Annotated in this window: 44 protein-coding genes (2 of these 44 cut by a window edge); 16 read left to right on the top strand and 28 right to left on the bottom strand. The window is 36.1% G+C overall.

From position 1 onward, the window contains the following. Positions 1-1,021: the 3' portion of an AAA domain-containing protein gene (locus DIT68_RS09530; RefSeq protein WP_109359568.1), read on the top strand. Its footprint begins 911 nt before the window's first position; the window shows 1,021 of its 1,932 coding nt (coding positions 912-1,932); its start codon lies off the left edge, out of view; the stop codon is at positions 1,019-1,021. Positions 1,022-1,229: 208 nt separating this feature from the next. On the opposite strand, the gene DIT68_RS09525 is transcribed toward DIT68_RS09530, so the two are convergent. The 5 genes from DIT68_RS09525 to DIT68_RS09505 all read right to left on the bottom strand — a co-directional run bounded on the left by DIT68_RS09525 (position 1,230) and on the right by DIT68_RS09505 (position 5,852). Next, entirely contained in the window at positions 1,230-3,320 is a 2,091-nt protein-coding gene (locus tag DIT68_RS09525) for an alpha-ketoacid dehydrogenase subunit alpha/beta (RefSeq protein ID WP_109359567.1), read from the bottom strand. Between the two features lie 52 nt (positions 3,321-3,372). Continuing rightward, entirely contained in the window at positions 3,373-4,218 is an 846-nt protein-coding gene (locus tag DIT68_RS09520) for a class I SAM-dependent methyltransferase (RefSeq protein ID WP_109359566.1), read from the bottom strand. Beyond that, on the bottom strand, positions 4,218-4,808 hold the full coding sequence (locus tag DIT68_RS09515; protein ID WP_109359565.1) for a DUF3109 family protein: 591 nt from the start codon (positions 4,806-4,808) through the stop codon (positions 4,218-4,220). Before DIT68_RS09515 ends, DIT68_RS09520 begins: the two co-directional genes overlap by 1 nt. 113 nt (positions 4,809-4,921) lie before the next feature. After that, the gene (locus tag DIT68_RS09510; RefSeq protein ID WP_109359564.1) at positions 4,922-5,335 is read right to left on the bottom strand and encodes a lysozyme inhibitor LprI family protein; all 414 of its coding nucleotides are present in this window, start codon (positions 5,333-5,335) and stop codon (positions 4,922-4,924) included. A 28-nt stretch (positions 5,336-5,363) separates the two neighbouring features. Then, positions 5,364-5,852 carry a hypothetical protein gene (locus tag DIT68_RS09505; protein WP_109359563.1) on the bottom strand — a complete coding sequence of 163 codons (489 nt, stop codon included), beginning with the start codon at positions 5,850-5,852 and terminating at the stop codon, positions 5,364-5,366. 40 nt (positions 5,853-5,892) lie between these two features. On the opposite strand from DIT68_RS09505, the gene DIT68_RS09500 reads away from it, so the two are divergent. The 5 genes from DIT68_RS09500 (at position 5,893) to DIT68_RS09480 (ending at position 10,587) form a co-directional block, all read left to right on the top strand. After that, entirely contained in the window at positions 5,893-6,708 is an 816-nt protein-coding gene (locus tag DIT68_RS09500) for a YceI family protein (RefSeq protein WP_109359562.1), read from the top strand. Positions 6,709-6,834: 126 nt separating this feature from the next. Continuing rightward, on the top strand, positions 6,835-9,534 hold the full coding sequence (porW, locus tag DIT68_RS09495) for a type IX secretion system periplasmic lipoprotein PorW/SprE (RefSeq protein WP_109359561.1): 2,700 nt from the start codon (positions 6,835-6,837) through the stop codon (positions 9,532-9,534). Between the two features lie 12 nt (positions 9,535-9,546). After that, complete coding sequence (locus DIT68_RS09490; protein ID WP_109359560.1) at positions 9,547-9,981, top strand: bactofilin family protein; 435 nt, start codon at positions 9,547-9,549, stop codon at positions 9,979-9,981. Between the two features lie 2 nt (positions 9,982-9,983). Next, positions 9,984-10,229, top strand: a complete 246-nt coding sequence (locus DIT68_RS09485; protein ID WP_199223403.1) for an AtpZ/AtpI family protein — start codon at positions 9,984-9,986, stop codon at positions 10,227-10,229. Then, complete coding sequence (locus tag DIT68_RS09480; RefSeq protein ID WP_109359558.1) at positions 10,207-10,587, top strand: hypothetical protein; 381 nt, start codon at positions 10,207-10,209, stop codon at positions 10,585-10,587. The genes DIT68_RS09485 and DIT68_RS09480 overlap by 23 nt, the downstream gene beginning before the upstream one ends. A gap of 1,379 nt (positions 10,588-11,966) precedes the next feature. On the opposite strand, the gene rfaE2 is transcribed toward DIT68_RS09480, so the two are convergent. The 3 genes from rfaE2 to DIT68_RS09465 form a co-directional block, all read right to left on the bottom strand. After that, positions 11,967-12,479, bottom strand: a complete 513-nt coding sequence (rfaE2, locus tag DIT68_RS09475; RefSeq protein ID WP_109359557.1) for a D-glycero-beta-D-manno-heptose 1-phosphate adenylyltransferase — start codon at positions 12,477-12,479, stop codon at positions 11,967-11,969. Then, the gene (locus tag DIT68_RS09470) at positions 12,451-13,512 is read right to left on the bottom strand and encodes a lysylphosphatidylglycerol synthase transmembrane domain-containing protein (protein ID WP_109359556.1); all 1,062 of its coding nucleotides are present in this window, start codon (positions 13,510-13,512) and stop codon (positions 12,451-12,453) included. The genes rfaE2 and DIT68_RS09470 overlap by 29 nt, the downstream gene beginning before the upstream one ends. Positions 13,513-13,697: 185 nt before the next feature. Then, positions 13,698-15,287, bottom strand: a complete 1,590-nt coding sequence (locus DIT68_RS09465; RefSeq protein ID WP_158276157.1) for a T9SS type B sorting domain-containing protein — start codon at positions 15,285-15,287, stop codon at positions 13,698-13,700. A 390-nt stretch (positions 15,288-15,677) separates the two neighbouring features. Here DIT68_RS09465 and DIT68_RS09460 point away from each other — a divergent pair, with 390 nt between their 5' ends. Both DIT68_RS09460 and DIT68_RS09455 read left to right on the top strand, forming a co-directional pair. Next, positions 15,678-16,604, top strand: a complete 927-nt coding sequence (locus tag DIT68_RS09460) for a UDP-3-O-(3-hydroxymyristoyl)glucosamine N-acyltransferase (RefSeq protein ID WP_109359554.1) — start codon at positions 15,678-15,680, stop codon at positions 16,602-16,604. After that, a complete protein-coding gene (locus tag DIT68_RS09455) occupies positions 16,604-17,845 on the top strand; it encodes a PP2C family protein-serine/threonine phosphatase (RefSeq protein WP_109359553.1) in 1,242 nt (413 codons plus the stop codon). Before DIT68_RS09460 ends, DIT68_RS09455 begins: the two co-directional genes overlap by 1 nt. 19 nt (positions 17,846-17,864) lie before the next feature. Here the strand turns inward: DIT68_RS09455 and DIT68_RS09450 are convergent, their stop codons facing one another. The 12 genes from DIT68_RS09450 to DIT68_RS09390 form a co-directional block, all read right to left on the bottom strand. After that, positions 17,865-18,299 (bottom strand): hypothetical protein, encoded by a 435-nt coding sequence (locus DIT68_RS09450; protein ID WP_109359552.1) that lies wholly within the window; start codon positions 18,297-18,299, stop codon positions 17,865-17,867. 25 nt (positions 18,300-18,324) lie between these two features. Continuing rightward, positions 18,325-19,056, bottom strand: a complete 732-nt coding sequence (gene lptB, locus DIT68_RS09445) for an LPS export ABC transporter ATP-binding protein (protein WP_109359551.1) — start codon at positions 19,054-19,056, stop codon at positions 18,325-18,327. 119 nt (positions 19,057-19,175) lie between these two features. Further along, a complete protein-coding gene (locus DIT68_RS09440; RefSeq protein ID WP_109359550.1) occupies positions 19,176-21,626 on the bottom strand; it encodes a DUF5686 and carboxypeptidase-like regulatory domain-containing protein in 2,451 nt (816 codons plus the stop codon). A gap of 81 nt (positions 21,627-21,707) precedes the next feature. Further along, on the bottom strand, positions 21,708-22,505 hold the full coding sequence (gene tatC, locus DIT68_RS09435; protein ID WP_109359549.1) for a twin-arginine translocase subunit TatC: 798 nt from the start codon (positions 22,503-22,505) through the stop codon (positions 21,708-21,710). Positions 22,506-22,793: 288 nt separating this feature from the next. Continuing rightward, positions 22,794-24,851 (bottom strand): T9SS type B sorting domain-containing protein, encoded by a 2,058-nt coding sequence (locus tag DIT68_RS09430; RefSeq protein ID WP_109359548.1) that lies wholly within the window; start codon positions 24,849-24,851, stop codon positions 22,794-22,796. A gap of 204 nt (positions 24,852-25,055) precedes the next feature. Next, positions 25,056-26,312, bottom strand: a complete 1,257-nt coding sequence (locus DIT68_RS09425; protein WP_109359547.1) for a M16 family metallopeptidase — start codon at positions 26,310-26,312, stop codon at positions 25,056-25,058. Continuing rightward, a complete protein-coding gene (locus DIT68_RS09420) occupies positions 26,302-27,549 on the bottom strand; it encodes a M16 family metallopeptidase (RefSeq protein WP_109359546.1) in 1,248 nt (415 codons plus the stop codon). Before DIT68_RS09420 ends, DIT68_RS09425 begins: the two co-directional genes overlap by 11 nt. Next, positions 27,549-28,505, bottom strand: coding sequence for an NAD(P)H-dependent flavin oxidoreductase (locus DIT68_RS09415; protein WP_109359609.1), 957 nt, complete (start codon positions 28,503-28,505; stop codon positions 27,549-27,551). Before DIT68_RS09415 ends, DIT68_RS09420 begins: the two co-directional genes overlap by 1 nt. A gap of 112 nt (positions 28,506-28,617) precedes the next feature. After that, on the bottom strand, positions 28,618-29,448 hold the full coding sequence (lgt, locus tag DIT68_RS09410; protein ID WP_109359545.1) for a prolipoprotein diacylglyceryl transferase: 831 nt from the start codon (positions 29,446-29,448) through the stop codon (positions 28,618-28,620). Between the two features lie 239 nt (positions 29,449-29,687). After that, the gene (locus DIT68_RS09400) at positions 29,688-30,065 is read right to left on the bottom strand and encodes a GxxExxY protein (protein WP_109359543.1); all 378 of its coding nucleotides are present in this window, start codon (positions 30,063-30,065) and stop codon (positions 29,688-29,690) included. A gap of 918 nt (positions 30,066-30,983) precedes the next feature. After that, a complete protein-coding gene (gene trhO, locus DIT68_RS09395; protein ID WP_109359542.1) occupies positions 30,984-32,069 on the bottom strand; it encodes an oxygen-dependent tRNA uridine(34) hydroxylase TrhO in 1,086 nt (361 codons plus the stop codon). 502 nt (positions 32,070-32,571) lie between these two features. Then, on the bottom strand, positions 32,572-34,320 hold the full coding sequence (locus tag DIT68_RS09390; protein WP_109359541.1) for an AIR synthase-related protein: 1,749 nt from the start codon (positions 34,318-34,320) through the stop codon (positions 32,572-32,574). 203 nt (positions 34,321-34,523) lie between these two features. Here DIT68_RS09390 and DIT68_RS09385 point away from each other — a divergent pair, with 203 nt between their 5' ends. The 5 genes from DIT68_RS09385 to DIT68_RS09365 all read left to right on the top strand — a co-directional run bounded on the left by DIT68_RS09385 (position 34,524) and on the right by DIT68_RS09365 (position 42,819). Beyond that, a complete protein-coding gene (locus DIT68_RS09385) occupies positions 34,524-34,814 on the top strand; it encodes a hypothetical protein (RefSeq protein ID WP_109359540.1) in 291 nt (96 codons plus the stop codon). Between the two features lie 429 nt (positions 34,815-35,243). Next, a complete protein-coding gene (locus DIT68_RS09380; protein ID WP_233244182.1) occupies positions 35,244-37,373 on the top strand; it encodes a protein-disulfide reductase DsbD family protein in 2,130 nt (709 codons plus the stop codon). A gap of 88 nt (positions 37,374-37,461) precedes the next feature. Beyond that, complete coding sequence (gene carA / locus DIT68_RS09375; protein ID WP_109359538.1) at positions 37,462-38,577, top strand: glutamine-hydrolyzing carbamoyl-phosphate synthase small subunit; 1,116 nt, start codon at positions 37,462-37,464, stop codon at positions 38,575-38,577. A 30-nt stretch (positions 38,578-38,607) separates the two neighbouring features. After that, the gene (eno, locus tag DIT68_RS09370) at positions 38,608-39,897 is read left to right on the top strand and encodes a phosphopyruvate hydratase (protein ID WP_109359537.1); all 1,290 of its coding nucleotides are present in this window, start codon (positions 38,608-38,610) and stop codon (positions 39,895-39,897) included. A 132-nt stretch (positions 39,898-40,029) separates the two neighbouring features. Beyond that, positions 40,030-42,819 carry a choice-of-anchor L domain-containing protein gene (locus tag DIT68_RS09365; RefSeq protein ID WP_109359536.1) on the top strand — a complete coding sequence of 930 codons (2,790 nt, stop codon included), beginning with the start codon at positions 40,030-40,032 and terminating at the stop codon, positions 42,817-42,819. Between the two features lie 115 nt (positions 42,820-42,934). On the opposite strand, the gene DIT68_RS09360 is transcribed toward DIT68_RS09365, so the two are convergent. Beyond that, positions 42,935-44,125 carry a phosphoglycerate kinase gene (locus tag DIT68_RS09360; protein ID WP_109359535.1) on the bottom strand — a complete coding sequence of 397 codons (1,191 nt, stop codon included), beginning with the start codon at positions 44,123-44,125 and terminating at the stop codon, positions 42,935-42,937. A gap of 330 nt (positions 44,126-44,455) precedes the next feature. On the opposite strand from DIT68_RS09360, the gene recQ reads away from it, so the two are divergent. Both recQ and DIT68_RS09350 read left to right on the top strand, forming a co-directional pair. Beyond that, positions 44,456-46,645 carry a DNA helicase RecQ gene (gene recQ / locus DIT68_RS09355; protein WP_109359534.1) on the top strand — a complete coding sequence of 730 codons (2,190 nt, stop codon included), beginning with the start codon at positions 44,456-44,458 and terminating at the stop codon, positions 46,643-46,645. A 165-nt stretch (positions 46,646-46,810) separates the two neighbouring features. Further along, positions 46,811-47,872 (top strand): methyltransferase domain-containing protein, encoded by a 1,062-nt coding sequence (locus tag DIT68_RS09350; RefSeq protein WP_199223402.1) that lies wholly within the window; start codon positions 46,811-46,813, stop codon positions 47,870-47,872. 203 nt (positions 47,873-48,075) lie between these two features. Here DIT68_RS09350 and DIT68_RS09345 read toward each other — a convergent pair whose 3' ends face one another. Beyond that, positions 48,076-49,263, bottom strand: coding sequence for a M20 metallopeptidase family protein (locus tag DIT68_RS09345; protein ID WP_109359533.1), 1,188 nt, complete (start codon positions 49,261-49,263; stop codon positions 48,076-48,078). Positions 49,264-49,463: 200 nt separating this feature from the next. On the opposite strand from DIT68_RS09345, the gene DIT68_RS09340 reads away from it, so the two are divergent. Further along, positions 49,464-50,102: an MBL fold metallo-hydrolase gene (locus DIT68_RS09340; protein ID WP_109359532.1), complete on the top strand. Its 639-nt coding sequence runs from the start codon at positions 49,464-49,466 to the stop codon at positions 50,100-50,102. 157 nt (positions 50,103-50,259) lie between these two features. Here DIT68_RS09340 and DIT68_RS09335 read toward each other — a convergent pair whose 3' ends face one another. The 6 genes from DIT68_RS09335 to DIT68_RS09310 all read right to left on the bottom strand — a co-directional run. Next, complete coding sequence (locus tag DIT68_RS09335) at positions 50,260-51,816, bottom strand: hypothetical protein (RefSeq protein ID WP_109359531.1); 1,557 nt, start codon at positions 51,814-51,816, stop codon at positions 50,260-50,262. 210 nt (positions 51,817-52,026) lie between these two features. Beyond that, on the bottom strand, positions 52,027-52,275 hold the full coding sequence (locus DIT68_RS09330; RefSeq protein WP_109359530.1) for a hypothetical protein: 249 nt from the start codon (positions 52,273-52,275) through the stop codon (positions 52,027-52,029). 48 nt (positions 52,276-52,323) lie between these two features. Continuing rightward, on the bottom strand, positions 52,324-55,248 hold the full coding sequence (locus tag DIT68_RS09325) for a ligand-binding sensor domain-containing protein (protein ID WP_109359529.1): 2,925 nt from the start codon (positions 55,246-55,248) through the stop codon (positions 52,324-52,326). Further along, positions 55,245-56,024 carry a LytR/AlgR family response regulator transcription factor gene (locus DIT68_RS09320; protein WP_109359528.1) on the bottom strand — a complete coding sequence of 260 codons (780 nt, stop codon included), beginning with the start codon at positions 56,022-56,024 and terminating at the stop codon, positions 55,245-55,247. Before DIT68_RS09320 ends, DIT68_RS09325 begins: the two co-directional genes overlap by 4 nt. A 368-nt stretch (positions 56,025-56,392) precedes the next feature. Then, positions 56,393-57,217: an alpha/beta fold hydrolase gene (locus tag DIT68_RS09315; protein WP_109359527.1), complete on the bottom strand. Its 825-nt coding sequence runs from the start codon at positions 57,215-57,217 to the stop codon at positions 56,393-56,395. Between the two features lie 12 nt (positions 57,218-57,229). Further along, on the bottom strand, positions 57,230-57,671 hold the 3' end of the coding sequence (locus DIT68_RS09310; protein WP_109359526.1) for an aminopeptidase P family protein. The gene runs 851 nt beyond the window's last position; only the last 442 of its 1,293 coding nucleotides appear in the window; its start codon lies beyond the right edge, outside the window; its stop codon occupies positions 57,230-57,232.

The raw sequence follows: 57,671 nt of genomic DNA, 5'->3' as shown, positions 1-57,671 counted from the left end.
AATTTTGAGCGATGACAAATACAGCAAGAAAATAAAAAGATTAAAAATTCAAGAAGCAGAATACCGTAAAATGGCGCATCAATATAAGCGCAGTTTTGGGAAATCAGAACGAGAACAACGTAAACTTTTGTTTAATGAAGTTTATGCAATTCGCGATCAGATTAAGAATTTATCTTCAGCTTATTTGGCTCAGTTTTTTGATGCTGCGGATGTGATTTTGGGAACACCAATTGGCTTGATGGACAAAATGTTACTCAATAAGAAATTTGATGTGGCTTTTCTAGATGAAGCTGGGCAATGCATAGAGCCTTTGGCTTGGTTGGTTTTAGAGAAAGGGAATCGTGCGATTTTAAGTGGAGATCATTTGCAACTTCCACCAACCGTGATCAGCGAAGAGGCGGCTAGAAAAGGTTTGTCTACTTCAGTTTTAGAAAGAGCAATTGACGCTGGTGTTCAAAGTGATTTGTTGGGAATTCAGTACCGAATGACTCCAGAAATTGCTGGTTTTTCATCTAATTATTTCTACGAGGGAAAATTGCAAAGTCATGCAGCCTCTGTTCCGGAATCTATGATTTTCTATGATACTGCCGGCGCAGGTTTCGATGAAAAAAGACAAGAAAATAGTCGAAGTACTTCAAATCCCGAAGAATTAAGAATAGTAAGAGAAAATGCGGAAAACTGGATAGAAAAAGGACAATCGGCGGTATTTATTTCACCCTATTCGAGTCAAGTTGAATTAGCAAAAGAAGAGTTGAAGGATATTGTAGTAAGCACAATTGATTCTTTCCAAGGTCAAGAAGCTGATGTGATTATTTTAAGTCTAGTGAGAAGTAATCCCGAAGGAAAAATTGGATTTTTATCAGATTATCGAAGAATGAATGTCGCACTTACCAGAGCCAAAAAGAAACTAATCGTCATAGGAGACTCTGCAACCTTAGCCAATGATAAATTTTATAAGGAGTTTGTTGAATATGTTGAAGAGATAAGAGGATATCGAAGTGTTTTTGAACTTAATTTTTAAACCATATACTAGGGGAGAAGTTTGAAAAATTACGAACAGTTACGGTGAGGAGCAGAGATTCGCAGAGAAAAAGATAGAAAGGGAACGTGAAGTAAAGAGGTAAAAGTTTTAAACAAAAAAAAGTAGAGAATGAATCCTCTACTTTATTTATCATTTTTATCTCCGCGTAACTCTGCCTCTCGGCGCACCTTTGCGTAATTTTTCTTCCTTAATACTCAAATAGCTCCTGCAGTGCCTCTCCAACTTTATCTGCATTAGGCAACAGAGCAAATTCTAAGTCGCTGTGTAAAGGAATTGCTGGTGTGTCAATCGAACCAACAATAGAAACTGGCGCATCCAAATACTCGAAACATTCTCTTTGAATTCTACCCGCTAATCCCAAAGTGAAACTCGCTTCGATAGATTCTTCAGTCACCAACATCACTTTACTGTGTTTTTTCGCTGCTGCATAAATAGTGTCGGTATCCAATGGACTCAATGTTCTTAAATCAATGATTTCAACTGCTCCAGGATGGTTTTTTGCTGCTTTTGTAGCCCAATAAACTCCCATTCCGTAAGTGATAATGACAACACTTTCTCCACTGTCAATTTTCTCTTGATCTGCTTCTTGAACGATTCTTGCTTTTCCGATTGGAACAACGTAATCTTCATCAGGTTCAACAGACATTGCGCCTTCTGTTCCTTTTATTTTCGACCAATACAAACCTTTATGTTCTAAAAGTAAAACTGGGTTTGGATCGTAATAAGCTGCTTTCATTAATCCTTTCAAATCTGCACCAGTAGAAGGATAAACCACTTTAATTCCACGAATGTTTGTAACAACAGATTCTACACTTGAAGAATGGTAAGGTCCTCCAGAACCATAAGCTCCAATTGGAACACGAATTACAGAACTTACAGGCCATTTCCCATTCGAAAGGTAATTGCTTCGGCTCAATTCTGTAAACAATTGATTCAGTCCAGGCCAAATGTAATCGGCAAATTGAACTTCAACAATTGGTTTTAATCCTACAGCCGACATTCCAACGGTGCTTCCAATAATGAAAGCTTCCATAATTGGAGTGTTAAATACGCGGTTATCTCCAAATTTCTTTCCTAAAGTGGCTGCTTCTCTGAAAACTCCACCTAGTCTAGCTCCAACATCTTGTCCGTACAATAGGGCTTCAGGGTGTTTTTCCATTAGTTCACGTACCGCAAACAAAGCACAATCTACCATTACGGTTTTTTGTTTTCCTTTTGGCTCACGCACACCTTTTTCTTCGGTGATTGGCGTTGGTGCAAAATAATGATTTGTTATACTTGCTGGGTCTGGATCTTCAGCGTTTTTAGCTTCTTCGTAAACTTGGTCAACCAACTTTTTAGTCTTCGCTTCAATATTCACCAAATCCGCTTCATCAACTCCAACTGACCTAGCGAGGTCTTTAATTTTTGGGTAAGGATCTCTTGTCGCATGGTCGTCTAAATCATCGCGATAAAACTCTTTTCGAACACCAGAAGTATGGTGACCTAATAATGGAACTTTCGCATGAATTAAAAACGGACGACGTTCAGTTCTAATTAATTTTAATACTTTTTGAATGGTATTGTATGATTCTTCAAAGTCAGACCCATCAATAGAAAATACCTCAACACCTTTAAATCCACGCGCGTAATACGCCATGTCTTGTGCTCGGATTTCCTCTGCACTTGCCGAAATATCCCATTCATTGTCTTGCACCAAATACAAAATTGGTAGCTGTTTTAAGGCTGCCATTTGAAGCGCTTCAGAAAACTCTCCTTCGGTACAAGCAGCATCTCCAATTGAACAAACTGCAACTGGGTTTTCGCCATTTAAATCTTCCGCTAATCCCTCAATTTCTTTGTATTGCATTCCCATCGCAACTCCTGTCATTGGAATAGCTTGCATTCCTGTAGCTGATGATTGATGTGGGATTTTTGGCATGTCTTCTCTTTTCAAAGAAGGATGCGAGTAATATGTTCTTCCTCCCGAAAAAGGATCATCTTTTTTAGCAAATAAGTCGAGCATTAACTCATAAGGAGTAATTCCCATTCCGAGTAAAATACTGTCGTCTCTGTAATAGGGGGCAACAAAATCCTGAGGTTTTAATTGCATTCCTAAAGCCAATTGTATAGCCTCATGTCCACGTGATGTTGCGTGTACATATTTACTGGTTATTTCTTTATTGTCCTCATACTTTTCTGCCAGTGTTTTTGCAGTGCACATTAACTCAAATCCTTTGAGTACTGTTGTTTTATCGATCTTAACTGTGTTTTTTTTGGCTGTATTTGTATTTGGCATATTTCGTATTTTTGGATGGCTAAGATAATGATATTTTTTTGATTTTCTATCATTATCGATACGCTCGTAACAAATGCCCAAAAAACATATCTTTTCCAGTAGATGTCTTTTTCCATAGTTCAGAGGCTTCTACTTTTTTGAAGTTTTTCTTCGCGTAATAATTGATTTCTTTCAACTTTACCTTTGGAGAATACGTGTTGAGAATCAATAATCCTCCTGGGTGCAATAAATGTGAAGCTAAATCAATTAATTCTTCAAGTTTTTGCTCAATTTTCCATTTTTCATTTTTTGCACCAATTCCATAAGCTGGAGGGTCCATCACAATTAAATGGTATCTGTTTTCTCTTTTAAATTCACGAGAAGCATATTTTAGTGCGTCTTCATGCATCCATCTAATATCTTTTAATCCTGAGGATTCCATGTTTGATTTTGCCCAAGAAATAAGTTGCTTTACAGAATCAACATGTGTAACTTCTGCTCCTTTAGCTCTTGCAGCAATTGAGGCAGCACCGGTGTATGCAAAAAGATTGAGCATTTTCATTCCAGGCTTTTTCAAGTGATTTGAAATTAAATCCCAGTTCGTTGCTTGTTCTGGGAAAAGTCCTACATGTTTAAATTTTGTAGTTTCAAGCTTGAATGTCAATTCTTTGTAATTGATTTTCCAATCTTCTAAAGGGACTTTCTTAAGCCTTGTCCAGTTTCCTGAGGTATTACTTTTTGGAACGAATTCTAAATGGGCTTTCGCTTTCCATTCGGCTTCAGGCATCACAGGTTTAAAGTAGGCTTGCCTTTCTGGACGAATAGTCACAATGTTTCCCCAGCGCTCTAGCTTTTTTTCGTTTCCAGCATCGATAAGTTCGTAATCCGACCAATCCGTACTGTATGTTTTTTCAGCCATTATTTTTCCTTCTTGTTTTGGTCTTCCAATTCCTTATGGACGATTTGTAGTGATTTGTAAAATTCTTCTCCGTAAGCTCTAGTGAGTGGAGCTTTTAAAAATTGATAAACAGGTACGTTTAATGATTCTCCTAAAACACAACCAGGTGCGCAAATATCGATTTCCTCATAGTTTAGTGCTGTAAAACTCTCGTATTCTTTAGCACGAATAGGGTATAATTCGCATGAAATTGGTTTTTTCCAATCTACATCGCCTGCACGATAAGCTTGCTCGATGGTACATTTCGTAGTTCCATCGGGATCATAAGAAACGAATGCACAGGCTCCGCCTTCAACCAAACTTGTTACTGGTTCTCCAAAGTCATCCAAATAAGAAACGCCATCTTTCTCAACTTTTTCTATTCCTTCTTTGGTCATGTAGGGTTTAACTTTAGGAAAAATCTCCTCCATGATTTTAATTTCATCGGCTTTCAAAGGAGCTCCCGCGTCACCTTCTACACAACAAGCACCTTTGCATTTCGATAAGTCACACACAAATTTGCGCGAAAACAACTCATCTGTTACAATTTTATCATCAATCTCTATTAACATGCGGCAAATTTACCGAAAGGAAATGATGTTGCATGAATTATAGTGTGAATTGTTTGATGGAAGCTGTTCCGATAGTATCTTAGAATGATAAAAAAAGTCATGAGTCCCTCCATTTATTCCAAATGAAGTTTGGTTTTTAAGCTGTTTAGTGTTTGGATCCTCTTCTTATTGTATTCTGTTTTGCACAAAAAGTAAAAAGCTAAACCTCCTTGTGCACCATCTTTGGAAAGGTAATCTTCTATTTTGCACATTTCTTCGGTATATTTCTGCCAAGCTTCATTCGCATTTAATAGGTGTTGTTTAAAAACTTGCGATTCTTCACTTTCAAGGCTGTCCAATTGTGAAATTATAGAATTAAAAACCCGTTTTACATTTTTGCTTGTGCTAGAAGCATTGTATGCTATTTCTGCACGAACTTCCATGTTGTTTTTTACATGAGTTGTATCGCCTTTTTCTTGCGTATTCCCTAATAACGGTAAGAAGAGTAGAAGTAAAAAAGAAAAGCTTTTAGAAAGTTGTAAGTTCATAATAGACTTTGTTTTTATCTGAAATCAATTATTCTGTTTTATGGATCAATTGAGATTTCGCTTGTATTTTATACGAAATATTGTTTTCCTCATTTTTAAAAACACAAACCACATCAACTTTTGTATTGGTTTCCCACTTTGGACCATTAGTCACCATTCCCGCAAGGATATAGGAAGGACTTTTTTCTGTGGTCTCATATTTTGAAGTATAGATTTCATTGTCTTTTATGATATAAACCCGTTCTAAAGAGAAAGATTTGGGAATGTCCAAACTATCCGTTTCTATGAGTTGAGTCAGCGCAGCCAATTGGCTTCCATTGGGTTCGGAAGGAGGGAAGAAATCACGCCATATGAAAGTAGAAAGCTCATAGTTTTGAGTGTCAATTTGGATTGTCTCTGGATAACTTCGTAATTTTTGGGCCAGCTCTGAATTTTCTGCAATAGCGCCGTTTTCTTCATTTTTAGTACAAGCAAAAGAAAGAAATACGATTAGAAATAAAAAGAAGTAAATTTTCATAATTGTGTTTTAGCGTGTAAATGTAATTCGAAATTCTGATATGACAAAAGTAAGTGCTTTGAGTATAGCGCATTATACTGTTTTGAATTCTATCTGCTTTTCTGAAATTGGTCTTTTATTTTTCAAAGGATGTAATCCCTGCAGTTCAATTTGTAAAATATATTCATTTCTTCCTATATTTATCGAAAATACGAGAGATATGGTAAAAAATACGAAATTTTTATTTGCAGCATTGGCAGGATTGATGATTTCAAGCTGCGCAGGGAATACAGAAGAGGCAGAAACAGCTGAAGTGGTAACTGAGCAAGAAGAAAAGTGTGTTTACAGTTATTCGAATGAAGGTACTGTACTTAATTTTACAGCGTTTAAATTTTTAAGCAAAGCTGGTGTAGGAGGATCTTTTACTGAAATTAATGTGAGTGGTGGACAGGAAAATGAAAGTGCTGTTCAATTGATCGAAAATTTAAGTTTTGAAATTCCAATTTCAAGCATCGCAACAAAGGACAAAGGGAGGGATGCTAAGATTCAGGAATACTTTTTTGGTTCGATAAATACTGAAATGTTGTCGGGAGAGGTGTTAAAATTAAACGCAGAGAACAGCGTAGCAACCTTGTCCATTAAAATGAATGGAGTTACCAAAAATGTGAATGGAGATTACACGCTTGACGAAGGGGGTAAATTTACTTTTAATTCTGAAATTAATGTGAACGATTGGGAGGCACAGAAAGGAATTGAAGCGCTTAATGAAGAATGTAAAGATCTTCACACGGATTATGCAAATGGTGATACAGAATCGAAATTATGGCCAGATGTAGCGCTTTCATTTGAGATGAAGCTAAAAAAGGACTGTAAGTAATTTATCCTTATTTATTGCAGAAAAGCCAGGGCGTGCTCTGGCTTTTTTGTTTTATTGAAATAAATATCAAAATTTAATAATAATTTTGTCGGTTTTGAGTTAATTACTAGGGAGTAGAAGAAATTTATGAAACGTATTAAAAACAAACGTACAAAACTAGAAGCTTTAGTAGCATTTTTTGCTCTATTTCTGATAATTGGCGCATGTTCGACAGAAAAGAACACTTTTGTTACACGTACTTATCACAGTACCACAGCAAAATATAATGGTTATTTTAATGCCAAAGAACTCATAAGGATTGGCTTAGAAGACTACCGTAAAAATTACAGGGAGGATTTTAATGAAGTTTTACCGATTGAACTAATGCCCAACGAGGAAGATGTGGTAGATTTTTATCCGGTTGTTGATACAGCAATTGCCAAGTGTCAAACCGTGATTTCGAAACACAGTATGCCTACTTCTTCAAAGCCATCTAAAAAGAAAACAGAATACGCCAGATGGATAGATCAAAACTGGTTTATTATTGGTTACGCCAATTACATTCGACGAGATTATGAAGAAGCGTTAAAGAATTTTGAATACATCCGTAAATTTTATGTTGACCGCCCAAGTACTTATACTGGCCAATTGTGGGAAGCAAAAACTTACATTAAAATGGGGAACCTTACGGAGGCGACGCGAGCTATACAGAAACTAGAGAACAGAACCGACAAAGTAATTCAAGCCAATGCTGAAAAGCCAGCGAAGAAGAAAAAGAAAAAGCTGAAATATGTAAAAAGTAAAAGTTCAGATGACGAAATACCAGAAATTCCAAAAGATTTTGATTTCGAACTCGCCAAAGCAAAAGCCATGTTGGCGCTCGCTAAAAAAGATGCTGCCCTTGCAATTGAACAGCTAAGAATAGCGTTAGAAAAAGCACCGCGAAAAGAAGATAAAGCCCGATTGAGTTTTATTCTGGGGCAGCTATTAGAAAATGATGGAAACCCAGAGGCAAGAAAGTTTTATTCGCAAAGCATCAAAAAGAATGCTCCTTTTGAAATGAGTTTTAATGCCAAAATCAACAGAGCGGTGGTGAGTGATCTTAATGATCAAGCCATGATTGAAGAATTGGAAGAATTGGCAGAAGAAGAGAGGTATTTAGAATTTAGAGACCAAATCTATTATGCAATGGCCAAGGTGGAATTGGGTCGAAATGACAGAACGATTGCTAAATATGACTTATCAAAATCTGTATTTTATTCATTAAATAACCCCCGCCAGAAGGGAGTGAGTTATGAAAAGTTGGGAGACTTATCTTTTGAAGAGAAGAATTATATTTTTGCTCAACGTTATTACGATAGCTCTGCGAATGTCATTCCAGAATCTTATTTCAACTATGAAGTGATTAAAAATAAAGCCGATAAACTGGCTAACCTTGTAAGAGATATTGATGTTATTGCTTTTGAAGATAGTGTTCAGAAAATCGCGAAAATGAGCGAGAAAGATCGCGAACAATTTGTGAAAGATGTTATCAAGCAAATTGAAAAAGAAGAACAGGAGAGAAAGGAAAGGGAAGCTTTGCGTGCCGAGCAAATGCGTAAACTTCAGCAAACCTATGCAGAGCAAAACCAAAAGACTGGAAGTAAATGGTATTTCTCTAATCCAAAGGCTACAAAAGAAGGTTTAGAAGAGTTTAGAAGAATTTGGGGACAAAGAGAAAACGAAGACTATTGGAGGTTAACCAGAAAACCTGAGAGAATCGCTTTCGACTTTGCAGAAAATGATTCTATTCCGCAAGATTCACTGACCAATAAAGGCGGAGATGATGCTAATTTGGCCGCAAATGAATTAACGGTTGAGGGATTAATGGTTGATATTCCTTTAACGGATTCATTAATGGCTTTAAGTAATGAACGCTTACTGGAAGCATTGTATAGTTCTGGTATGATCTACAAAGAACAATTGGATGAAACTCAAATGGGAGCTGTTCAATTTCAACGTGTGATAGATCACGATATCGAAAACGAGCATAATGTGATGTCTGCATTTCAACTTTATCTGATAAATGAAAACAGTTCAAAAGCGGGACAATACGAGTCTTATATTGTCAATAATTATCCTAATTCAGATTATGCCAATTATTTAAGAGATCCAGATTACTTTATAAAAAAGAAGGAACGTGATGCTTTGGCTTTAAAAGATTATTTGAGGTCTGTTACCCGTTTTGAGCAGGGATTGTTTTACCCCGTGATTTTGAAAGCTGAAAAGGTGATAGAACAAGAGCCCAAGAATGTATTCAGAAAAGAGTACTTTCTATTGAAGGCGATGGCAATGGGACAAATTAATAGCGACAAGACGTCTTTGTTGCCTGTATTGGAGCAAGCAATTACAGAATATCCTGAAACTGATGTGGCCGTTAGGGCTCAGGAATTAATTGATTTAATTAATGATGGAGTTCCCGCTTTTGAGCAGTTTACTGTTGCAGAAGCCGAGTTATTCTCGCTTGATTCAAAGGAATTTTACACCTTAGTCTTTCTAGATAAATCACAAAACAGCAATAGTTCAGCGAATAGTGTTTCAAATTTCAATAGAGACTATTTTAGCCGACTTCGATTGTCGACTTCTTCGCAAATCTATGATAAAAACACTAACTTTGTAATGATAAAAGATTTCAAAACTGTTGGTGAGGCAAAAGATTACATACGTGATTTTAAAAAAACGAAGCAACACATAGGGAATTTGAAGGACAATGAAATTTTGTTTATTTCAAGAGAAAACTTTAAAGTTATGTTGCAGAAGCTCAAGATAACTGAATATAGAGAATTCTTTAAAAATACATACAATTAATATTTTTGAATAATGTTTAAAGGCGATAAAGTTAAATCTAAACCAGAAAGTCCGGACAGGCTCAATAGATTGGTATCCGGTACCAAATTAGTAGGTGATTTAACAGCAAATAGTAGTCTTCGAGTTGATGGTGAAATTGTTGGGAATATTCAATGTAACGGAAAACTGGTCTTAGGACAAGAAGGTGTAATTGTTGGAGACATCAATGCAACAGAGGTCGAAATAGATGGTAAAGTGGAAGGGCAAATCAAGGCCGAAGTACTTCTGGTTTTACACCAAACAGCATCAATTATTGGAGATATTCAAACAGGTAGAATTGTAATTGAAGATGGAGCTCACGTTGAGGGTAACATTCAAACGGGTGAAGCGAGTAAAAGCAACAAGAACTTTTTGGGCAAGAACTCAAAACCAAATGGTAAGAAATTAGTGCCGACGGAGGCTGTTTGATGATGAAAATCAAAGATGAGGACAAAAAGCGAGTTGGAAATTATGTGAAATTTTCAGGAATCGCCATACAAATGGGAGTTCTCATCACTCTTGCAGCACTAGGGGGGAATTGGCTCGATGAAAAACAAAAAAATGAGTTTCCAATCTGGACGCTTGTTTTGACATTAGTAGCCATCTTCGGCTCACTTTATCAAATCATAAGAGAAGTAATAAAAATGGGTAAAGATGAAGATGATTCTAAAGGATAACTTGGTTTTTTTGATGTTTTTTGTTGGATTAGCATTAATCCACTATGGTTTATTTCAGATTTACCCAACGATGTATTTTGGCAATGAAATAATCCTATCATATACTGTTTTGTTTATCCTCAATAGTATAGGAGCAACAATATTTTACTTAGGAAACAACGGGTCTTTTAAAATCGAATTTGCACAGCTCTATTTAATTTTCACAACAATTCAAATGTTAGGGTGTTTTGCGTTTGCTGCATACTTAAAAATCGGATTTGAAGAAACCGCAAAACCAGCCCTAATTCAATTTGTAGTATTGTTTTTTGCTTCTCTTATTTTCCAAACGACTTATTTGGTAAAAACAAAGGTTAAATAACGACTTGTTTTATGTTGTTCGAGCTGCTAAGGTTTTAAATCCTTTTCTATCAGTGCTTGTAAGTGTTTTTAACGGTTAACAATGGTTATCCAGATGGAGCACCAATTTTTATTTTTTGAATTAAAGGTTATTTGTTTGCTCAATTTTCTGAATCCCTTGATATCAGTGCTTGTAAGTGTTTTTAACGGTTAACAATGGTTATCCAGATGGAGTACCAATTTTTATTTTTTGAATTAAAGGTTGTTTGTTTGCTCAAATTTCTGAATCCCTTGATATCAATGCTTGTAAGTGTTTTTAACGGTTAATAATGGTTATCCAGATGGAACACAAATTTTTACTCTTGGAATTAACGGTCTTATTGATTGCTCAAATATCTGAATCCCTTGGTGTCAGGGCTTGTAAGTGTTTTTAACGGTTAATAACCGGTCCTCCGAGGGAATTTCGATTTTGATTTTTGGAATTAACGAGTATATTGATTGCTCAAATTTCTGAATCCCTTGATATCAGTGCTTGTAAATGTTTTTAACGGTTAATAACGGATGTTCAGGGTAAGGGGAGCGCCAATTTTCACTCTTGAAATTAACGGTCTTATTGACTTCTCAAATTTATGAATCCCTTGGTGTCAGGTTTTGTAAGTGTTTTTAACGGTTAATAACGGATATTCAGGGTAAGGGGAGCGCCAATTTTTACTCTTGAAATTAAAGGTTGTTTGTTTGTTTGTTTGTTTGTTTGTTTGCTCAAATTTCTGAATCCCTTGATATCAATGCTTGTAAGTGTTTTTAACGGTTAATAATGGATATCCAGGTGGAGCACCAATTTTTATTTTTTGAATTAAAGGTTATTTGTTTGCTCAAATATCTGAATCCCTTGGTGTCAGGGCTTGTAAGTGTTTTTAACGGTTAATAACCGATATTAGTTAGACTCTTGGATTTAATTTTTTTTGGAATTAGCTGATTTCCAGTGTGCGGAACGCTGAGTAGTCTGTAATGACAGTGGCTATCCCTTTTAATAGTTGATACGAAATTCTATTGTGGCCTGAGTTAAATAGTCAGAAAAAAAACAATAATTCTAATTGCAGAAAATATTTTTGATTCAGCTTAAAGTTAACACCAAACCCAATTTTAAAACCATGCTTTAACCTTTGAGTTTTGTTTTAATTTGAATTACTTTGGATTTTTTAGACCAAAAAAAGGGTGGTTCCCTCATTTATGGGGAATTCCTTCATCAACATTATAAAAGGCCTGTTGTTGCAATCAAGTGACTTAGCTGAAGAGTCCCTTCTTCGGGTTATAACCAGATAACTAAAGTGCTAGTGAAACAATATTCGCTCAATAAACTTGTGTTAAAGCAAGTAACCGAAGTTAACTTGAATAATTCTGTTATTTTAGTTTTGCAATAATACCCGTTGTAGAAAATCCTTCTTCTAAAGAAATAGTAGCTACTTTCCCTCCTAAAGCCTTGATTTCATTTGCGCCTACGATGTATTTTGGGTCACTTTCATCGGTGGAGTCTGCATTATAATCTGCACCTTTCACTAAAACAGAAGGTTGTATAAAGTTAATAAGTTCTTTTGGCGTGTCATTGTCGAAAACTACTACTAAGTCTACTACTTGGAGTGAGGCGATAATTAAAGCACGGGATTCCTCATCATTTACAGGCCTCTCAGGAGCTTTGTTCAACCTTCTTACACTGTCGTCTGAATTAACGGCAACAACAAGGTACTTTCCTAAAGATGCCGCTTTGGCAAGGTAGGTTATGTGACCACGGTGCAAAATGTCAAAGCAACCGTTGGTGAAAACAACTTTTTTATCGTCATTCCTCCATGAGGAAATTATTGTTTTGGCTTCTGCTTGAGAAACTAGTTTATGCTTGATTTGCTCCCACTTTGTCATTGTCTTCTTTTTTATAATTTCTAGGTAATAACACCAAAGATAATAGTCCAAGTACAATCATCATAATGGTTTGCGATAACCAGATAATCATACCTAAGGCTTTTCCAATTCCCTCTGCTTGTTCTTTTGCTTCAAATTGATCGCCGATGAAATAAATCACTACAATTCCCACTAAATAGGGGTAAGCCCCAATTCCACCGCTGGTAAACATGAGTCCAAAAGTTCCTGCGATAAATCCTATTAGTACTCCATTGATGGGGAAATCTTGTGTTTGCTCAAAGGCCTTAAAACAAATTCCGAAAAATAAAAGGTACAATGCCCAAACCATTATGGTATAAAATATAAATTGAAAAGGATTTTTGGATTTTAAAATAGCGAATACACCATTCATTACGTCTTTAACGAATTCCGTGATTTTGTTCCTGAATTTCTCAATTTTCACCCAGAGAAGGGCAAACAATAATATTCCTCCAACGACTACGGATATTATTATATTTAAAATCCATTGTTTGCTTTCAGACTGCCCCCCGTCTTCTGGTGCGCCCTCAACGATAATGTCTTTGACCGCAATTAAATCATCAAAACTTAAAATTATGGTGGCTAAAAAAATAATTCCTAACATGACAAGGTCAAACATTCTTTCTGCAATGATTGTCCCAAAACTTTTGGAAAATGGAATACGGTCGGTTTGATAGAGTAGTGCGGGGCGCGTTGCTTCTCCGGCTCTTGGGATTAGTAGATTTACCAGATAGCCGATCATCATTGCGTGATAGCGATGCCAAAATTTAGTTTTATATCCGATGGGCTCTAGCATGTATCTCCATCGGTAAGCCCTGATGAGGTGACTACAAAAGCCTAGCGCCATGGATAACAAAATCCAGAAATAATTGGCTTCGCGTATAGCTTTGAAAAAAATATCTTTCGTGGCCGCATCCATTGCATTATAAAAATGCCAAGTCAAATAAATACCTATTGCTAAAGGGAAAACAACCTTGATAACCGATATGATTTTTTTATTGCTACTCTTCGCCATTCTAAATTCTATTTAAGTGCAACGAAGTTAAAATATTCTACTGATTTAATTTGAAAAAAAATGCCTATCCCATACTTTACCAGTAAATATATTTAACCCAACCATAATTTGATTCGGCGGTAAACTCACAAGATCCTTGGTAAATTTCTATTGATTTCGAAATAAACATGCGAAATATTTTTCACCTATCTTGCAATCTGAACAAAACCTTTCTTTTCAGACGCGTTTCCTCCTAAATCTGTAAATTGCAATTTATAAAAGTAAGTTCCATCAGAACATTCCGATCCACTGTTTTTGGTTTCCCCATTCCATTTGAAATCAACAGTTTTGCTTTCGAAGACCACATTTCCCCAACGGTTAAGAATTACAATGTCTAGGGAAAGGATATTGTCGTGATTTATCAGTTTGAAAAAATCATTTTCCCCATCCCCATTTGGAGTGAATATATTGGGTATTTCGTAAGTGACTTCAGGTTCCGTTATATTTATTATGGCGCTTATCGTGTCAGAACAGTTTTTATCGTCAAATGCCATTAAAGTTACTAAATAAGAGTTCGCTTCAATGTTGGGGAAAATATGAATTGGGTTTAAATCGAATGAATTGGCTGAATTATCTCCAAAATCCCAAATGTAAGAGTCTGCGTTTTGAGATGTGTTTATAAATTCAATTTCAGCATTTTGAGTAGTGCCCATATTTGGGTTTGAAGTGAAACTCGCAATTGGACCACTAATTTCAATTTCTACATCTGCTTGGTCATCGCAAGGTGCGTTTCCTAACGAATAAGTAAAAGTATAAATTCCCTCGCTTAAGGAAGTTGGGTCAAAAGTTCCCAGATGTCCTCCAGACAAAGTTACTGGCCCACTCCAAACCCCATTATCGTCGGGATTTCCTCCTAAAAACTCAAATAAATTAAAAGGAGTTGCAGCTGGACAAATTTCAATGGAATTGTTACTACCTGCGTCACTGTCTGTAATAGAAACGACAACATTTGCACTGGCTTGGCAAGGTGCGTTTCCAACAGTGTAAGTATAGGTTCCTGGGGTCATAGTATTAGGGTTGAAAGTGCCAAGATCTCCTCCTGTTAAATTAGAAGGTCCAGACCAAATTCCTCCGCTTACCGGATTTCCTCCCAGTTGATCAAATAAATTTGTAGTATTGGAAGAAGCACAAACATCTAATGTTCCGTTAGAACCAGCGTCAGGTGTTCCGCAGTTCACCGTAACATTGTCAATTCTCCAATATTCTGATGAAGCCCAGCACTGTACTGCGATTCTTAGTTGTAAACTATTTCCACTCGAAGGTATGCAGCCCGTTGCGTAATTCATATTTCCCACATCGTCTGAAGCTACAACATTGATACTCGCGCATGTTCCTCCGCAATAGTAGGAGTTATTAGGGTCAACCCATCCAGTTCCGTCAATGTTGTATTGGAAACGTACCCAATCTACGGACATGCAGTCTGTGTCGCAGCCTTCCATTGTGCCCACACTTTCAATATCAAAACTTACTTCAAAATTTCCACAGCTGGAAATATCGATAGGGGTATTGGTCATCCAAATAGCTTCTCCGTTGGTGTCTCTTCCTTCAAACGCGCCAGATTGAACTTCCCAGTGATCACCGCTTAAACATGTAGGACATGAAGAAGACCAATTCACACCGTTTGATGTACCAGAAGTTGTTCCGTCATTACCATTAAAGGATTCTTGAAAGATTGTTTGCGCGCTAATTGTAAAGCTTGTCAAAAGCAAAATAATTGAAAAACATACTTTTGTCACTAAGCTAAATTTATCTTTACCTACCATTTTTATTCTATTCTTATTTGCATCCAAAACCAACATTCATTTGTGAATTTTCAGAATTAGCGACCAGAATCTCCAAAATCTGAGCGTGCAAAGAAATGCAAAATATTTCTTGTGTTCATTAATTCATTGTTAATAATGAGTCAGAAGTAGTAAATAAAGATTTTAGGGTTCAAATAAATCGAGAATTCAGTTTTGCCTGAATGAGCAAAAATAGTTGTGTAAGTTAATTTATGCTTTATTCAGTATTCTCCTCTGTTACTAACATGATGACGCTAACAACTATTCGTTAAATGCTCCCTTTTAAAATAGAATCTTTATAAATTTACTGGTTAAACCCGTATGGGCTAAAATTTATCTTAAGTTATGAAATTACTTGAACCAAAAACACTGAAAGGACTGGCAGAATTCTTAAACTGTGAATTCTCGGGAGATCCAGCGCATTTAATTACTGGATTGAATGAAATTCATCGTGTTGTGCCTGGCGATTTAGTATTTGTGGATCATCCAAAGTACTATGATAAAGCGCTCAGTAGTGATGCTACAACAATTTTAATTGATAAAAAAGTAGAGTGTCCAGAAGGAAAAGGCTTGTTGATCAGTGATCATCCTTTTGATGATTTTAATCGCTTAACCCAACATTTTAGACCAATTCGTTTTTCCTCTCATTCTGTTGGTGAAGGTACTGAAATCGCTGATTCAGCTCAAATATATCCTAACGTTACGATTGGGAATGATGTAAGGATAGGTGAAAATGTTGTGATTTATCCTGGTGTGGTGATCATGGATCGCACAATAATAGAAGAAAATGTAGTGATTGGTGCTAATTCAGTGATTGGACACAACGCTTTTTATTACAAGAAGAAAGAAACGGGTTATGATAGATTACATACTTGTGGAAATGTTCACCTAAAAAAGAATGTTGAGCTCGGTGCCATGTGTACCATCGATGCGGGGGTAACGGATACCACAATTATTGGTGAAGGTTCTAAATTGGACAATCAAGTGCAAGTAGGACACGATACAATTATTGGAAAAAATTGTCTTCTGGCTGCGAATGTTGGTATTGCTGGCTGCACGGAATTGAAAGATAATGTAACCATGTGGGGGCAGGTAGGCTGCGCTAGTAATGTGGTGATTGGTGAAAACGCTGTTGTTTTAGCACAATCTGGAATTTCTAAAAGTCTGGGACCAAATAAAACCTATTTTGGAAGTCCAGCAAAAGATATCCGATTGATGTATAGAGAAATGGCTGCTATTCGTAAGTTGCCAGAAATTTTAGAAAACATGTAATGCGGCGAGATTCCATTATTAAAGAGTTGAATGAGGAACTGAAGTTTAAAGACTTTGAGTTAAATTCCTTACTCGAAATTACTAAAGGAATCAACTCGGATCAATCAATAGACTATTTACTTTCTGTTTATGAATTTATCTTAAAGGAACAACTGGGCCTTTATAAATTTGTCCTCTATAAAAAACACAAGAATTGGACACAACTGATAAAGACAGGGGTGAAAGGGAGGATTAAAAATATAGATATTGAACGTGATTTAATACGATTTCAAGACATTACCCTCATAGAATCTTCAAGTAATACAGATTTAAATCAATTTGACGTTGTAATTCCTGTTTACCATCAGGAAAAAGCGCTGGCATTTCTCTTATTAAAGGAGCAGCAGGGAAATAGAAAAATCTATAATTTTACGAGCTCAATTAATGAATTGTCTTTTATTGAAACCTTGACCAATATTATAGTGGTGGCCATTGAAAATAAGAGAATGCATCAACAAGGTCTAATTCAAGAGCGCATAAAAAAGGAGTTGGAAGTAGCTTCAGAAATGCAAAAACTACTTTTTCCAGATGATTTGCCGTCAGATAAGCGCTTAGATTTAGCAGCAACATACACGGCCAGGCATGAAGTGGGAGGGGATTATTACGATTTTATACGCATTAGCGAAGATGAATTTATTGTTTGTATAGCAGATGTTTCAGGGAAAGGAGTAGGTGCTGCAATGTTAATGGCAAATTTTCAAGCCACTATTAGAACCTTGTTGAGTTTCGAACAGTTTGACTTAGAATATTTGATTAAGGAGCTGAATAAAAAGGTTATGAAAGCCGCAAAAGGGGAGAAGTTCATTACTTTTTTTATTGGTAAGTACAATTCCAAATCCCGAAGATTGAAATACGTAAATGCGGGTCATAATCACCCTATTTTAACGAATGGAAAGAAAGCTCAGTTTTTAGATAAGGGGGCCATTGGATTGGGAATGTTGGAGGAAATACCATTCATTGAACCAGATGAGGTGGAGATCAGTCCCAATTCAACTTTGATTTTATATACTGATGGAATAGTAGAACTTCAAAATAAGGCAGGCGAATACTTTCAAACAGATCGACTTATAAAGTTGATACACAGTTTTTATCCTCTAAAAATGGAGGATTTGAATAACCTGATTTTTTCTAAACTAAATGAATTTCGAGAAACAGAAGATCTTGTGGATGATACAGCGATTTTTAGCTGCAGGATATTTTAAGCGTCTAGTGATTTTTAAATTATGGTCGTTTAATACTGAAACTTTCTTCATAAAACGCGGGAACTACCTTTGTTAGTACCCAGTTGTTAATTGTAGCGCTAGTTTTGCAAGTCGGACATTCAGTAATGGTAACTGTATAGTTAACAGTGGTGTCAGCCTTATTCAATACAACGGTTCTGTCGTAGCCTGAACTGCAAGAAGCCGTAGTTTGCAATGAGAAAACAGAGAAATTGGAAAAGTCTACGGGTTTGTAATTGATGCCTCCATCAAAACTGACTTCAATTGTTTTATCATAATCCGAAGCTTCTGTAATGAAATTTTGTCCTTCTTCATATCCAAATACACGAACAATAGCGTCTTCAATAACTATTCCGCCTGTACTGTTTGAAGGATCACACTTTTTACAAGAAGTAATGAAAATAAGAAGTAATGTTATAAAAAATAGTTTTTTCATGGTATTGGATTGAATAACAAATATACTATGTTTTTTTACGGAGTTCAAAATTTTGACCAAGATAAACTTTTCTAACCTGTTCATCAGCAGCTAATTCTTCGGCTGTTCCTGCTTTTAATATACCACCTTCGAAAAGTAAATAGGCCCGATCTGTAATGGAGAGGGTTTCTTGGACATTGTGATCGGTTATTAAAATTCCAATATTTCTGTTTTTCAAATCGGCAACAATAGATTGAATGTCTTCCACCGCAATGGGATCTACTCCTGCAAAAGGCTCGTCTAGGAGTACAAATTTTGGGTCAGTAGCCAAAGCGCGTGCAATTTCGGTTCTTCTTTTCTCGCCTCCAGACAAAGCAGATCCTTTGTTTTTACGCACATGGTTTAAGCCAAATTCAGAAATCAACTTTTCAAGCTTGGCGTGACGTTCTTCCTTGTTCAGTTTTGTCATCTCCAAAATAGCCATGATGTTGTCTTCCACGCTTAGCTTTCTAAAAACGGAAACCTCTTGTGGTAAATAGCCAACACCCAATTGTGACCGTTTGTACATGGGTAAACGCGTAATGTCATTTCCGTCAAGATGAACACTTCCTTCGTCTGGCGTAACCAACCCTACAATCATATAAAAAGAGGTGGTTTTTCCGGCCCCATTGGGTCCCAAAAGTCCAACAATTTCTCCTTGATTAACCTCAATTGAAATTCCTTTCACCACCTTTCGGCTGCGGTATGATTTGGTTATATTATTTGTATATAGCTTCATTGTCTTTTATCCAACTGACTAAATTAGTGTTATTAGGAATATTTGCCAGTAAAAGCCTTGATTTTTTCTTTTTGATTTTTTCGAAATCAATAGTTCGAAATCTTCATCGTGAGCTTTCACTAGAATCTAATTCTGAATTTCGCGCGTATTGCCACAGGGGAAACCCCAGGTTCTAAGTGTGTTATTCTCCAAATGGCGTCCACTCTAAATACTTTAAAAATATTCTCTATTCCTATCGCACTCTCCAAGTAAGGGGTATTTCCAAATAGTTTTGTGTTGTCTGGCAAAAGCATTTGTTGACTTTGCTTTTCTGAAATGTCTCCCCAAACGGATTTTGCTGAAGCAACCAATCTCCATTTTAAGTTTCTCAACAATGGAACTCTGTCAAAGAATAATCCGTTAAAATGTTGTTCTGCCGAAACTCCGACATAACGGTCAGAAATAAATTCAAAATAGTCCATTCTATTGTGTGCTGAATTTTGAAACCAATAGGTCTGGGAACCTTCATGAATTTTTAAAAAAGGATATGCCGCTTCGCCTAAAACTACACCACCATAAATTTCATAGTAGAGTTTACCAAAAATTCCTAGCTTAGGGCTATGACTCAATTTTAATTCAAATTTTTGATATTCATAGTCAGATCCTAAAACGCCCTTAATTCCCAAAATACTCTCTAGACTAATGGCAGGATATTTTGATCCAACAGAAATACGATCGAAAGTTCCCGAGATAAACTCTTCATTTTTGGCATAGCGGATCTTTATTGAAGTTTCAAAAGTCGAGATGTCCTCTATTGGAGAAAAACTAATAGAAGAAGTAGGAATTCTGAACTGGGTAGCACCTAAGGCTCCTAGTTTTTTCCATTCAACTCCCGCAGTAATAATAAAGTTTTTCCCCATATCTTTCTCGATATTCGTTCCAAAAGTCTCCGTCATGATGAGTTGGTCTAATGGTTGTGTTCTGAAAAGTGATCCTAAAGCGCCATCAATATCTTCTGCATTGCTGGGCATTCCTAGTTGTTTCACATCATAATCATAAAACACTTTAAGCATTCCTCGCTTTTTGGGAGATACGTTATACCTTATTGCCCCACCATATTTAAATTTTTCATCTAAATAGCCATAAGCCAGTCTCCCTGAAAACTCAATTCTTTCACTAAAATCATTCGATGTTCGCAATTGAATCTGATTTCTAAAGCCCTCTACTGTGTTGTAACTAATTAAGCTTTTTAAGTTTCCTAGTTCAAACTTTCCCATGGGATAAAAACCGGTTGTGACTAAGAAAGAAAAGTTCTTAAAAGCCTTAAAGAGCGGGACTTCATTCAAGGAGTCTATCATTACATCGATATCTTCTTCTTGTTTATTGAGTGGGACATGACGGTGTTCCCTCCAGTATTCCTCTGATCTTTTGTTTGCGCCTGCTTCGATGACAACATTTTCAGAACTTTTATAAAAGTCGGGAGGGTGGGGAGTATTGATCAGAAAATTCTTTCGTGTTGTTAATTTTCTACCATAGAAGCCAAGAAGTTTAGAGTTTTCGAGCGCTTTTAAGTCTACAATTAATTTATCCGAGGTCATCATCCAAACCTCTTTTTCAACTTGTTCAAATTCTTGCTCTAAATAAAAACCGTTGACATAGTTAATGTTGGCATCATCAGCAACCGTTGCAGACCATTCTTTTACAGCGTAAGTGGTGTCGTGAATCCACATTTCACCTGTGAAGGTTAAATCACCTTTTCTTTTGGGTTCAAATGACAATAGGTAACACCATTGCTTTCCAATAAAAGCACTGTCTTTTAGGTATAAAGTATAATAGGCACGACCAAAATTAGCAATAGGACTGATAAAAGACTTATCGAAAATTCCAATATAATTTTCATAAACATTGATGTCTTGATACATTTCACCTAGAAATTGATTGACCTCCAGGTTTTCAATTCCTGTTATGCGAGAAGCTTTAACGACTTCTTTTTTCTTTTTAGGATTGGTTCTGTAATAATAATCAGAAAGTGACTCTGTTAAGATCAGTGGTAGGTATTTATCGCCGTCCATGGTGTCCAAATAATCCATCACCAGATTTAGGTTTTGAACAATCTTTCTGTCCTCAAATTGATCGCCGATGTTGTTGAGGTCTAACTGGATTTTGTTGTAGGTCTCATATTGATAAGCGCCTAGTTTTTCCTTATTATTAATTGGTTTGTTATTTACAACTCTCCGGTGTAAAACAGTTGAGGGTTTTTCGTCTGGAGCAGTAATGTAGACTTCTTCGGTGGTTTGAGTAATCGGTTCTAATCTAAAGTTTATTACTTGTGCTTCATCTCTTTTTACATAGACAGTTTGAGATGCAAATCCTGAGGCGCGCACGATTAAAGAATCCGTAGCATAATAGGACTCTATGGCATATTTACCATCAAAATCGGTTTCTGTTCCAATTTTTGAATCTTGGAAAAATACACTAGCGAATGGAACTGGTTCTCCAGTTTCATCTTCTACAACTGTACCTGAAACGCCGGTTTTTTGAGCGCTTAAGAAATTAGTTGTTAATAGGAAAAATATAAATAACCATCTCATTGAATACTAAAGTAAGCAAATTGCGGTAATGTGTCTGAAGTACGATTCTTTTTTATCATTTTTTATAGTAGTGTTAGTATGTTATTTTTTTAGTTCGGCTTTTAATCTTTTTCGTTCAACTCTAGCGCTTATTAATATTCCTACCTCATAGAGAAGAATGATAGGAATAGAAACAATAACCTGACTAATAAAGTCTGGCGGAGTTATTAATGCAGATAAAATTAAGACTCCTACAATAGAATGCTTTCTATATTTCCTTAAAAATGGCGCATTTAAGATTCCTATTTTAGTAAGGATATATACAACTATTGGCAGTAAAAATAATAGTCCTGTAAATATGACGCTTGAAATAATTAAAGACATAAACGAAGCAATCATCCAAATATTTTCAAACTCCGCCGATAAGGAGAAAATCCCGAAAAATTGAATACATAAAGGAGCTACAACTAAATAGCCAAAAATAACCCCGAACAGGAATAGTACAGAGACAAAGAAAGTGATTCCGCTTACTTCTTTCTTTTCATTGACTCTAAGACCAGGTTTTACAAAGCCCCACAATTGAGAGAAAACAAAAGGAAAAGAAACGATAAAACCGCCAACAAATGACATGAGTAAAGCGGTGGAAAATTGTGACCCCACTTTGTTGGACTGGAATTTTATAGGAATTTCTTCCAAACAAATACCTAGATATTCGCACATAAAACGAAAAGAAACAAAACTTGGCTTCGTCATCGAAATGAAGATGTTTTGAATTATCCACTCTTTAAAAAACCATACAACTATCGCAAATACAAGTATTGCAATAACTGATTTTACTATTCTCCATCGCAGTTCCTCAAGATGAGCGAGGAAGGACATTTGATTATCTACTTCATTCATAATTATGTGCGAAAATAGTGTTATTTCTTCTTATTTCCGATTAAATTTAAAACATGTTTTCTTTGTTTTTAACTCCGCCTTCGTTCACCCAAAAGATTGCTGTGTCAAACGATTTTTTTGAAATCAGAGCATCGATGTGATTGCAATACTCAAGCTTTATTGCTTTGGGCTTGGTTCAGTCAATCCTATTTTCAAAATGAATACGTCAAGACACTTTTCCCTTAGTCTGTAGAAGGAGTTGTTTTAAAATTAGGTGTATCCAGAAAGTGGTTTTTCTAGTCAATAAACCTATTTCACTCCACTATAATCCAACAAGGTAACATGTCCATGGCGAATTACTTGAATTCCATTTCCGTTTTTTAAGGATAAGCGGTAAACGTAAACGCCCTCTTCTGCATTTCTTGATTGGTGTTTTAATTTTCCATTCCAGCCTTCTTCAGGATTGGCAGTAGAAAATATAACGCGTCCGTATCTATCATATATTTCAAAAAGATAATCATTCAATTGTCTGTGCCTTGTTTCTGGTTTGAAAACCGGGTTTTTTCCACCAACAGTAAAAGCATTGGGGATAAAAATAAGTGGTTCAATTACCCCGCAGGCCACATTGCTCCTGCTTGTTTCTTGAAGTCCGTAAGCATTGCTGGCTTCCACAGCTTCTACCAAATAACAAACTCTTCCCTCTTTAGATTTTGCGAAAGGTGTAGCTTTGTCTGTGTAAGTTCTTTCGTTATAGGGTAAAACTGCAAGTGGAATCGTATCGAAAACACCTTCAATTGATCGGTAAACTCTATAGCTAGAAATTGTTCCAATGAAATTTTCGTAGGGCGTCCATTGCAGTGTATGTTGCTCCGTGTCGTCTTTTGTGATGACTTTTAAATGAATAGAAGTACCTAAATTCGAAATTTGAGAAATTTGGTCACAGGTATCTATTGTTATAGTGCGATAGGTGTAAGAACTATCCATTACATCTACATTAGCATCTGTAAAAATAATTTCAGCATTGTTTCCCATCACTGATTCGTCAATTTTGACAAAGTCTTGAGACGTGCTATTCAATCGCTCCAACTGAATAGACTTTACGCCATCTCCATTGATAATTCTGTGTTTGATAACTGTGTTTTCTCCTTCCACTGTTGCCACACTCAAATAGGAAATTCCTGGCCCGTTTCCAGCGCTTAAGTTTACTGTGTCTTTATTCGAAAAGGAAGTTATACCTTGTTCTGAAATTGTTTGAACCGCGATGATCATTTCATCCCCAAAATTTATATTCGTACTGTAAGAATTTGTTGTGGATTGCCCAATTTCTTGCCATGAACCGTTGTTGACACTTGCAAAAACCTTTGACTCTACGATGCTGTCAAATCCCAAATATCCTGTCCAAGTTAAATTGACCAAGCTATTACATTTGTCAATAGAGGAGGTCAATTGATTTGTCGTATGTGGTGATGCCTTTGCTGAAGTTTGGTAGGTGGGCGGAACATTGGTGGTGAAACAAGAGTCAAATGCTGCAATTGAATATTCGAAAGGTCCGTCGGCTAAGTTTTCTGAATGGGTGAATGTTGTATTTGGTCTTCCCCAAACGGTATCTATTTCAACAAGATTCCCGGCTAAATCTGTTTGGTATACAACATAACCGTAAGTGTCAGTTTGACTATTTACATCCCATGAAACAGTGATTTCATTCGTTAAGGTGTCAATATTGACATTCGTAATTACAGGAATACTTGGAACAATTTTATCTTCGAAAATGTCACCAATACTATTACTTGTAAAATTGCAATATGAAGTGGGTAAAATAATTTGATAACTTAGAAATTCTTCACAAACGTTAATTGTGTCGGAGTATATTGTCGTGTTGTATAAAACTGAATCGATAAGCATCCAAGTTCCAGCTGGAAATTCTTTATAGATGTGAAAATAGTCATTGAAGGAGCTTAATTGATTTGCGTGCGGCTGATTCCATTGCAGAATCGCTTCTCCATTTCCCGGATTGTTTAAATTTAAATAAATGTTTTTCAGCGTATCAGATGATAGAGGAGGAGCTCCGGGAATATTTGAATTTACTGTCACATAATAGCCATCCACAGTTCCTGCTCCTGGATTGGTGATTGTGGCACTGTTAGTATTAATATTGGGGTAAGTATTAAAAAAACCGCCTCCGTCTCCAAAAAGATCATAACTGTCAAATTCTCCATTCGGATCATTCACCGTATTCCAATGAATGGTGATGTCTCCATTTGGTGCTGTTGTAATACACGTGATTTCTGGCGCAGTTAAAGCACTTGCTATTTGGATATTGAATCCAAGCAATAAAAATAGAGTGAAGAATTGTAATACTTTTTGCATTGATGTTTAAACGTGTTTTATGTACTAATAGTATAACGTAAAGGTAAGGCTTTTCGTTGCAGAATTGAGATTTTATTCTGTTTTGGGTTTATTTACAAGTTCTTACATTTTTAGTGACCCATTTAACAGCCACCAATAATTAACCAACCAATAAATCAGTGATTATCCGCGTTTGAAAATCCGCGTCATCCGCGTTCCATCATCCTACCCAGCACTCACCACCGTAAAGTCTTCCCAATTCAAATACAATACAGCCAATTCTTTCACTTCTTTCGGAGTAATTTCATTTACTTCTTTGATGAATTGGTCATAATAAGAAAAGTTCAATCCATAAGTTTCTACAGAAATAAATCTGTCCATCATGGCTTGTGCTCCATCAGATTGCTCTAGTATTTGACCAATAATGTAATTTTTCACCAATGAAAGTTCATTTTCGCTTACTTCTTCAGTTTGCAGCAGCGTTATTTCTTCTTTTATCGCTTCTAAAGTCAAATCTTTAAATTCTTTTCCAACTTCTGTGCTGATAAAGAAATATCCTGTTTCTTTGAGTTGTGCAACTCCAGAACCTATGCCGTAAGTGTAACCTTTGTCTTCGCGAATGGAGGACATTAATCGACTTCCGAAGTAGCCACCCAAAATTGTATTCACAACACTAAATTTGATGAAATCTTCATGTTGCTTGTTGAATAAAACTCTTCCAACGCGAATTGCAGTTTGAAGCGCTTGTTCTTTTTCTACGTGAATGTTATTTGGCGTATAACTATAATCGTAATCAATTTTCGTTACTTCGTCCTTGCTGAATTGATTTCCTAAAGCTTTGATTGCATCTAAACCTTCCTCATTTATTGCGCCAACAATTGAAATGTATTGCAATCCTTTGAGGTATTTTTCTTTGTGAAATTCTATTAAATCCTTTTGGTCAATTTTATCGTAATCTTCCAAATGCGTTAAATCTCCATAAGGTGAATTGCTGAACAAATCGCTCAAAAAAGCACGTCTGGCTTGTGTAGAAACTTTCTCCAAACTAATCGCCATTTTCTTCTTTTTCGATTGAAGTAATTGGTTGATTTCCTTTGGATTGAAATTTACATTAATCATCGCATCAACCACTGTTTTGGCAATTGAAACAATGTGTTCTCTTAATCCAATGGCCGAAATGGTGGCTTTTTCAGTTGAAATCTCTACTCCAGTAAATCCTCCTAATCTGTCAATTGACTCCTCAATTTCATCGCTTGTTTTATCAGCTGAGCCAGAAAAAAGTAACTCACCAGTCAGTTGCGCAATAATTTTTGAAGTTTTCAAACTTCCCGCATCAAAAACGAAATCTACACGAACAGTTTCATCCGTTGTTTTACGCATGGCGAAAACCTTCACCTTGTTTGCTAAAGTGTCTATTTCTGGTGATTGAAAATCTATGTGTGTAACTGTTGATGTTTCTGGTGCAATGGTTCTATTCATCATTCTTTTTTGCTTTAATAATCAATTGGGTACAATTGGTTTTCTGTAAAATTTCATTGGCGTACTTCTGAATGCCTTCAACTGTAACTTTTTCGTAAAAATCGGTTTCGGTATTGATGAGGTTGGCATCGTCCAATAATTCATTCATTGCTAAAGCGATACTTTTGTTCAAAACACCTTGCTCAGAAAATGCTTTTGTTGTTTTTACCTTGTTAATGATTTTCTCTAATTCTTTTTTTTCTATTAAATTAATTTTTAATTCATCAAGAATTTTCCAAAGTTCTTCTTCTATTTGGGCTAAAGTAGCGCCGTCACTCGGGTGAATGGAAATCATTAACAAACCAGTGTCTGTGGAACCCATTACGTAGGCATTGATGTCTGTCACCAATTCCAATTCTTTTTTCAAACGTTTGTATAAACGAGAAGACTTTCCTCTTCCTAAAACATCAGAAATTAAATCGGCTTCGTAATATCCTTCTTGTCCTTTTCCGGCCATTTTAAATCCGTAAGTGTAAACGTCCGATGGAACATCTCTTTCTATGGTTTTCGTTCTGAACTCGTTTTGTTTTGGTTCTTGAGGTAGCTTTCTTACTTTTTTCTCTCGAGAAGGAATGTCACCATACCATTTTTGAACTAGTCTTTTTACCTCGTCTAACTCTAAATTTCCAGCAATACATAAAATTGCATTTCCAGGGTGATAATGCGTATTGAAAAAGTCTTTCACCTCTTCCATTGTTGCTTCTTGAATGTGCTCAATATTCTTTCCGATAGTTGCCCAGCGGTAAGGATGAACTTTGTAAGCCAATGGTCGAAATTCTAACCACAAATCTCCGTACGGTTGGTTCAAATAACGTTGTTTGAACTCCTCAATCACTACGCTGCGTTGAACTTCTAAGCTTTTCTCAGTGAAAGCCAAAGACAACATTCTATCGCTTTCTAGCCATAAAGCTGTTTCCAAGTTTTGTACTGGAACAACATCGTAATAATTGGTGATGTCATTGCTCGTAAAAGCATTGTTTGATCCACCCGCTTCTTGCAATGGGCCGTCGAAATTTGGAATATTTATAGAACCTCCAAACATTAAATGCTCAAATAAATGGGCGAATCCTGTTCTTTCTGGAGATTCATCTCTTGCTCCAACGTCATATAAAGTGTTCACCACTGCCATTGGAGTGCTAACATCTTTATGGAAAATTACACGCAATCCATTATCAAGTTCAAAACGTTCAAATTCTACCATTAAAACTTAAATTTTTCATTTGTATTTTGCGCTGCTAATGCAGTCTTGAAGTCATTAACAATCTCCTCAACGATTTGTGCGGCTGGAAGAATTTTGTGAATTAATCCTGAAACTTGACCAATTTCTAATTCACCTTCTTCCAAATCTCCTTCAAACATTCCTTTTTTCGCTCTTCCACGACCCAATAAAGTCACTAAATCTTCAACGCTTTTGCATTCATTATAGGCTTCAACCACTTGCGAATAAAAAGCATTTTTAATCAGTCGAACAGGAGTAATTTCTTTTAAAGTCAGGATAGTATCACCTTCTTTGGCCTGAACTACAGTGTTTTTGAAATTAATATGCGCAGAAGATTCTTCAGAAGCCACAAAACGACTTCCAATTTGCACGGCATCAGCTCCAAGGTTCATGGCAGCGAGCATTCCAGCTCCGTTTCCAATTCCACCAGCGGCAATAATTGGAATATCCAACGCTTCAGCAACCATTGGTATTAAGCAAAAAGTAGTGGTTTCGTCTTTTCCATTGTGTCCACCAGCTTCAAAACCTTCGGCAACAATAGCATCAACTCCTGCTTCTTGAGATTTTAGGGCAAATTTCACACTTGAAACTACGTGAACAACAGTGATTCCATGTTCTTTCAAGTGTTTTGTCCAAGTTTTCGGATTTCCAGCAGAAGTAAAAACGATAGGCACTTTGTGCTTAATAATTGTCGCAACGTGCTTGTCGATATCGGGATAAAGCATTGGCAAATTCACTGCGAAAGGCTTATCCGTGGCTTGCTTACATTTTTGAATTTGTTCATCCAAAATTTCAGGATACATACTTCCCGAACCAATAATTCCTAATCCACCAGCGTTGGAAACAGCAGAAGCCAATTCCCAACCCGAACACCAAATCATTCCTGCCTGAATGAGCGGATATTCTATATTAAATAATGATGTAATTCTATTTTTCATAAAACTGTATTTTTTCTGATTGTTTTTTTTAGGCATGTAGGGTCGATTTGCAAATCGTAGGGACGGTTTGCAAACCGTCCGTACTACGATTTGCAAATCGCCCTTGCATCAATCATTTTTTCGTATTCAACCTCTTCCCCCAAGCCAACAACATAATAATTATCCCTGCCAAAACAAAAGGAATACTCAACCATTGACCAGTGTTAATAATCAATCCAGCGTCTCTTTCTGCTTGACCAACTTTCACAAATTCGATAATAAATCTCCATCCGAAAATGAAAACCAAGAAAAGTCCGAACAGGAATCCGGTTTTCTCTTTTAAATTCGTTTTCCAGTAGAGTCTAAGCAAGATGAAAAAACTGAGTAAATAAGCCAATGCTTCGTAGAGCTGTGCTGGATGACGATAAACATGCACCATTTCTCCATTTACTTCAACTAGATTGTCAATGCTTTCATGCATAAACATGAATCCCCAGGGCATATCCGTAGGATTTCCAATAATTTCATGGTTCACCAAGTTTCCTAAACGAATGAAGCATGCAGCAATAGCAATGGGTGCCACAATTCTATCTAAAATCCACCAAACAGATCTTTTTGTAACGACTTTACTGTAGATGATTAGAGCGATTAAAATAGCAATTGCTCCACCGTGGCTGGCTAATCCACCTTCCCAAACTTTAAAAATATCTATGGGGTTTTCGCGGTAAATATGCCAATCGTAAAAGAAAACATGTCCGAGACGCGCTCCTACGATGGTAGCAACAACGATGTAAATCAAAAGTTTATCAAGCCATTCTTCTGGGATTCCCTCAGCCTTGAAAATGCGTTTCATGACGTAGAAACCAATAATTAAACCTGAAACAAAAAGTAAACCGTATAAATTTGGAGTGCTCCAACCATCAATCAGTTGCGAGGTCATATTCCATTCAATTCCTAATATCACAATGTGCGTTTTTAAAATGTTCTCGAAAGATACTTTTTTTGAATTAAAGAGTGGGGAGTTTTTTGAAGAATTACGCGGAGTTTCGCAAAGTTTACGCAGAGCTACGCCGAGATATCTTAGAGGTGCACTGAAGTTTGATTGGGTTATGGAGAGTTACGCTGAGATTTGGTTGAGTTACGTTTTGCTGTGCATATATTAAGTTTTATTAATACTCTTAGATATGATAATGAGGTCATTTGCTATAAATTATTGACCATTCTTCTAATTCCGTGTTTCATTAATTTGGTTTTAAAGTTTAAAAGAAGTCCTAGTTTATATTCTCCAAATTTCAGGTAGGTTAGCAATTGGGCATAATGAACATCAATTATAGAATCAACGGATTTTAGTTCAATAACTACTTTTTTCTCAACGAGTAAATCGATACGATAGCCTTGATGTATTCTGATTTCTTTATAGGTAATTGGCATTTTTACTTCTTTTTCAACTCCTAATCTAATTTTCTCTAGCTCATATATTAAACATTGTTGATATGCTGATTCCAATAGTCCTGGTCCTAATGCACTATGAACCTCGATGGCACATCCAATAATTATTGAGGAAATTTCATTTTCTGTCATTTTGATTTAGGTTTTTAAGTTTCTACCTAAGTTAAATAAAAATGTTGAATAAAAGGTTCAAAAAAATACTATTATTTGATTATTGTAGACTTCCATATATCAGTGTTTTACATTTTGGCGTAAGTTTAACTCAAGCCTCCCCCTCTACGAAACTCAGCGTCCCATTGCGCTCTTTGCGAAACAATAAATCCCATGAAAACCTCTTTGCTAATCTTAGCGAAAACTTAGCGAAACTCCGCGTAACCAAAACCTCACGCTCACGCCTCTACGAAACTCAGCGTCCCATTGCGCTCTTTGCGAAATAATAAACCCCATGACCAACCTCTTTGCTAATCTTAGCGAAAACTTAGCGAAACTCCGCGTAACCAAAACCTCACGCTCACGCCTCTACGAAACTCAGCGTCCCATTGCGCTCTTTGCGAAATAATAAATCCCATGACAACCTCTTTGCTAATCTTAGCGAAAACTTAGCGAAACTCCGCGTAACCAAAACCTCACGCTCACGCCTCTAAGAAACTCAGCGTCCCATTGCGCTCTTTGCGAAACAATAAATCCCATGACCAACCTCTCTGCGAATCTTAGCGAAAACTTGGCGAAACTCCGCGTAACCAAAACCTCAAGCCCCCCTCTGCGAACTCAGCGTCCCATTGCGCTCTTTGCGAAATAATAAACCCCATGACCAACCTCTTTGCTAATCTTAGCGAAAACTTAGCGAAACTCCGCGTAACCAAAACCTCACGCTCACTCCTCTGCGAAACTCAACGTCCCATTGCGCTCTTTGCGAAATAATAAATCCCATGACAACCTCTTTGCTAATCTTAGCGAAATCTTAGCGAAACTCCGCGTAACCAAAACCTCACGCTCACGCCTCTACGAATCTTTGCGAAAACCTTGCGAATCTCAGCGTAATTTTACCGCTTACTTCTCCAACTTAATAGCCTCTGGTATTCTGATCGGCTTCTTATTATTCCCTTTAAACTTCAACTTCTCAGATCTTCCTTTTTTGAAAATCTTATTGCTGTTGTCTTTTCCTTTTCTTAAAGCACGTTGCTCTTCTTCCGGCAAATTGTAAACTTCTTGACATTCTGAACAACAACATCCTTGCATTTTTTCTTTACAACTATCACATTGGATAAAAAGTAAATGACAGGCATCGTTTAAGCAATTTACGTGAGTATCAGCAGCCTCCCCGCATTGGTGACAAACAGAAATAATATCTTCTGTAATTCTTTCACCACGTCTTTCATCAAAAACGAAATTCTTTCCTATAAACTTATTCTCTATTCCTTTATCAGAACAATCGTTGGCGTATTTTATAATTCCACCTTCTAGTTGATGTACGTTTTTAAATCCTCTATGTTTATACCAAGCAGAAGCTTTTTCACAACGTATTCCTCCTGTGCAATACATTACGATGTTTTTGTCCTCGTTTCCTGCAAGAATTTCGTCTTCTATAATAGGTAAAGATTCTCTAAAATTGTCTACATCAGGAGTAATCGCGCCTTTAAAATGGCCAACTTCCGTTTCGTAGTGATTTCGCATATCAATCAATATCGTATTCGGATCATCGATTAAGTCGTTAAATTCAGTGGCTTTTAGGTGTTTTCCTTTGTTGGTTACGTCGAAGGTTTCATCATTTAATCCGTCTGCCAAAATCTTGTGGCGAATTTTAATTTTCAATTTTAAGAAAGGGAATTCTGCCTCTGCTTCGTCGACTGCAATGTTTAATCTTATGTTATTCAAGAATGAAATCTGATACAATTCCTTTTTAAATTGCTCGAATTTATCCGCAGGAACTCCAATTTGAGCATTGATTCCTTCAGAAGCAACATAAGTTCTTCCTACGACTCCCAGATTATTCCACATTTGGAAAAGGTGATCTCTAAATACTTGTGTGTTTGGGATTGAAGCGTATTGATAGAAAGATACCGTAACGAATTTCGTTCCGCGTTCTTTTAACTTTTCTACCAATTCTTCCTTACTTAATTTATTCCACAGTTGCATGCTATGTATATTTTTAAAACCGATTTCATTTTCTAGCTTTCCTATTCAACTTTTTTAGTTCATGCACACAGGCTTTAAAGGTGCGTGCCAAATTGAAATATAGATATTCAGAAAATACGTCGGTATAGGATTAATGATTTTGCAAATATAATGAATTGCCGAAAACTGAAAGACTAAGATTTATGACTTTAGTCAGTTGTATGATTTTTAGTTGCTCTGATTTAGTGATTTAACTCTAAAAATGAAAAACGAGTATTTATTGCTTCTAGAATATTCTAAGATGATAGAAACTTTTGTTTGGCTCAGGGTTTGAAAAGGAGGCTGAAACGGAAGGGTTGAATTGAGTAATAGTAAATGAAAGTGCCTCCTTATCGAATTGAAAAAGTCTTGGATGAATTCTTTTCGGAAAAGAGTGGGTAGTAAAAAAAAAGCATCCAAAAAATATGTTTTGAATGCTTTTTCATTTTAAATATTCATTTACCAGCCTGTTGAAAAGCTAGCTTTATCCCTCAATTATCTCTTCAAGGGCTTTATTATAGCTTTTCTTTGCTTCCTGTATAAAGCCAAAATGTTCATCGTCTACCACTAGTTTTCCTTGTGTTACATGACCCAAGAGTGTGAAGTTTACTCTAGAATTCATCATGAACTCTATGAAAGCATCTTCGCTTTTTTCGTTTACTCCCACCAAAACTCTTCCACCCGATTCGCCAAAAAGAAATGCATCTTCTCTGATTTCAGCATCTGTAACAATGTCAAATCCAAGTTCGTTAGGCATTGCCATTTCCGTAAGCGCAATAAAAGTTCCGCCAATTGAACAATTATGTGCCGCATTGATCAAATCATTTTTAACTAAGGATTGTAATACTTTATGCAACTCATACTCCTTGTTCATGTCGAAATATGGAGCCGGAGAGGATGTTACGCCATGGTATGCTGTCAGATATTCTGAACTTCCAATACACTCTACTGCCTCACCAAGAATAAAAATCAGGTCTCCTTTGTGCTTAAAATCAAAGGTCATTGTTTTATTTTTTTCTTCTAGCAATCCAAGCATGCCTATCGCTGGAGCCGGAGAAATGGCTGTCTTTTTACCCGCAGTTTCTGAAAAGCGATTAAAAGATATCACCTTGTCAACAACGGGCGCGTCAAACTTTTTACTTGCAGTGCTTAAGGCTTCTTCGATATTAATGTGTTGCCATTTTGTTTCAGGGCTGGCGAGGTCTCCAAGGTTTAAACATGCGCTAATGGCCAAAGGTCTTCCACCTGAGCAAATAATGTTACGAGAAGCTTCTGCGATTGCTAAAGCAGTTCCAATGTAGGGGTCTGCTTTTATGTATCTCGAGTTTCCATTTACCGATAGCAGTATAGATTGTTTACTGTCTTTAGTATCTTCTATGGCAGCATCAGAATTTTTGCTAACCTTTTTTGGGGCGGATCTTTTTAAGGTGTTGAACTGATCGTTAATCCATCTTTTAGAAGCAATGTTGGGCTGTTTTAGCAAAAAAGAAGCTAGCTCCTTAAGGTCTTCAGGTTCTTTAATTTGGTTGATGTCAAAGTTTTTGTTCTCCAGAAAATAGTCAGGCTCTTTGCCTTGATTTTCGTTTATAGAAAATTCGTTTTTACTGAAAAAATCCAGTGGAAGAGTAGCAAATATTTCATCATTATCTAAAAGTTGAATATTCATATTTTCCGCTTTGACTTTGATGTTTTTACGGTCCAAGCCTAGAAGTTGAGCAATGGAATTAATGGTTTCTTCCGATTGGATAATTTCTCTCAGATTTAAAGGAGATGTTTCTTTTTTCGAATCAAGTCGCTTTACCGAAAAAGTATTAATCAATGGCAAGTTACCAAGGTTTTGATCAAAAAATACATCGTTTGCTATGATGGGTGCGTTATTAATGTTGTTTTCTTTACTCAATGTTTCCAAGGTTTTCTTGGTCAACGATATATTCTCTTTTTTAGACAGTTCACCCAAACGGATGGAGTTGATTTGTGCAATTAAACTGGATGAATCATGGGTGTTGTTCAAATGTGAGTTCACTCTAAATTCATAGTTTGTGTTATTTCCTAACTCCACTTTTCCTGAATATTCGGATGAGTATAGTTGCGGCCAAATCATTCCACTTATTTTTATTTCCGAGATAGTGGGTACCCGGCCTAAGTCTTTTGTTAATTTCTCAAATGTGTCTGTTGTAAAGCCTTGTTCTAGAGCTTCTGCTGTGCTTGCAGCTTTTAAAATTGTATTTCCCATATTTCTCAGTTCTCATGCGAAAATAATAATTTAGAAACTGCTTTCTTGACTTTTAAGCATTGTTTTTCATAAACCAATTTTGAGAAGTGTATATTTTATTGAAGTGGGCAGCATGCAAAGAAAAATTTGAAATTTATTTAAATATTTATTTGGAAGTGAATTGAATAAAGAGTACTTTTTCTAACATTTTAAAAACAAAGGCCATGCAAGAAATTATAAATGAGAAACCACAAGTGGTTCAAAAAGAGGTTATTCCTCAGTTGAAGTTTCATAAAGAATCAAAAGTAAAGCAATCGGCAGGTCTGATGGAAAGCCTGATGGAAGCCACTAAATTAGGTAACTTACACCATGGTAAAGTGGCGATTGTATTTGAGGATGATGACGGCCTGAAGCAAGTAGAAACGACTATTTGGGCAACTGGGTTAAAATATATTTGTCTGAAAGGAGGGATGTGGTTGCCAATTTCTAGTATTCATAAAATTGTACTCCTTTGATACCTTAATATTATACATAGATTGAGTAATTACCGTTCTAAAATTATCTGTAAGATAGGGAGGAGAATACTTTTAGAGGGTTAAATAGGGACATAAATTTTGCAGATTGAAAAAAAAGTAATCAGCGAAAGTCTATCGATTTGGTAGGAAAATTGTGCTTTGTTTGATTTTTTGTAAGAAATGAGTTAGCCTGTAATTAGAAAATAGGAATACAATAATGTTGTCATAAATCTAGGGTGATTTTCAAAGAGTTTGATTAATTTTGAAGCACGGCGAATGTCGTGCTTTTTTATTTGAAATTTATCGAGTTGTTAAAATGGTTTCGAACCAGTGTTCTTAATTCTCATTTTAAGTGTTTTAGGTTTTTTTTTCAAAGGAAAGCTAATTTAAATTGTTGAGGTCATCCTCGGAATAAATGTTTTTTATATCATGATAAGATCGATAAGCTTACTATTAATGATTGTTTTTGGTTTTTATGGTTTTTCCCAAGTGGAATATCCAGAAGACAAGGTGAAGTGGAGTTTTAAAGTGAAACAGTCTGGCTGTGATGCCGAAATAATTGGAGAATTTACAGTAGATGACCATTGGCACATCAACGCTTTAACGCTACCAGCCGATAATTTTGGAATTCCAACAACATTTAAAGTACAAAAATCTCCTAATTACAAGATTGTTGGTAAAGTGATTGAGCCTAAGCCTGTTGAGGAGTACGATGAGGTTTCTGAGGAAAACTTGCGCTACCACGCGGGAACATTCACGTTGAAACAAAAAATTAAAATCACTACCGATAAGGATTTTGAACTAAAACTCGATTTTGGATTTCAGCCTTGTGATTCCGTTAAGTGTTTATTTCCTTTTGAAGATGTTTTTACTGTTCAAGTAAAAGGATGTGAAATAAAGGTAGAAAAGGCTGATGATGGATTGTTGGACGCCTCTGATTTAGATTCTAAAGACCCTTTGTTAAAAGATGATTTAAGTGCTAATCCTGAAGAAGGGAATGATGTATCTCAGGAAGAGGAATCTGCTGAAATGGAAGAAGAAGGAGAAGATGAAGCAGAAACCTTGGTGGTAACGAAAGATGGCAACAAAAAACAGAGTAAAAGCGATCCAGCGGGGCGTTCCTTGTGGTGGATTTTTGCTGTTTCTTTTGGTAGTGGGTTAATTGCACTTGTTACACCTTGTGTTTTCCCAATGATTCCAATGACTGTGAGCTTCTTTACAAAACAAAGTAAAACCAAAAAACAAGGAATAAATAATGCCATTAAATATGGTATATCAATCATCGTGATTTATATCGTTTTGGGAATTTTAGTGACCGCTATTTTTGGGGCTGACTCGCTAAATAAGATGTCCACTGATCCTGTTTTTAATCTCGTGTTTTTCCTTTTATTGGTGGTTTTTGCTATCTCGTTTATGGGAGCGTTCGAAATTAGTTTACCAAGTGCTTGGGCCAATAAAGCGGATTCAAAAGCAGATAAGGGAGGATTCTTAGGGATATTCTTTATGGCGTTAGCCTTGGCTTTGGTTTCTTTTTCGTGCACGGGGCCAATTGTAGGGATATTGCTGGTACAGGCAGCCTCTGAAGGTGGACTTGCACCATTTGTAGGGATGTTTGGTTTTTCATTGGCATTGGCCTTGCCTTTCGCCTTGTTTGCAGCATTCCCAGGTTGGTTAAACACATTGCCAAAATCAGGTGGATGGTTGAATTCAGTGAAAGTAGTGTTAGGTTTCTTAGAATTAGCCTTAGCTTTCAAGTTCTTATCAAACGCAGATTTAGCCTTGCAATGGCATTTACTTGAAAGAGAAGTTTTCTTAGCAATTTGGATTGGTATCTTCTTAGTGTTGGCGCTCTATTTATTCGGGAAATTAAGACTGCCGCATGATAGTCCTGTGGAGAAATTGTCTGTTGGAAGAACACTTTTCGGAACTACAGTGCTGATATTTGTAATTTATCTAATTCCTGGAATGTGGGGTGCGCCTCTAAAAATTATTAGCGCTTTTCCTCCGCCAATGAGTTACAGTGAAGCTCCACTAGGTTTTGGTGGTGGTGGAACTGCAACAGTGAGTAAAGGCGAATTTATTGAAGGAACGCATTTAGGACCTCAAAATATTATGGTGTTCCATGACTATGATAAAGCTTTGGCTCACGCAAATAAAGTAAATAAACCTTTGATGGTTGATTTTACAGGGCACAATTGTGTAAATTGTAGAAAGATGGAGCAAAGTGTCTGGGGCGAGCCTGGGATCATCGAGATGTTAAGAGATGATGTAGTTATCGTTTCACTTTATGTTGATGAACGCGTTGATTTACCGAAGGATGAACAGAAAACTGTGACCTATCCGAATGGTAGAGAAAAGAACTTGAAAACCGTAGGAGACAAAAACTCATTCAAACAGGTTTCGGAATATCAGGTAACAGCTCAGCCTTATTACATTTTTCAAAATGGAGCAGGTGAAGATTTAGAAGTTGGACCGGCAGATTATGAAAATCACAGTAACCCGGCAGCCTTTAAACAGTGGTTGGAAGAAGGGTTAAACGCCTACAATGCACAGAAATAAAAACCAGTTTATAAAAGAATAGGAACTTTTTGAAAGATTCAATTCCAAATAAGAGGTAAAGTGTTACTTTTGTCAAAACTATTTAGAGATGATTGAACGAGCAAATGCAGTTTTAGTTTTAGAAGACGGAACTACTTTTCACGGTAAAGCGATAGGGAAAATTGGTAAAACAGCTGGAGAGTTGGCTTTCAATACAGGAATGACTGGCTACCAAGAAGTTTTTACAGACCCTTCCTACCTCGGACAATTGGTGATAATGACTTCGCCACATATTGGTAACTACGGAACAACCTCTGCGGAATCTGAGTCTGATAAGATACAATGCGCGGGGATAATCGTTAAAAAGTTCTCAGATGTTGCATCTCGAGATATCTCAGATTTATCCCTTCAAGATTTTTTAATCAAAGACAACAAAGTCGGAATTTCTGATATTGACACACGTGCTTTGGTACGGTATATTAGATCTAAAGGAGCGATGAATGCCATTATCTCTTCAAATGAAGATGATAGCATTGAAGATCTTGTAGAGGAATTAAAAAATGTTCCGTCAATGGAGGGCTTGGAATTAGCAAGTAAAGTTTCAACAAAAGAAGCTTATATTTCTTCTTCTTCAACGGGCAAAAGTCACTACAAAGTAGCTTTATTAGATTTCGGATCAAAAAAATCTATCGCAACTTGTCTGAACGATAGGGACTGTGAAGTGAAAATTTTTCCGATGAATTCATCTTTAGATGAACTTTTAGCCTATGAACCAGATGGTTTTATGTTATCGAACGGTCCTGGAGATCCAGCCGTAATGACTTCTTCTCATCAATTGGTGAAAGAAATTATCGATACAGATATTCCTGTTTTCGGAATTTGCATGGGACATCAAATCATTGCAGCAAGTCAAGGTTTAGAGACTGAAAAAATGCATCAAGGGCACCGCGGATTAAATCACCCAGTTTTGAATCATAAAACCGGTAAAGGAGAAATCACAAGTCAGAATCATGGTTTTGTTGTTTCACGAGTGAGTGCAGAGGATAACGAGAATATTGAAATTACACACTCACATTTGAATGACAATACAGTTGCTGGAATTGCATTGAAAAACAAATTAGTTTTTTCTGTGCAGTATCACCCAGAATCTTCAGCTGGTCCTCATGATTCAAGATATTTATTTGATGATTTTGTAACAAACATGGATACTTTTAAACAATCATAATTTAAACACAATTATTTAAATCCTAATTCAATGAGTTATATTGCTAATATTTTTGCACGTCAAATTTTAGATTCAAGAGGAAATCCAACTGTCGAGGTAGATGTTTATTCTAGCCAAGGTAGATTGGGGAGAGCAGCTGTCCCGTCTGGAGCTTCAACAGGAGTTCACGAAGCAGTTGAGTTAAGAGATGAAGATCCAAAAAGATACATGGGTAAAGGCGTTCAAAATGCCGTAGCAAATGTAAACACGGTAATTAACGAAGCCTTACAGGGAATGTACTTGTTCGACCAAAAAGCAATCGATCAAAAGTTGATTGAGATTGACGGTACATCCAATAAGGGTAGAATAGGAGCTAATGCAATTTTGGGAGTTTCTTTAGCGGTGGCAAAAGCTGCTGCTGCAGACTCTGGAATGTCCTTCTTTAAATATGTCGGTGGTTTAGGGGCAAACACAATGCCTGTTCCTATGATGAATATTTTGAACGGAGGTTCTCATGCGGACAATAAAATAGATATTCAAGAATTTATGGTGATGCCTTTCGGCGCTCAGTCTTTCTCTGAAGGATTGCGTATGGGAACTGAGATTTTTCATCATTTGAAAAAGGTGCTTCAAGATAAGGGGTATTCCACAAATGTTGGAGATGAAGGAGGATTCGCTCCAAACTTAGGTTCAAACGAAGAAGCAATTGAATTTGTTTTGGAAGCTATCGTTAAAGCAGGATACAAGCCAGGCGAAAATGTTTGGATTGCTTTAGATGCAGCTAGTTCAGAATTCTATAACAAGGAGAAAAATAAATATGTTTTCGAATCTACAGGTTCAGAAATGACATCAGAAGAATTTGTTGACTATTGGAAAGAATGGGTAAACAAATATCCAATTATTTCAATTGAAGACGGTTTAGATGAAGACGACTGGAAAGGTTGGAAACTATTGAACGAAGCCATTGGAGATAAAGTTCAACTGGTAGGAGATGATTTATTCGTTACGAATACTAAGCGTCTAGCAAGAGGAATAGAAGAGGCGTCTGCAAATTCAATTCTGATTAAAGTAAACCAAATTGGAACACTCTCTGAAACAATTGAGGCCGTTCAAATGGCGACCCAAAATTCTATGACATCTGTTATGAGTCACCGAAGTGGAGAAACAGAGGATACGACAATAGCTGATTTAGCTGTAGCTTTAGGATGCGGACAAATCAAAACAGGTTCAGCTTCAAGAAGTGATCGAACGGCAAAATACAACCAACTCATTAGAATTGAGGAGGAGTTGGGTGCAAGCGCATATTATCCAGGCTTAGACTTTAAGTACATAAAAAAATAAAAGTTACACTATTGTAGATTTTAGGAATCCAATATTTAAACGTTGAAACAGATGTTTTTTTATTGATTTAAGGCAACTCTAATCGCTTTCTGACCGTTTACTCAATGAAACTAACAGAAAGCGATTAGAGTTATGAAAAACACATATACATTACTGCCCCACAATAAAACCAAGAGGAATCTTCAATCTTTGGTTGTACTTATTTTATTTTTTATTATTCAAGGAACATCAAGCACTATCAGTCAGATATCAGCCGTAAATCCTAATGTTACACCAGCTTATGCAGTAACTGATGTTTTGCTTGGGCAAGGTGTTGTAGCTACAAATATTACTTTTAACGGGAGTCCGTTTTTAGTGAATAATCCACAGGCTTCATTAAATCAATTTACAAATGCATCTGCTGGTTTTCCACTCTCAGGAGGAGTGATTTTGAAGACTGAGAATGCGAGTGTGATAACTGATGCTGATTTAAGCGCAATTACACCAAACAACATAACAAACGGAGTTGTTCTAGAATTTGATTTTGTTCCAGATGGAGACACACTTTCTTTTAGCTATATTTTTACTTCTGCAGAGTACAGCAGTTTTACTTGTTCAAACTTTAATGACGTTTTTGGATTTTTCATTTCAGGTCCAGGTATTTCAGGACCATATTCAAACAATTCAAAGAATATTGCTACAATTCCGGGCTCAAATAATATCCCCGTAGGAATTAATACCCTGAACTCAGGAGTTTCCTCAGGGGGGGCAACAACAAATTGTTCAAACTTAAACCCGAATTGGATAGCCAATTCAGTGCTCTTCACAACAGCTTATAATGCCATCTATAACATGTCTCCAACAATATCTCCTTCTGGGTTTGGACCTGCTTTTAATGGTAGTACAGTTGAATTAACTGCTAATGCATCTGTGATTTGTGGAGAAACATATCATATTAAATTGGCGATAGGTAATGTGGTAGACCAATCTTATGACTCAGGGGTTTTCTTAAAGGCAGGATCATTCGCTTCTGAGCCTAATATCGTTATTGAAAGTAGTAATGTTACATCCATTTACCTGGACACGGTTATTGTTGAAGGTTGTGACGTGGGGAGTTTTTGCTTTACAAGATCTTTGGACCAAAGTGTAGATACGTCGATAGTTTATTACCAAATTTCTGGTTCAGCGGTTGAAGGAATAGATTATTCATTTTCAAATTTACCTAACTTAGGGGATAGCATTATTTTGCCACCAGGAGATACTACTTTTTGCTTAGACTTTTCACCCGTAAACGATTCAATCTACGAGGGACCAGAGGATATATTCCTTACCGCCTATACCATTAATTCTTGTGGAGATACCACCTTCTCTTATGGAGATATTTGGCTTGTCGATAAACCCCTTGATTTGGTAACGGATGCGGGAGCTGACACCACCGTCTGCGCGGGAGGAACCGGAACCTTGAATGGGACTTTTACTATGCCCACCAATGATATTATTTGGACATACACCGGACCTGGAACGGTTACCTTCACACCGGATGATCAGACAATCGACGCTGATGTAGCTTTTGATACACCTGGTCAATATCAGTTTTTCTTGACCGAATCTAATGACTCTTGTGCATTAATTAAAGTCGATTCTATGATTGTGGTTTATGAAGAATTGCTACTAACCACCTCTGCGGATACGACTGTCTGTGAAAATGGAGAGGCAACTTTAATAGGGACAGCTACCGGTGCAAACCCTGTTGAATATCATTGGGGGCATACAAATGATTTAACAAGCACACAAACTGTACAGCCCAATGCATCAACTAACTATACGGTTTATGCGGAAAGTGTGGCAGGCTGCACAACGCCGCCCTTGATTATAGAGGTAGAAGTGCTGCCACCATTGGAATTGTCAAGTACAGCTTCTCAAACAATTTGTCCAGGCGAATCTATTAACGTTTCTGCGACCGTAACAGGTGGGGATAATGGTCCTTACAACTACACTTGGACAGATCCTAATGGTAGTGTTGTAGGTACAAGTAATATTATCAATGTTTCTCCTTCTACGACAACTAACTACACTGTAATGGTGACAGATGGTTGTGAAAGTACACCAAAGACAAGTACTTCAGAAGTGGTTGTGGCGAAGTTGCCTAATGTTAAATTCGATGTAGTTGATGGGGAGATTTGTACACCAGCCGAATTTGTGTTGTATAACGAAACAGACTCTTTATTGGTAGAAGATACATATTGGTATATTTCAGATGATCAAACATTTATGATGAATGATACAATAGATGTAGCTATAGAAAAGCCAGGTGTTTATGGCGTTCAATTAGTGGTTGTAACTCCTGACGGCTGTATTGATTCTTTAACGAATAATGAAATGTTAACTGTATACCCAAAACCAAAGGCAGATTTCACCTATTATCCGAAACCAGCTACGATATTAAACTCTGAGGTGAATTTCCAAAACTATAGTGAGGATGCTGATACTTATAGCTGGACTTTTCTTGGAGGGACGCCGGAGTTCTCAGTTCTAAAAGACCCTAAAACGAAATATCCTGAGGGGCAGGTTGGAACGTTTTCAGTAGAAATGATTGCGGTTTCTATGTTTGATTGTAAAGACACAATTACAAAAACTGTTGAGGTTATACCTGAAGTATTGATTTTTACGCCTAATTCATTTACGCCAGATGGTGATGAGTTAAATCCAACTTGGAAGCCAACCATTGAAGGGATTGATAAAATGAATGTTACGGTTGAGATTTATAATCGCTGGGGAGAAAAAGTTTGGGAGTCTCACGACTTAAATGTGGGATGGGATGGTACTTATGGGCAAGGTGGTGCTCTAGTAAAATCTGGAACGTATATTTATAAAATCCAAGCGACTAACTTAATCAATGATGAAAAGTATGTTTGGGATGGAATTATAACGGTGATTTACTAGAGGAACTACCAACCAAATTGCTTTAGCGTCTATTAAAGTACTGGTAATAAAAAAAGACGAATCTCAATTTTGAGATTCGTCTTTTTTTATTCTTAACTATTTAATTTTGGTCAATCTAATTGTTGATTGACTGAATACCTGGCAGTTCTTTTCCTTCTAGGTATTCCAGCATAGCGCCTCCACCAGTGGATACATAACTTACTTGGTCTGCTAAGTTTAACAAATTGATTGCTGCAACAGAGTCGCCACCACCAATTAAAGTGAATGCACCATTTGAGGTTGCATTTACCAAGGAGTTCGCTACCGCCACTGTTCCTTGCATAAAGTTTTCCATTTCAAAAACACCCATTGGACCATTCCAAAGAATAGTTTTAGAGGACTGAATAACGGTGTTGAAATTGTGAATTGATTCTGTTCCTATATCTAATCCCATCCAGCCTTCTGGAATTTCATTGATATCACATGACTTTGCGTTGGCATCATTCGCAAATTTATCTGCTATAATTGTATCGCTTGGTAAATGGATTTTTACTTTTTTCTGTTCTGCCATTTCCAAAACTTTCTTAGCAGTTTCTAAGTAATCATCTTCAACCAGCGAATCACCAACTTGGCCGCCTTGAGCTTTGATAAATGTGTAAGCCATTCCTCCACCAATAATAATTTGATCTACGGAATCCATTAGTTTTTCAATAATAGTGATTTTTGAGCTCACTTTTGCTCCTCCAATAATTGCCGTTGTTGGTGGTTTGGGTGTGTGAAGTAAAACATCGATATTTTTTATTTCTTTCTCTAATAACAAACCGAAATATTTGTCATTTGGAAAGTTTTCTGCAATGACGGCTGTGCTGGCATGCGCCCTGTGCGCTGTTCCAAAAGCATCATTGATGTAAATGTCACCATGATTTGAGAGCTTTTGAGCAAATTCTGAATCTCCAGATTTTTCTTCTGAGTAAAAGCGTAGATTTTCTAATAATACTACCTCACCACTTTTAAGGTTTTTGGTATAATTAAGAGCATCTTCCCCTATACAATCCCCTAGGAATTTGACATCTCTTCCAATTAACTTCTCTAATTCACTAGTTATGTGCTTTAAGGAGAACTTCTCCTCGTATCCACCTTTTGGTCTACCTAGGTGGGACATTAATACAACACTACCTCCTTTTTCAAGTATAAGTTTTATGGTAGGAACAGCTGCTTTTATACGCGTGTTGTCTGTGATTTTATTATCCTCATTCAAGGGAACATTGAAGTCCACACGTATTAAGGCACGCTTGTTTTTAAAGTCGATATTAGAAATAGTTTTCATGGTATGTAATATTTTTCGACAAAAATAATACAATCTTTAATACCAAAATTTTAATACTTAAAGAAAAATGAAATGGCGTATTAAGAAGTGTTAAAGTGCTTTTAAGCGTTTCTATAATATTTATTTAATTTTCTTTTTCCAACAATTACCCTATCCCTGAAAAGTTTTCTGTTTTGCTAAAGCTTGATTTTAAAAGGGTTTGTTGCATATTTTGACAGATTTATAATTTGTAGTAAAGTATATGTGTTTTGACTTTGATAAGTATTTAATAATTCCTTAAATTCGTATTGCTTATTTTTTGTATATTTATAAGACAAAATTTCAATACATATGTCTGTTACAGAAGTTTCGGAGTTAAACCTTGCCTTGCGCAAGTATTTTGGGTACGATCAGTTCCGTGGTGATCAAGAATCTATAATAAGGAGTATTTTAGATAAAAAGAATACATTCGTTATCATGCCAACCGGTGGTGGTAAGTCGATGTGCTATCAGCTTCCTGCGTTATTGTCGGAAGGTACAGCAATAATCGTCTCCCCATTGATTGCACTGATGAAAAATCAGGTGGATGCCATTCGGAATGTCAGTGAAGATGATTCCGTCGCTCATGTTCTCAATAGTTCATTGTCCAAAACGGATGCCAATAAGGTAAAGGAAGATATTAAAGCAGGTAAAACCAAACTGCTTTATGTTGCTCCTGAATCGCTCACTAAGCAATCGAATATAGATTTCTTCACCTCTGTGAAGATTTCCTTTTTCGCAATTGATGAAGCGCACTGTATTTCTGAATGGGGACACGATTTCCGTCCAGAGTATCGCCGATTACGCGAAATTTTTGAAGCAATTTCAGATGTCCCAATTATTGCATTGACAGCTACTGCAACTCCAAAAGTGCAACAGGATATTCAGAAAAACTTGAATATGGGTGACGCACACCTATATAAAGCGTCTTTTAACAGAGATAATCTTTACTATGAAGTTCGACCAAAAAGAGATGTCGAGAAAGAAATCATTAAGTATATCCGAAAACGGAAAGGTAAATCAGGAATTATTTACTGCCTATCACGTAAAAAAGTTGAGCAGTTGTCCGAAATACTCCGTGTTAATGGTATTAACGCTCTAGGTTATCATGCAGGAATGGATGCGTCTACACGTGCCAGACATCAGGATGCATTTTTGATGGAGGAAGTGGATGTAATTGTTGCGACAATTGCTTTTGGAATGGGAATTGACAAGCCAGATGTTAGGTTTGTGATTCATCATGATATTCCAAAATCGTTGGAAAGTTATTATCAAGAAACTGGGCGTGCAGGAAGAGATGGTGGAGTTGGAGAATGTGTAGCTTTCTACGCGTACAAGGACATCGAAAAATTAGAGAAGTTCTTACAAGGTAAACCTGTAGCAGAGCAAGAGGTTGGAAGGCAGCTATTGTTTGAAATTGTGTCTTACGCCGAAACTTCAATTTGCAGAAGGAAGTATTTACTACATTATTTTGGAGAAGAATACGATGATTCTAAATGCTCTGAAATGTGCGATAATTGTCGCAATCCAAAAGAAAAGACAGAGGGTAAAACAGAAATTGCTAATCTTTTGCATGCAGTGATCGAGCTGAAAGAAATGCAAAGAGCGCCTCATATATGTTCTTTCTTAAACGGTGAGAATACGACAGAGATTAACTCCTATAAACATAATTTACTTCCGCATTTCGCATCGGGAAAAGAGCATGATAAAGTGTTTTGGAATGCAGTAGTGCGTCAAGCACTTGTGGCGGGTTTAATTTCAAAAGATATTGAAACCTATGGAGTAATTAAAATGACGGAAAGAGGTCATGAGTTCCTTAAGAATCCCCATTCGTTTAAACTGGTTAAGGAGCATGATTACTCCGTAGATGAAGATAGCGGAGATGTTGCCGCAATGGGAATTAAGGACACATTTGACGAGGAGCTTTATCAAGCCTTACTAGATCTTAGAAAGCAAATTTCAAGAGATAAAGATATTCCACCTTTTGTTATATTCCAAGAAGCAAGTTTAAAGGATATGACTTTGCAATATCCTATCACGAAAGAGGAATTGACAAATATTCAGGGGGTTGGACTGGGGAAAGCAAAAAGATATGGCGCTCCTTTCTTGACATTAATCAAAGAGTATGTCGAAAACAACGAGATAGAGCGTCCGCAAGATATGGTCGTGAAATCATTGGTGAACAAATCTGGATTAAAGGTTCAGTTAATTCAAAATATTGATAGGAAATTGCCTTTGGAAGACATTAGTAATTCCCAAGGAAAGTCAATGGATGAAATAATTGATGAGATTGAAATGATTGTCAATTCTGGAACCAGGGTGAATATCAATTATTATTTGGACGAAATATTGGACGAGGACAATCAAGAAGAGATTTATGATTATTTTTCAGAGGCAGAAACAGATTCTTTACAAGAGGCTTACGATGAATTTGATGGGGATTACACCGAGGAAGAATTAAGGTTGATGCGTATTAAGTTTATGTCAGAAATGGCAAACTAAATAATTGTTAATGTTTAATTATTAATTATTAACGCGTTAGGGATCCTTGTATATATAGTTAATTGTTAATCCGCTAGAGGTCGGAAAAGTTGTCTAATTGCTAGTGGAGAAGGTGGTTGAAGTAAACAAATCAGCAACTTCACAAATAAACAAACAGAAAAAAAAATGTCTACAATACACGATAGCGTAAAAGAGTATTACGGAAAAGAATTGGAGAGCTCGACAGATTTGAAAACAAATGCCTGCTGCACAGCAGTAGCTCCGCCTTTAGAAATTAAAAATGCCTTAAAGAATGTTCATCCGGAAGTTTCTGATAAATATTATGGTTGTGGTTTAACGATTCCTTCTGAGGTGGAAGGACTTAGGATTCTTGATTTGGGTTCTGGGAGTGGTCGCGATTGTTATATTGCTGCTCAACTTGTGGGTGAAGCAGGTGAAATTGTGGGTGTAGACATGACACAAGAGCAGTTGGACGTTGCCAATAAACATTTGGAATATCACAAAGAAAAATTTGGTTATTCTAAATCTAATGTTGAATTCGTTAATGGTAATATTGAGAAATTAGATGAGTTGGGTTTTGCGCCAGAGTCTTTTGATTTGATTATTTCTAATTGTGTAATTAACTTAGCTTCTAACAAAGATAAAGTGTTGTCAGATGCATTCAAGCTTCTAAAGCCAGGTGGAGAAATGTATTTTTCTGATGTGTATTCCGATAGAAGAATACCACAGGAACTGCAAAAAGATCAAGTGCTTTGGGGTGAATGTCTCAGTGGTGCATTGTATTGGAACGATTTTTTAAACGCTGCAAGAAAAGCAGGGTTCTCTGACCCAAGAGTTGCGGAAGACGAGCCTATCACCATAGAAAACGAGGAGCTTGAGGAAAAAGTAGGTAATATTAAGTTCTTCTCAGTGACTTATCGCTTGTTTAAAATTGATGGCTTAGAACAATACTGTGAAGATTATGGTCAAGCAGTGCGCTATAAAGGAACGCTTTCAACAGAGAAAGAAAATTTATTTTTGGACGATCACCATGAGTTTCCTAAAGGTAAGATAATGAGTGTTTGCGGAAATACATTTCGAATGCTAAACGATACGCGTTACAATAAACATTTCGATTTCTTTGGAGATTGGTCAACACATTACGGCATTTACGAAGGCTGTGGGACGGATATTCCATTTGCGAGTAAGTCAGAGAGTAACGAGAGTGTTGGAGGAGGTTGTTGTTGATTTTTTACCGCGAAGTCGCAGAGGTTAACGCAAAGTTCGCTGAGTTTTTTTTACCAAGGTGAATTGAGTAAACAAGTTTTGCTCAATTTTACTTTGAGACCTTTGCGCCATTGCGGTTAATTTTTAATTTTTTATCCGATAAGAACAAACTCATCTTCACGCCCCATACATTCGTAATTAAATGATTGGTAATTCGTAATTATTTACAAACAAGCCATCACCATCATTTGCATCCCCGTTTTTAAGGCTTCATGGTCGATATTAAATCTGGAATTGTGAACTCCATGCACGATTCCTTTTTCTTCGTTTCTCACGCCAATTCTAAAAAAGCATGTTGGGATTTCTTGTGCGTAGAAAGAGAAGTCTTCAGCTGTTAAACGAATCGGTAAATCATGTACATTTTCCTCGCCTAGCCAGTTGTTGGCTTTTTGTACAAATTTTCTTGTCAGTTCAACGTCATTTTCTAAAAATGGATAGCCCTTACTAATTTCAACAATGGCTTTTGCTCCGTGAGCTTCTGCAATGAGTTCTGCTTGCTTTGTGATTTGTTGTAGCGCTTTTGCTCGCCATTCTTCATTCATGGTCCTGAATGTTCCTTTGATATGTACTTTTTCTGGAACTACATTTGTTGTTCCCAGAGCTTCAAAATGTCCAAAGTTTAAAACACAAGGAATTTTTGGATCACATTTTCTACTCACAATTTGCTGAAGTGAGGTAACTATTTCTGCTCCAACCAGTATGCTGTCGATTGTTTCGTGAGGAGTGGCTCCGTGACCACTTTTTCCAATAATGTCGATATAGACTTCATCGCAAGAAGCCATATATAGTCCTTCTTTAGTACCAACTTGACCAACAGCAAAATCTGGAAAAACATGCAAGGCATACATTTCTTTCACTTTTGGGTTTTCCAAACAACCCGCCTCAATCATTAAGCTTGCTCCTCCGGGATTTTTCTCTTCGCCTGGTTGGAAAATTAACTTTACTGGATCTTTTAGTTCATTTCTCATCCCAAATAGAATCTCAGCAGCTCCCAATAGGACGGATGTATGCACATCATGACCACAAGCGTGCATTATTCCATCGTTTTTCGATTTATAATCAACATCATTTTGCTCCTGAATAGGCAGTGCATCAATATCAGCGCGTAAACCAATGCATTCTTGATTTTCTGAATGACGATTTCCACGAATAACTCCAACAATTCCTGTTTCTGCAACTCCAGTCTCATGAGGAATTCCAATTTTAGTCAGTTGCTCAGAAATGAACTTCATGGTTTCAAATTCTTGATACGATAATTCAGGGTTTTTATGAATGTGTTTTCTGTAGCCAAGCACTTTTTCAAAAAGATCTTCTGATTGCTGTATTACTGATTCACGTATATTTTGATTCATGATTTTTCCTTTTTTTGCAATTGTTTACTGATCTGAGATCAATCTCGTCTTCACAGGTGAATTCACTAATTTAATCTTTAATTCCGCTTTTTCTGCGAATATTGCGTACGATCAATCACAAAGATGCTAATTTTGTAGATGAATAGCAATTGCAAAAATTGAACAATTCAAATTTGTTGTAACAGATAAAAATTCCAATTATGAAAATAGTTAAATTCACTTTTAATCCGATTCAAGAAAATACTTATCTAGCAATAGATGACCAAAAAAATGTCGTAATTATTGATCCTGGTTGTTATTTTGAAGAAGAGCGTCAATTGTTGAGAGACTATATTTCAAAGAACGATTTAACAGTAAAAGCTTTACTGAATACGCATGGTCATTTGGATCACATCATGGGAAATGACTTTGTGAAGCGTGAATATGGCGTTGATTTATATTTGCATAAAGACGATGTGGTTACATTGCAAATGGGCGAAAGAAGTGCTCAAATGTATGGTTTAAACCAATTTCAAGCTTCACCGATGCCAGATAAATTTATTGAAGAAGGCGACGTTTTAAATTTTGGTGATATCTCCTTCGAGGTTATATTTTGTCCAGGGCATGCACCAGGTCATGTGGTTTTTTACAGCGCAAAAGAGGAATTGGTAATTAATGGTGATGTTCTTTTTAAAGGGAGTTATGGGAGAGTTGATTTACCCGGAGGAGATATGCAGACATTGAAAAATTCGATAACGAAAAAAATGTTTACGTTACCCGACAATACCTTGGTGTATACAGGTCACGGCCCAGAAACAACCATTGGAGAGGAAAAAAAGAGCAATCCAATTTTGTGGTAGAGCCAAAATGAATTTTTTTATGGAGGAATAATTTACGGACGGTTGGTAAACTGTACATTTCATTATTAATGTGCTATGCAATTCTTGAATCTAAAAATTTTAATGATTCAACGAATCCAAAAAAATCAATCATTGAATGAATCCCAAAAACAAATCTTTACGCTCTTTTTATCAAATAATCTTCCCGTTTTACTTCTTGAAAGGATTTGTTTTTCACTTTGGAAATAAGCCACAGATGAAAATCGAAATATTCAAAGGCTACAGATTCAAAAGGATCATTTTTTAAATCTTTTATTTCCTCATCTATATTTTGAAGTAAATCTTCTATTTCATATTTGTTTTGAGCATTAGAAATCTTTGTTAAATTTTTGAGGAAGAGCGATTCAAATTTAAATGTCCTTTTACGTTTTGATAAAAATCTTTTGGTGCTTTTTATCGCATATGGGAGTAAATCATCATTTTTTAATTCGAAATGTATAAGTAGGTTCAGTAGGTGAGCAAAGGAAACAATATCCTCTTTTTGATCCAAATCCTTATTGTTTAATATTACGTTAATCCACTTCAGGCTTTGATTAAAATCTTCATTTCCAAAATGAGCAATTGACATGTTAAAAGCGAGATAAGCTTTTCTGAATGGAGTAATTTCTTCCTCGTATTTTTCTAAACCATTTTTAATTTCTTCTGATAAGGCTATGGCCTTATTAAAGTTTCCTTCCTGATTTAATATTTTTAGTTCAATACTGTTTATGCTAGAAAATAATTTTATTGCCAAATCTTCTGTAATGTTACTCTTCAATTGATGCGGGAACGCTTTCAATTCATTTAAATGAATATGGATTGCTTTTGAGTTTCCTAATTTAGATTCTGAATGAATGATGTTGGTTAAAATTGAAAAATATTGATTGGGATGCTCACTCATTTTATTTTGATTCGCCTTAAAATGAGCTAAGTTTTCTTTAAGTAATTCTAAAGATTTTTCATTTTCTAGAATCGCAAAGTAATAAGCGCTTTTAAAATGATTAATTAAATATTGATTTTCAAATGATATTTCTTTTGGCTGCTCAATTTGTTTGAATCCCTCATACAATTCATTGTAGCGTTCTAGTTCTGCCGAAGATCTTGCTTGGCCATACTGGTTTAGTTGAATGAAAAGTTTACTTTTTAGGCTCCATAATGAATTGTACAAACTGTATTGATTTGCTAAATCGAGGGTTTCTTGTTTGTGCTTATCTATACTTTTGGTGTTTGCTTTTTGATAGCCTCGGGTTTCAAGAATCATTTTCTCTTTGTTTGCCAGTTGCAAAAGTATGGCAACCTTGTTGTGCTTATTTGCAAGTCTTTTTGCTTTTTTTAGCTCGTTGACCGCATGATCATATAATCCTTTACTGTAAAGTATATTAATACTATGCAACATTTTGTAAAGCTGTGCCTCTAGGTCTTTTGAAGCATAAAAAGCATCCAGTGCACTAATAATTTGTTCATATAATCTGTTTTTAGTTATTGGAAATTGATTCAAAAAAGCTTCACCTTTAAAATTCTCATAAATCTCCTCTTCATCGAATTTTTCTTGTTGATCAATAAAGTCAAAAATCCGAACACCATTGTTTTCTTCACCTATAGTATGGCGAGATGCATAAATTTTAAAGTATCTTTTTTCACTTTTTGTTAAGCTTTTTATAAGCTCAAATAGCGCGGGAGAAGCTGTTTTAGACATGTTGTTTTTTAATGGTACACTTCTAATATACTTTTATTTATTCATTGGGTGAAAAATAGTTTTTGAAAAGACTATTTCGTTTATTGACCTGTTTATTTTTGAAGGTGTTCTGTTCTTTAAAAGTCAAGTTTTTTACATTCACAAAGAAAGTTCCTAAACAAAAAAAGAGCTGCAATTTTGCAACTCTCTTTATTTATATAATCACTAATTCTATTTCTTTTTCACTCTTCTTTCGTCGTCTTCATCACCATTTGGATCGGTAATATTTATAAGCGTATCTGCTATAATTCCTTTTCCAAGAATGACGTCATTGCCATTGGATTTATTATTGCCACAATCTTCAATTATTACATTTCTTTGATAAGAATCATCGTACTGCTTAGGTTTGATTTCTTCTTTTTGACAGCTACCAATCGTTAGTAGAACTATTCCTGATAATATAAATGACAATTTTTTCATAACGGCTACTTTCAGAGTATTACATCCAAAAATATAAAATTTAAATAGTTATCCCAAATATTGCTTCATAATTTTAAAGGTAACCACCGTTCCATTGATTGAATGGTTATTTTCTTTGATTTGAAAGGGGCCAACCATCTCTATTGATCGGGCAGAAATTTTCTGCAACAATTCTATTCTACCTTTTGCAATCATCATGCCCTGAGATTGATGATTACTGTGGTCATTAACCTTGTTTTTGCGAGAGTTTTCGATCCCAATTCCATTGTCTTTAATTTCAATTCTAATATGGTCGAGGTGTTCAGTAATGTTGACTTCGATTTCTCCCATTCTATCCTTGATTGGAAGAACTCCGTGAATTATACTGTTTTCTACAAATGGTTGCAAGAACATTGCTGGAACTTTCAATAATTCAGTTTCCACTTCTTCTTCAACGTTAATGGAATAGTTGAAACGATCCTTAAACCGCATACTTTCTAAGTCTAAATAGAGTTTCAACCGTTCAATTTCATCGGATAAGGCAACCATACCATCTTCGTGATAGGAGCTGTCTAAGTTTTTTCTAATCAATTTGGCAAATCTCGAGAGGTATTTATTGGCTGATTTATTGTCGGAGGCGTTAATGTAATATTGTATTGAATTTAAAGCGTTGAAGATAAAATGCCTATTCATACTGGCGTTTAGAGATTGCTGTTCAAGCTTCGATAATTTATTTTGGAATTCTAATTTGATTTGGTAATTCTTATTATCTCTTCTCTTTTGACGTGCTCTATCTACGGACAAAACGAAGGCAGAAATGACTATTCCAATGATAAAATAGAACCACCAAGTACGGTAGAACGGGGGAGTAACTTCGATGGGGAGAGAAAAAATCTTTGAAAATCTATTGTTTCCATTGTCAACTTTTAGTTTGAAAACATATTCGCCTGGAGGTAGGTTGGTAAAGCTCGCGGTAGAAATGTTGCTTGGCGGAGTCCAGTCGGTTGAAAAACCTTCTAAAAAGTAGCTGTATCTCAAGCTTCCCGGGTTTGTCATATAGATACCATCAAAGGATAAAGAGATGTTTTTGTCAACGTACTTCATGATTAGTGTACTTTTTTCTCCTTTGGTATTGAAAACATCAACTTCTTTATTCGTGAGAGATTTATTGTTTATCGTAATCCCCGTTAATTGTAGTTTTGGCTTGGCATTTTTCATTAAGGAACTTCTGTTTTCTAAGTCCATTTTCATTAGACCAGAGGCCGTTCCAAACCACAAGAATCTATTTTTTTCTAGGTAATTTGAATTGATGTTGGTTTCCAAGTCAATCAGTCCAGATGTAATTCCGTAGTGGTATTTATGTTTTAATTTCGTGCCCACTTCATACAGGCCATTATTGGTACCTACAAACATTAAAGTATCATATAGCTGGAGGAAGTTTACAAATTCTAGGTTTTGTTCCTTTTCTAGAAATTGACGTTTATATGTTCCTTCTTTTTTAATATAAAGTCCGTTTTCTGTTCCCACCCAAAGGTCTCCTTTGGGATCAATCTCTATGCAGTTAATTCCAGAATCAAAATAATCTGTTTTAACGCTGAAGTCTTCTTTAATAGTATAGATTCCCTTACTGGCTGCAGCATAAATAACGCCGTGTTTTACCTCGAAATCCCGCGCTCCAATAATGTTTTTTAATGATTTATCGCCTTCATACAGTGTCTGCGATTTCTTGTCAAAGAGTATGCTTCCTTCTGTTGTGCTCACCAGAAATGTACTGTCATTTAGCGTATGTATTCCTTTTACACTGTTTGAAGGAAGTCCGTCTTCCTCTTTGTAATAACTTTTAAACTCCTTATAATCATAAACAAAAAGACCAAAGTTGGTGGCGAACAAAACAATGTCATCCGCACACACAATTTGCCACGCAGCGCTCTGAATAAAATCTATTTTTTTTATATTCCCCGTTGAGTCAATTTTAAAAACACCTCTGTCAATTGTAGAAATCCATTTGTTTTTCTGACTATCCAGATCCATAGCAATAATCAAATCACTGGGTAGTCCGCTGCTTTCGTTGTAATAGGTGAAAACTTCATCTGTAAATCTAATAATTCCTTTTCCATTGGTTCCTATCCAAATATTGTCTTCACTGTCTTCAAATATTTCATAAACGTCATCTGTGGGCAATCCTGACTTTTCAGTCATTTTTATGGTATCTCCCTCTTTCACTAATAGAATTCCATTTCTAGAACTCAACCAAAAGTTGTTTTTATGATCTATGGTTACATCTCGGAACATGTGGTCTTCATCGTAAAGTGTTTCTTCGATGTTTAGTGTTTTCGTATTTAACTTGTATAAGGTTCCGTTAAATGAACTTGCAAAGATGAACTCACCTTTTCGTTCCAATCCCGAAAATGAATTTTCACTGGATTGTTCTATGAGTGCAAAAGATTTTCCGTTGTACACATGCAATCCTGTTCTGGTGGCGAGGAAAAGCTTTCCCTTATAATTGATTAATTCCCTTATTCGTTTAGGACTATCTTTAATTGGTTCTAGTCTCTTTTTTTCTTTATTAAGTAAGTATAAACCTCCTCCATTGGTAGCGATGTAAATCGATGAATCCAATTTCGAAAAATCGGAAACCTTATTTAATACCTTATCTTTTGTGTGTGGAATTGATGTAAATGTGTTGTCTGAATTCTTTATTGATATTCCTTGTGGATGGCCAATGTATAGGCTACCATCTATGATTTCGAGCTTAGTGATTCTGTTATTCAGTAGCCCATTGTTACGACCATAATTTGTGAAGTTTTCACCATTAAAACGCGCCAAGCCCCCAAAAGTACCCACCCAAATATATCCATCTTGATCCTGAGCTATGGTGTATACCTGAGATTGAGGTAAGCCCTTGCTGGTATTGTATTGAATGAAAGAAAACTTTTGAGCCCTTAGCGGACTAAAAACGCTAACTAAAAATAAAAGAGAAATAAGCAGTCTCATGCTTTTCCTTTGATTGTCTTTAAAAACGCGCTTACTCTATTTCTGGCCACAGGAAGCTGAACTCCATTTTTCAGAATAACTGTGTAGCCATCTTCGCTTACATATTCTTTAATCATATCTAAATTTATGATGTAGGATTTATGTATTCTGTAAAATTTCATGGTGTTTAGAATTCCTTCATATATTTTTAAAGTTCGTGTATCTAAGTACCTTGTTTCATCTTTAAAATAAATCATGGAACAGTTGCCGCTTGCTTCCAAGTAGGCAATATTATCATCTTCCACGATTTTCACTCCTTTTGTGTGCGAAATAGCAATGCGGTTGTTGGTTTTATTATGTACCAGTCGATCGGCTAAGTTTTGCAAGGCATTAAAATAGTTGTCGTAATTTTCTGGGTGTTTCGAGAAAGTCTCTTTCGTGGCAATTAGTTTATCGACAGCTGTTCTTAAATCTTCATCGTCTATTGGTTTTAATATATAGTGAACTGCATTGGTTTGAAATGCACGAATGGCATAGTCTTTAAATGCAGTAACAAATACAACAAGGAAATTTCGGTCTTCCAATCGCTCCAATAAATCAAATCCTTCAGAGCCAGAAGGCATTCTAATATCCAAGAAAACAACATCTGGTTTTTCGCTTTTAATCATCTCTTCTGCTTCATCAATATCACCAGCTTCGCCTACGACATTTATTTCTGGACAGTAGTTTTCCAGCATTATCATGAGGTTTTTTCTAGCCAATTCTTCATCATCAACTATAATAGCGCGTAAATCCATATATTTTCTTTTGAACTAAATTAAGAATAATATTTTGGGTTTTGAAATTGGAGTGATAAAATGAATGAAATAAAAATATGATTTTGTTAACTAGAAGTTGAATACAGCAACGTTTTACAATGCGTAAATTCTATTCACTGCCTAAAATCACCATTTAACTCAATGGTTCGGTAGATTCGCATTTTTAATTTTTTAAGCGATAAAATTGAGCCTATATTGGTAATGAATTTAAAATTAAACGTCATGAAAAAATTATACACTTCAATTAAATTAACTGATATCTGGGTTTTCAATGATAATGGAAATTAATTCTAATTGGTCTTTGCAAGGAAACTCCAAATGCTGCATTGTGTTGGTTTTAGAGTTTTCTAATCAAAGCCTTGAGATGAGTTGATTTTCTCAGTTTTTTCTGTGAAAGTCAATAAGCTAATCACCTCTTTTTCATTTTCATGATGTCCCATGTGACCAATAGATTTTATGAGATGAAAAATATTTCCGCTTTCTAGCGCTTGCTTTTGTAATGTTTTGGCATCAATTAAAGAATCAAACTCTCCTTGAATAATGTGAATTCTTTCTTTCCATTTTCTTAAAACCTCACTTTTGTCTTCTCTGTTGCGCATCGCAAATAAAGTTTGCACAATGGCTTCTTCCGACATTTCATAAGCTTCCTCTATCAAATGATTGATCTTTGTTTCGAAAAATTCAGGTTTGAAATATAAACTTGGAATGGCTTCTTTTAAAAAGAGCATTTTGTTGTATTCAACAATTCGAGCTACTCTTCCTCTGTCTACTTTTTTACTTTCAGAATCTGCCCAAGGGTGGGAATGTAATAATGTGATTTGATCAATTTTTAAATCTTTATCCTCTGCCAAATGCAAAGCAACATATCCTCCTAGCGAATGTCCAACAATCGAAAATCCGTCTTTCTTTTCTTCTTGTTTTTCTTCTTGTTTTTCTTTTTTGATTTCTAAAATGGTACTTTTTACCGCTTCAGTAATATTCGATAAACTTAATTTTTCGTCCAATAATTCAGATTTTCCATGACCGGGCAGTTCAATGCAAATCGCTTGAATGTTGGGAAGCTGAGTAATTACGTTTTCCCACATTGAATTGGATTCTAAAAATCCATGTAAAAAAACAACAGGATAGCCTTCTCCGACTATCCTGTAATTTAATTTTTGTTTTTCATTCATTTTTAATAGACATTAACTGTTCATGTAGTCCTCTATCTCCTCAAGCTCCAAAGGCAATCCTGGCATCATGTTTTTAGGCGCTTTTCCATCTTGAATGATCAAATCATCTTCTAAACGAATTCCTAAATTTTCTTCTGGAATATAGATTCCCGGTTCACATGTGAAAACCATTCCTGCTTCGATTGGCTTGTGATATAATCCCGAATCGTGCGTGTCTAAACCAATAAAGTGAGATGTTCCGTGCATAAAGTACTTCTTGTATGCTGGCCAATTTGGATCTTGATTTTTAATGTCTGTTTTGTCAAGTAAATTCAATTTTAATAATTGTTCTTCCATTAAATGCCCCACTTCCTTATGGTATTCTGGAATTAATGTTCCTGGAACCAAAAGTTTCTCTGCTTCTTTCTTTACATGAAGAACAGCGTTGTAAACTTCTTTTTGACGAGCACTATAA

The organism is Brumimicrobium oceani, assembly GCF_003143775.1.
Lineage (GTDB): Bacteria > Bacteroidota > Bacteroidia > Flavobacteriales_D > Crocinitomicaceae > Brumimicrobium > Brumimicrobium oceani.
The sequence above is the reverse complement of the archived record's forward strand: the minus strand, read 5'-3'. Positions and strand labels throughout refer to the sequence as shown.

Coding starts and splice junctions, on each gene's coding strand:
- DIT68_RS09360 (WP_109359535.1), bottom strand. CDS start 44,125: ATGAAAACTATTTCTAATATCGACTTTAAAAACAAGCGTGCCTTAATA.
- DIT68_RS09455 (WP_109359553.1), top strand. CDS start 16,604: ATGCGGCGAGATTCCATTATTAAAGAGTTGAATGAGGAACTGAAGTTT.
- porW (WP_109359561.1), top strand. CDS start 6,835: ATGAAACGTATTAAAAACAAACGTACAAAACTAGAAGCTTTAGTAGCA.
- DIT68_RS09345 (WP_109359533.1), bottom strand. CDS start 49,263: ATGAATCAAAATATACGTGAATCAGTAATACAGCAATCAGAAGATCTT.
- DIT68_RS09415 (WP_109359609.1), bottom strand. CDS start 28,505: ATGAAAAATAGAATTACATCATTATTTAATATAGAATATCCGCTCATT.
- DIT68_RS09480 (WP_109359558.1), top strand. CDS start 10,207: ATGAAGATGATTCTAAAGGATAACTTGGTTTTTTTGATGTTTTTTGTT.
- DIT68_RS09315 (WP_109359527.1), bottom strand. CDS start 57,217: ATGAATGAAAAACAAAAATTAAATTACAGGATAGTCGGAGAAGGCTAT.
- DIT68_RS09515 (WP_109359565.1), bottom strand. CDS start 4,808: ATGTTAATAGAGATTGATGATAAAATTGTAACAGATGAGTTGTTTTCG.
- tatC (WP_109359549.1), bottom strand. CDS start 22,505: ATGAATGAAGTAGATAATCAAATGTCCTTCCTCGCTCATCTTGAGGAA.
- rfaE2 (WP_109359557.1), bottom strand. CDS start 12,479: ATGACAAAGTGGGAGCAAATCAAGCATAAACTAGTTTCTCAAGCAGAA.
- DIT68_RS09505 (WP_109359563.1), bottom strand. CDS start 5,852: ATGAAAATTTACTTCTTTTTATTTCTAATCGTATTTCTTTCTTTTGCT.
- DIT68_RS09340 (WP_109359532.1), top strand. CDS start 49,464: ATGAAAATAGTTAAATTCACTTTTAATCCGATTCAAGAAAATACTTAT.
- trhO (WP_109359542.1), bottom strand. CDS start 32,069: ATGCAACTGTGGAATAAATTAAGTAAGGAAGAATTGGTAGAAAAGTTA.
- carA (WP_109359538.1), top strand. CDS start 37,462: ATGATTGAACGAGCAAATGCAGTTTTAGTTTTAGAAGACGGAACTACT.
- DIT68_RS09380 (WP_233244182.1), top strand. CDS start 35,244: ATGATAAGATCGATAAGCTTACTATTAATGATTGTTTTTGGTTTTTAT.
- DIT68_RS09440 (WP_109359550.1), bottom strand. CDS start 21,626: ATGAGATGGTTATTTATATTTTTCCTATTAACAACTAATTTCTTAAGC.
- recQ (WP_109359534.1), top strand. CDS start 44,456: ATGTCTGTTACAGAAGTTTCGGAGTTAAACCTTGCCTTGCGCAAGTAT.
- DIT68_RS09520 (WP_109359566.1), bottom strand. CDS start 4,218: ATGGCTGAAAAAACATACAGTACGGATTGGTCGGATTACGAACTTATC.
- DIT68_RS09400 (WP_109359543.1), bottom strand. CDS start 30,065: ATGACAGAAAATGAAATTTCCTCAATAATTATTGGATGTGCCATCGAG.
- DIT68_RS09365 (WP_109359536.1), top strand. CDS start 40,030: ATGAAAAACACATATACATTACTGCCCCACAATAAAACCAAGAGGAAT.
- DIT68_RS09335 (WP_109359531.1), bottom strand. CDS start 51,816: ATGTCTAAAACAGCTTCTCCCGCGCTATTTGAGCTTATAAAAAGCTTA.
- DIT68_RS09510 (WP_109359564.1), bottom strand. CDS start 5,335: ATGAACTTACAACTTTCTAAAAGCTTTTCTTTTTTACTTCTACTCTTC.
- DIT68_RS09450 (WP_109359552.1), bottom strand. CDS start 18,299: ATGAAAAAACTATTTTTTATAACATTACTTCTTATTTTCATTACTTCT.
- DIT68_RS09385 (WP_109359540.1), top strand. CDS start 34,524: ATGCAAGAAATTATAAATGAGAAACCACAAGTGGTTCAAAAAGAGGTT.
- DIT68_RS09490 (WP_109359560.1), top strand. CDS start 9,547: ATGTTTAAAGGCGATAAAGTTAAATCTAAACCAGAAAGTCCGGACAGG.
- DIT68_RS09525 (WP_109359567.1), bottom strand. CDS start 3,320: ATGCCAAATACAAATACAGCCAAAAAAAACACAGTTAAGATCGATAAA.
- DIT68_RS09330 (WP_109359530.1), bottom strand. CDS start 52,275: ATGAAAAAATTGTCATTTATATTATCAGGAATAGTTCTACTAACGATT.
- DIT68_RS09350 (WP_199223402.1), top strand. CDS start 46,811: ATGTCTACAATACACGATAGCGTAAAAGAGTATTACGGAAAAGAATTG.
- DIT68_RS09460 (WP_109359554.1), top strand. CDS start 15,678: ATGAAATTACTTGAACCAAAAACACTGAAAGGACTGGCAGAATTCTTA.
- DIT68_RS09500 (WP_109359562.1), top strand. CDS start 5,893: ATGACAAAAGTAAGTGCTTTGAGTATAGCGCATTATACTGTTTTGAAT.
- DIT68_RS09325 (WP_109359529.1), bottom strand. CDS start 55,248: ATGAGACTGCTTATTTCTCTTTTATTTTTAGTTAGCGTTTTTAGTCCG.
- DIT68_RS09420 (WP_109359546.1), bottom strand. CDS start 27,549: ATGGTAGAATTTGAACGTTTTGAACTTGATAATGGATTGCGTGTAATT.
- DIT68_RS09425 (WP_109359547.1), bottom strand. CDS start 26,312: ATGATGAATAGAACCATTGCACCAGAAACATCAACAGTTACACACATA.
- eno (WP_109359537.1), top strand. CDS start 38,608: ATGAGTTATATTGCTAATATTTTTGCACGTCAAATTTTAGATTCAAGA.
- DIT68_RS09390 (WP_109359541.1), bottom strand. CDS start 34,320: ATGGGAAATACAATTTTAAAAGCTGCAAGCACAGCAGAAGCTCTAGAA.
- DIT68_RS09470 (WP_109359556.1), bottom strand. CDS start 13,512: ATGGCGAAGAGTAGCAATAAAAAAATCATATCGGTTATCAAGGTTGTT.
- DIT68_RS09485 (WP_199223403.1), top strand. CDS start 9,984: ATGAAAATCAAAGATGAGGACAAAAAGCGAGTTGGAAATTATGTGAAA.
- lptB (WP_109359551.1), bottom strand. CDS start 19,056: ATGAAGCTATATACAAATAATATAACCAAATCATACCGCAGCCGAAAG.
- DIT68_RS09430 (WP_109359548.1), bottom strand. CDS start 24,851: ATGCAAAAAGTATTACAATTCTTCACTCTATTTTTATTGCTTGGATTC.
- DIT68_RS09320 (WP_109359528.1), bottom strand. CDS start 56,024: ATGGATTTACGCGCTATTATAGTTGATGATGAAGAATTGGCTAGAAAA.